This is a genomic window from Marinobacter sp. EVN1 (assembly GCF_000475375.1).
Lineage (GTDB): Bacteria > Pseudomonadota > Gammaproteobacteria > Pseudomonadales > Oleiphilaceae > Marinobacter > Marinobacter nauticus.
Map to the genome: position 1 here is coordinate 1 of NZ_AXCB01000019.1, position 56,900 is coordinate 56,900.

Genomic DNA, 56,900 nt, shown 5'->3' on the forward strand with positions numbered 1-56,900 from the left:
AGCATGCGACGACCGTCACTCACCTCCAATACGACCGGGCGAGCGGCGAGGTCGTGGTCAATGCTCGTGCGGGGGACAAGCAGGCCAAGATTCGGCTGACGGGTATTCTCAACGGTGTGGAGTGGTGCCCGGTTTCATAGGGTCGAGCCACATCTATACGTGTGGTCAGGACGATTTAACTGATCGATCCCCCCCCCTCTGTCAAGGTAGTTGGAACCTCACCTGATGTTAGACTCTGTAAAAGACGCTACCCGATGGCCGCGAGATTCAGTACGGCTATAACGCGGACGGCAAACTGATCGGGGTTGATGATGGCCACTGGCCGTTGGCTTTCGAGTACGACGAATTCGGTTTGTTGAAAACCGAACATCAGGGCTGGGCGAGCCTTCGTTATCGTTATGATGAATTTGATCGCCTGCACGAAATGGTACTGCCGGACGGCCAGGCGCTGGCTTACCACCGGGACACAGCCGGGTTGTTGTCAGGCATCGACCTGAATGGCCAACCGCTGACTCGCCACCGAATGGCGTCCACCGGCGAGGAAGTCGAACGGCAACAGGGTGAGCTGTTGAGTGCCTATGTATACGATGACGAAGGTCGCCTGACCCAGCACCGGATTCATCAGGGTCGCCTTAAAGACATCAGCGCCCAGCGCGACTACCAGTACGATCCCATCGGCAACCTCAAAAGCATCCAGGACAGCCGCAAAGGGCTCAGACAATACGTCTACGACCCGATGGATCGTTTGGTGGGCGTGCGGGGCGATCTCTATGAGCAACTCATACATGACCCGGCTGGCAACCTCCTGGAGCAAAACCTGGGGGCTTCAAGCGGTCAATCTGCCAATGTGCGCGGTAACCGGCTTACCATGCACGGTGACAGCCATTACGAGTACGACGAATTCGGCAACCTGATTGAGGAGCGTCGAGGTAAAGGCCAGAAACTGGTCACCCGTTATGCCTACGACTGCGAGCACCGACTCACGAGCGTCACCACACCGGATGGCAGCACCTGGCACTACGAGTACGATGCCTTCGGCCGCCGTATCGCTAAAACCAACGGCCTGACACGAACCGAATTCCTCTGGCAGGGCGATCGCCTGATTGCCGAAGAAACCGGGGATCAGTACCGCACCTACCTGTACGAACCTGACAGCTTCAAACCCCTGGCGCTGGTAGATGGCCACGGCCCGGAACAAGCTGAAGTCTATTACTACCACCTGGACCATTTGGGAACGCCCCAGGAACTGACCAGCCAGCATGGCAGGCTCGTTTGGTCAGTCACCTACCGCGCCTACGGGAATGTGGTCCAGCAACAAGTCTCAGAAATCGACAACCCGCTCCGCTTCCAGGGCCAGTACCACGACCCGGAAACCGGCCTGCACTACAACCGGCATCGATACTACAACCCGAATACCGGTCGGTTCATTACGCCGGATCCGATTGGCCTTGCGGGTGGGTTGAATAATTATCAGTATGTGCCTAATCCGACGGGGTGGGTGGATCCGTTGGGGTTGGCGGCACACGAGAAACGTTCACCTGATAGTTCCATAAACACTGAACTTCAGGCTAGCCTTCGTTCACTGCCTGAGGGCAGCTATAGGGTGATAAATCAGGTTGATACGCCGGAAAAACTCGGGTTTGCCAACAATAGGGCGCTTGAAATCGAATTGCTGCAGGACGTCGACGGAGTAAGATTCTACGGAGGCGATGCTGCAAAAGAAGGTGCTTTCGTTGCCGTAGGAAAAATTCCGAATAACTTACAGCATGCACGTCAGCATTTGGCGCTTAGTCCGTTCTATGATGCTTCGGGCCGATCCGTTTATAACACAATGGATAATCTGGTAGATGTTCGTATTCAGAAAGCTGCGAAAGTTTTGATCGGCGAGGTGGCACCTCAGCAATCTAGGGCAGGTAGGCTTTATTCCGGGGGGGGGACGCAGATTCTAACTCAACATTGGCTGCCCGAAAACTCGGGGAAAGTTATTTATATGAAGTCGGAAAAGGTGCGCTAGTTGATATGAAAACTGTGCAGTTCGTTGGCGAAACGCAGGATAAAAAGTTCTGTTTTGTTTTCCAAGATGAAGAAAAGGAAAACTACTATCTTGATGAAGACGTGTGTCGCGTCTCTGGCCTGAGCCCTTTAATTTATGACCAATTGGCTACTAACCGTTCTTTTTTGGTTAGATTTGAGGAAAAGAGTGGTGTTCGTTACATAGTCAGTATAGCGCTAGGGGATTAGAGTGCTACTGAGCAATTGAGCCAGACCTCGTTGAGGAGGGGGAGCCATAAGAAGGAGGAGTTGGTGGCGTTATCGGGCCAGCCTCAGCGCTACTTGGATACCGCGCAGCACTTGCATGATGTACCGAGGCTGGAACCATTCGACACTAGATGCCGTCACCGCTGAACATGCCGTCGCACCGGCCGCAACCCTCACTTCCGGCGCGATTCTGTAATGGCTGGACCGAAAACCGGCGCCATTACAGAATCGAAGTCACTTTACCAACTCCCCACATTCTCCATACTCGCCCAAGGCTCCCGAGCCGGCAGCGCATCGCCTTTCTGCAGCAACTCAATGGAAATCCCGTCCGGTGTCTTGATGAACGCCATATGGCCATCCCGGGGTGGGCGATTGATGGTGACGCCGTTGGCCTGGAGTTTCTCGCACAGGGCGTAGATATCGTCCACGCGGTAGGCCAGATGGCCGAAGTTGCGGCCCCCTGTGTATTCCTCTGGGTCCCAGTTGTAGGTCAGTTCGATCATGGGCGCCTTGTCTTCCCGGGCCCGGGCTTCGTCTTCCGGAGCGGCTAGGAACACCAGGGTGAAGCGCCCTTTTTCGTTGCTTTTACGACTGATTTCTACCATGCCCAGCAAATCGCAGAAGAAGTGCAGCGTGTCGTCCAGGTTGCTCACCCGGATCATGGTGTGCAGGTATTGCATAAGGTACTCCTTAGCTGGCCAGGTTCTGAATTGTGTACCCCACAGTTTACGGTATTCTTCGGCTATGACTAAAAACGAGATTACCGAGACGCTGCTGACGTTCGAGGTGCCGGCGGTCCGGCATCTGGCCTGGTTATGTCTGTCGCCTCAGTTGTTAAAGCATGAGCTCAGTTTCGATCCCGCCGCCCATCTGCCCCCGGAATTCCTGGAGACGTTGAAACGGTGGGAACGGAACCCTGAGGCCCTGCCTGCTCGGTTGACGGAAACGCCGGAGCGTCGGCTTGGCCACTATTTCGAGCGCCTGTACGAGGTGTTACTGCGGGATCTGTTGGGTTGGGACATTGTACTGCAGAATCAGCAGGTTCAGGCCGAGGGGCGAACGCTGGGTGAGCTGGATTTTCTGGTTCGCAACCGGTGCTCCGGCCAACTGGAGCACCACGAAATTGCCATCAAGTTCTATCTCGGCTTCGTAACCGAGGCAAATCAGGTCCGGTGGTACGGACCCAATGCCCGGGATCGGCTGGATCTGAAGACTGAGCGCCTGCTGAATCACCAAAGCCGCTTGTGCCAGCGACCAGAAGCCCAGGGCTTGCTGGCCAGTGTTGGCGTCTGCGAAACAGTTACACCACGAATTTTCATGCCAGGCTATCTGTTCTATCCGGTTGCTCAAACGCTACCTGAGGCCCCGGCACAGGTGCCGAGGGAGCATCTGAAAGGTCACTGGATGAGGCTTGACCAGGCACGGCAGGAGAATATCTCTGGCTGGGTGCCCCTGTTCAAGCCGGACTGGATCGGCCCCTGGGCTCAATCGGCTGAGCCGGATATGGCATTGGCGAGGGCGGCGCTTGATCGGGTGGAGAGCGCCGGGATACCCCAGTTGTTTGCCATTTTGAACAGGCGGCCGGAATCCGATCGCTGGGTAGAGGCCAGTCGGGTGTTCGTTATGCCGCCTCAGTGGCCGGGTGCGGGCGCCTAAGACCATTGTAGGGGCTGTTCGGTTCACAGAAACGGGCGTTGGTCGTTGTCACATTCGTGACACGGTTCTAGAATTCCGGGCTGTTCAGGTGGCATCAGGACGATGCCCGTAAGCCAAGGAAGGAGATGCCCCGATGGAAGATTGGCAAGGATGTCTGTCTCCGGAGTGTCAGACCGCGCTGTTGATGGCCCGAGAAAATGTTGGGCGCCGGGGCGGTTCTGTGATCACTGCCGAAGATTTTCTGCTGGCATTGCTCGATGCCATCCCCGCGATTCCCCCGTTTTTGCAACGCCAGAGTATCGATCTGGACGAACTCGTTCGCACCATTCAGGGTGAGCAGCCCATCGTGACCGAGGTGGTCGGAGACGGTGATCTGTCCTCCCAGTTGATCTATTGGATTGCCTCCGCCCGCGAGTCGGCCGAGGCCCCCTGGCTCGATTGGCCCTTGCTTCTGAAAGCCCTGACGTCCCAGTGTGAGCGGCTTCAGGATAAAGCCTATGTGGCTGTACTCGAGCTTGTGACCTATTGGCCCTCGGCACATGACGTGCCTGTGCCCACCTCCGATGCCCGTTTCGTTGCGCCGGTATCGATTGCTGAACCAGAATGGCTCGCGCTGGCGGAAGATGTTGCGGTTGCCCTAGCGGCCAATCCCGAAGCACTGATTTGGGTTCGAGGGCCGAGGGGTGCCGGCAAGTCGGCCTGGCTGCACTCGCTCCTGAGCACTCCCGGCCTGGCCTGGGTTCAGGTTGATCCTCGCCGGGAGTCCGAAGTGCTGGCCTGTGATCAACCGGTTTTACCGTCAGGTGATTCGTCCTCTGAGCATTGGCCTGCGCTGGTATTGGACAATGTCAGCCCCGCCGATTTGCTGACGTTGATAGCCGAGCCGCTGGGCCTGATCCGGGATCTGGTTTCCGGCTGGTCTGGGCCAATCCTGCTGATTGGTCGTGATTCGATGACGGATTCCAGCGGTGTCGTTCGGTTGGGGCAGTTGCTGGGTCGTGAACCCGAGGTTCTGGAGTTGCCTCCAGTGAGCGTCCGTCAGCGGAGGGCGGTACTCACCGCACATCAACCGGCAATCGAAAAGCGTTGGAATATCCAGGTTTCCCAGGCGGCTCTCGAATATGCGGCTTCCCGACAAAGCAGCTGTGTCAGCACTCCTGGTGGTATGCTGCAGTGGGTACGGCGAGCCGCCGCCCGGCTGGATTTGTTTGCCAGTCGTGGCTCGGTGTCGGCAGCGGCACTGGAAGGCGAAAAAGAGGTGTGGCACCGGCAGTCTCTGGTTGCGCTGGCGCGGGGAGAAGATTGCCATCTCCCGGAGCAGAAAGCCGAGGTCCTGATGATTGAACAGGCGGCGGCGGATGTTCTCTGGCACGAGCGCAAGCGGGCCGGCACGCTCCGACGATTGCTGGTGGACGATCTGCGCGAGGAACTGGAGCGATGGGTTGCAGCGAGGCCCGGGCCGGTTCACTATGTGCGACATTGCGAACAACTGCAGGGAGAATCCTTGGGTGCAGGATCTGGAAATCTACATTCGTGACCTTGAACCGGCCGCGGTCTCCAACTGGCTGGAAGGCCAACTGGACGAATTACAGTTGGACGATACCGACGTCAGTTCGGTGGTGAAGGGCATGGCCAGATATAGCGGCGCGCGGGTGCGCATCACGCTGTATCCGGGCGCTTTCGGCAAACGTTTCACTTCACTGGTGATGGAAGGCGATGAGCTGCCCTGGAACAGCGACCTGGATTGCGCCCGCAGTGCCTGGCGGGCAATGGATACTGAAATCCGCTGCAGCCCGGGAGACTGGAAAGAAGGGGACCCGGTGGAGGACGATAAGTGGTGGCGGCTGGATCATCGCGGCGAGCAGTTGGTGGTCTGGAACTGACAGCCACAAGGTTTTCGGCTTGAAACAAAAAAGCAGCCCCGAGAGGCTGCTTTTTTATTGGCGCGTGCGGGAGCTGTCTCAGTCGCTCAGGATAGACACGTTGTCTGCCTGCAGGCCTTTGTCTGCCTCAACCACGTTGAAGCGCACCAGTTGGCCCTGGCGAAGCACGCGGCGACCACGGCCACGGATGGCGCGGAAGTGCACAAAGATCTCGTCGCCACTGTCACGAACGATAAAGCCGAAGCCTTTCTTGACGTTGAACCACTTGACGGTGCCTTCCTCGTTACCTTCCGGAGTGCTGTCGTCAAAATCGTCTTCGTCGTCGTCATACTGATTGCTGGGCTGGGCACTGCGAGGTGCTGCCTTGCGCGCGGCTGAGTTCCTGGCGGCAGGCTGCTTGCCGGCGAGTGCAATCGCAACAAAGGCGGCAACGGCAAAGACAACAAACGCGAACAGATAGGCCGCTATGCCACCCTGGCTGCCCAGAGCTTCCAGGCCCTGGCCCAACGCCAGGATTTTCAGGGGTTCCGGAGTGGTGGTAAGCAGAAGGCCGAGTACAAACGGTGCCGGAATCGCGATCAGAATGGCAACAAGGATCGCTTTGGCTGGATTACGCATTGGTTGGTTATTCTCCATGGTTTAACACTGACGATAAAAAGCCGGACATCGGGTAACATGGCATGTCTGGCCGGTGAACGCCGCCAACCCCGGGAAAACTGATTATCCCGGCCGCAGGCGGTAAAAGGCGGCATGATACCAGATTACAGAAAGGGCTGACCAAACCTCATGAGCAAAAACTCCCTGGAAGAACGACTGGCAGAACTGGAAATGCGACTTGCGTTCCAGGATGAGCTGATCAACACGTTGAGTGATCAGGTCGCCAAGCAGGAGATGGACATTCGGGAACTGTGGGACGCCAAGAAAATGCTGCACAAGCAACTCAAGGATATCTCGCCGTCCAATATCCGGCGGGAAGAAGAGGAAACACCCCCGCCGCATTATTGATCAGAGGCTCATTGTGAGCCTCTGGTTCGATTCCTTAGGCCAGCAGCTCGACCAGAATCTGTTCGTAGATCTCGGATAGTGTGTCCAGGTCCTCAGCCTTCACACACTCGTCCACCTTGTGAATGGTGGCGTTGATCGGGCCAAGTTCGACCACCTGGGCACCGGTGGGCGCAATGAAGCGACCGTCTGAGGTGCCGCCGGACGTAGACAGTTCTGTTTCACGGCCAGTCACGGTTCGAATGGCATTCTGCGCGGCCGATACCAGCGCGCCTTTGTCGGTCAGGAATGGCCGGCCACTGAGGTGCCATTGCAGATCGTATTTCAGGTTGTGCCGGTCCAGGATAGCGACCACTCTCTCTTCCAGGCTTTCCGCGGTGTTCTCGGTGCAGTAACGGAAGTTGAAGTGCACCAGGCACTCCCCGGGCACAATATTGCTGCCGACGCCGGCCTCGACACGAGTTATCTGGAAGGTGGTAGGCGGGAAGAAGTCGTTGCCGTTGTCCCAGAATTCCTTGGCCAACGCGTCCAGTGCCGGTGCAACGTTGTGGACGGCATTCTCGGCCAGATGCGGGTAGGCCACGTGGCCCTGAACGCCGTGAACGGTGAGGTATCCGTGAAGGGAGCCGCGCCGGCCATTCTTGATGACATCCCCTACCTGGTGGGTGCTGGACGGTTCGCCAATCAGGCACCAGTCCATTTTCTCATTGCGGGCTTCGAGGGTTTCCACCACTTTTACGGTGCCATCCTGGGCCGGGCCTTCCTCATCGCTGGTGATCAGCAGGGCAATCGAGCCCCGATGATTCGGGTGGTTGGCCACAAATCGTTCACAGGCGGTGATGAAGGCCGCCAGGCTTCCCTTCATGTCCGCTGCGCCCCGACCGTGCAGGTAGCCGTCCTTGATGATCGGGTCAAACGGCGGGTGCGCCCAGTTTTTCTCGGGGCCGGTGGGTACCACGTCGGTGTGGCCGGCAAATGCCAGAACCGGCCCATTGTTGCCCTTTCTTGCCCACAGGTTGTCGGTTTCGCCAAAGCGCAGGTTTTCCCCACTGAAACCGAGCGGCGCCAGGCGTGACATCATGAGTTCCTGGCAGCCCGCGTCGTCCGGCGTTACGGATTGGCGGCGGATAAGGTCCTTGGCAAGTTCCAGGGTGGGGGAGAGCGACATAGGGAAACCTGTTCGATAAGGAAAGAGTAGAGGGAATAACACCACAGAACCCCCGGTGTCGGTGGGTTCTGTGGCGGGCTACAGCCTTAGTTGTTGGCGTGCAGTTCTTCGTTCAGTTCAATGGCGGTCTTGTTGGTTTTGCACTCAACCGCACCGGTCTGGCTATTGCGACGGAACAGCAGATCGTTTTTGCTGGCCAGATCGCGGGCTTTCACCACTTCCACCAGTTTGTTGTGGTCATCCAGCAGGGCCACCTTGGTGCCTGAGGTGATGTACAGGCCAGCTTCAACGGTGCAGCGATCGCCCAGCGGGATGCCGATGCCAGCATTGGCGCCCAGCAGGCAGTTCTCGCCCACGGAAATAATGATGTTGCCGCCGCCGGAAAGCGTGCCCATGGTGGAACAGCCGCCGCCCAGATCGGAGCCTTTACCGATCATCACGCCTGCGGAGATGCGCCCTTCGATCATGCTGGTGCCTTCGGTACCGGCGTTGAAGTTGATAAAGCCTTCATGCATGACGGTGGTACCTTCGCCTACGTAGGCCCCCAGACGTACCCTGGCGGTGTCGGCAATACGTACACCCTTGGGCACTACGTAATCCGTCATCTGCGGGAATTTGTCGACCGACTTCACTTCCAGAATACGGCCATCCAGGCGTGCCTGCAGTTGCCGCTCCGGCAGTTCATTCAGGTCAATGGCGCCTTCGTTAGTCCAGGCCAGGTTGGGCAGCAGACCAAAAATGCCGTCCAGCTTCAGGCTGTGGGGCTTGGCCAGGCGGTGTGAGATCAGGTGCAGTTTCAGGTACACCTCCGGCGTGCTGGAAGCGGTATCGTCCGTTGCCAGTACGGTGACTACCACGGGGCGCTTGCTCTCAGCCGCTTTCTCGGCCAGTTTGGCCTGGTCTGTCCGGCCCAGTTGGCGAAGGGCGTTGGCAAACTGTGCCAGTTGTTCTGCTTTCACGCTGATGGCCTGGTTGCCACCTTTATAGTCCAGCGCAGACTCAACCACGTCGATCAGGTCTCTGTCGGGTGTCATGATCGGCTGCTGGTAGTACACCTCCAGCCATTCGCCCTGGTTGTTCTGGGTGCCGATTCCGATACCGAATGCAAAACTCATCTGGTGGTTGCTCCTGTTGTCATTAAATAGTCAGAAAAATTCAGCCCAGCCACGCAGACCAGTCGTCTGCGTTGAACCCCACGCTTACGCCGTCTCCGCGCTCGACGACAGGGCGTTTGATGATGGAGGGGTTGTCCAGCATGATCTGGTGGGCACTTTGGGCGCTAATGGTATCACGAACCTCGTCGGGAAGTTTTCGCCAGGTGGTCCCGCGTTTGTTCAGGAGCGTTTCCCAGCCAACGGCCTGCTCCCACTGGCTGAGCTTCTCGCTGCTCAGGCCGTCTTTCTTGAAATCATGGAACTCATAGTCCACGCCGTGTTCATCCAGCCACTTCCGGGCCTTTTTGACGGTGTCGCAGTTGCGGATGCCATATAACTTCATTGTTTAAAACCTTTTACGAACTCAACGATACGTTTCGCGGCCTCAACGCATTCCTCCAGGGGAGCCACCAGCGCCATGCGCACGCGGTTTTCACCCGGGTTGTGGCCGTTTACCGTGCGCGACAGATATCGGCCCGGCAATACGTGTACGTTCTGTCGGGCAGACAGTTCCCGGGCGAAAGTTTCGTCGTCCATGGGCGTCTCCGGCCAGAGGTAGAAGCCGGCATCCGGGAAGTCGACGTTCATCACTTCGCGCAGAATGGGCACGACTGCCTCGAACTTGGCCCGGTAGGCGGCGCGGTTTTCGCGCACATGGTCTTCATCGCTCCAGGCGGCGATACTGGCCAGTTGATTATGTATAGGCATGGCACAGCCGTGGTAGGTGCGGTATTTCAGATAGCCGGCCAGCACCTCGGCGTCGCCGGCCACAAAGCCGGACCGCAGGCCCGGCAGGTTGCTGCGTTTGGACAGGCTGTGGAATACCACACAGCGCTTGAAATCGTGGCGGCCGATGGCGGCGCAGGTTTGCAGCAAGCCTTCCGGCGGGTTGGCTTCGTCCGGGTAGAGCTCTGAATAGCACTCGTCCGAGGCAATCAGGAAATCGTGCCGGTCAGCCAGTTCAATCACTTTTACCAGGGTTTCCCTCGGAATCACCGCTCCACTCGGATTGCCGGGTGAGCACAGGAACAGGATCTGGCAGTTCTCCCAGACCGACTCGGGCACGGCGTCGAAGTCCGGAATGAAGCCGTTGCTGCCATCGCAGGGCAGATAAACCGGTGTGGCGCCGGCCAGGAAGGCTGCGCCTTCGTAGATCTGATAGAAAGGATTGGGGCTGACCACGGTGGCGGGTTTGCCAGCATCCACAACCGCCTGAACCAGGGCGAAGATGGCTTCGCGGGTTCCGTTTACAGGCACCACGTGGCGGTTCGGATCCAATGACGCCGGTGCAAGATCAAACCGGTGGGTTGCCCATGCGGCAATCGCGCTACGAAGTTCGTCCGTGCCTTTGGTCGTGGGGTAATTCGCCAGTTTATCCAGATTATCGGCAATAACGTCCTTTACGAAGGCTGGCGATGGGTGCTTGGGCTCACCAATTCCCAGGGAGATGGGCGCCAGATGTTCTGGCACCGAAATGCCGGCCTTCAGTTTGGCCAGTTTCTCGAAGGGATAGGGGTGAAGTCTTTCCAGATTGGGGTTCATTGAATCTCGTCCAGCATTTTACAGAGGTCCTGTTGCAGGGCCTGGCACACGCCCGGGTCGCGCAGGGGTTCGCCCTGTTCGTCGGTGATGAAGAACACGTCTTCAACTCGTTCTCCCAGCGTGGCAATCTTGGCGTTGGTCAGCCGCACCCGGTGTTCCAGCAACACCTGGCCAATCCGCGCCAGCAGACCGGGGCGGTCCGGCGTGATCAGTTCCATCACCGTGCGCTGATTGATGGTGTCGTTGGAGAAGGTCACCTCGGTCGGGAATGCAAAGTGTTTCAACTGCCTTGGCGTTCTGCGATGGATGATGTCCGGATAGTCTTCCGGGTCGTCCAGTTCTTCAATCAGTCGCTTGCGGACGCGCTCCTTCCGGGCCGGGTCGATACCCAGCGGCTGGCCCTTGTCATCCAGAACCACATAGGAGCTGATGGAATAGGGGCCTTCGGTGGAATTGATGCGGGCATCCACAATGTTCAGGTTCAGCTGTTCCAGAACAGCGGTGGTGGCGGCAAACAGGGCGACGCGATCTTTCATGTAGATGATGATCTGCGAATAGCCATCCGTGGGGCCGCCCCGGGTGTCGCGGATCAGCACCAGTGGATCCGGGTTATCGCCGTGGCGAATGATGGCGGCGGTTTGCCAGGCGATGTCGACAGTGGAATCCTGCAGGAAGTACTCGTCGTCCACGGTATCCCAGATGTTGTCTATCTGTTCGTCGGTCATATTCTGGGCATGAAGGATTTCCCTGGCTTCCTCCTGGGTGGCCCGGATCCAGGACTGCCGGTCTACCGGATTGTCAGTGCCGCGGCGCAGCGCCCGTTTGGTTTCTATATAAAGCTGGCGCAACAACGACGCGCGCCAGGTGTTCCACAGTTTGGGATTGGTGGCACTGATATCGCAAACCGTGAGGATGTAGAGATAGTCCAGGTGGGCGAGGCTGGGTACCGCGCGGGCAAAGGCCTGAATGATGTCCGGGTCGGAAATATCCTTGCGCTGCGCGGTCATCGACATCAACAGGTGGTTTTCCACCAGCCAGGACACCAGTTGGGTGTCCCGTTCACTGAGATGGTGCCGCTCGCAAAAGGCTTCGGCATCAATGGCGCCAAGCTCGGAATGGTCGCCGCCCCGGCCTTTCGCCACGTCGTGGTAGAGGCCGGCAATAAACAAGGTTTCCAGTTTGGGTAGCCGGTGTATCAGGCGCGAGGCCAGGGGGTATTCGGTTCGGGCCTCGGTGCTGTTGAGCCTCACCATATTGCGGATCACCCGCATGGTGTGGGCGTCTACCGTATAGATATGGAAAAGGTCGTGTTGCATCTGCCCGATGATCTGGCCGAACTCCGGCAGGTAGCGGCCCAGCACGTTGTACTTCTTCATGGCCGACAGAGTCTGGTCCAGGGCGTGGGGCGTGCGTAGCAGCTCCATAAACAGCGTGGTGACGGCCAGGTCAGACCGGAACGCGTCATCAATCAGATGCCTGTGGGCCCGGAGTGAGCGAATCGTGGTGGCCCGGATACCTTTGATCTCCGGGTGTTGCGCCATCAGCACGAAGATTTCCATGATCGCGTACGGGGCGTAGGCGAACACCTGATTGTTCACCGCTTCAATGTAAAGGTTGCGAACCTGGAAACGTTTGTTCAGGGGGCGGATTTCATCTTCGCCGCCGCTGCCAATGATGGCTTCGTCATAATACTGCAGGATCACGTCGGCCAGCTCCGCCAGTGCAAGCACAGTGCGGTAGTACTGCTGCATCATCAGCTCTACGCCCAGACGTTTACCTTCGTCCTGGTAACCGAGCATTTGTGCCAGGGCGCGCTGGTGGTCAAATAACAGTCGATTTTCATTGCGGTCGGCCAGCAGTTGAAGGCCAAATCGGAGCCGCCAGAGGAAGGTCTCCCCCTGGTACAGAATCTGGTGCTCTTCTTCGGTCAGGATGCTGAAGCGGGTGAGGTCGGCAATATTCTGCAGGCCGAAATGGCGCTTGGTGATCCAGCCGATGGTCTGGATATCCCGAAGGGCGCCAGGAGAGCCTTTGACGTTGGGCTCCAGATTGTATTCCGTGTCGCCGTACTTCTTGTGACGTTGCTGCTGTTCTTCACGTTTGGCGAGGAAGTAGTCCCGATCGGAGCTGACGTCGTCCGAATACACCATCTCACTGAGTTCAGCCCGTAAACCATCCGGGCCTGCGATCGTGCGTGTTTCCAGCAGGTTGGTCAGAATGGTGATGTCTTCCCGGGCGGCCTGGATGGATTCCGCCAGGCTGCGAACGCTGTGGCCAATATCCAGTTTGAGGTCCCAGAGCAGGGTGACAAACGCTCCCAGGTCTTCCTGCCAGTCCTCTTCTATGCCATTGCGGGTCAGGATCAGCAGGTCAATATCGGAATGAGGGTGCAGCTCGCCCCGGCCATACCCCCCCACGGCCACCAGTGCAATGTCTGCGGAGCGGGAGAACGGGTATCGGTTCCAGATCAGCCGGAGAACCTTGTCGATGGTGTTGGCCCTGGCGAGAACCAGGGCACGGACATCGGCGCCTTGCTGAAATGCCTCAGCATCAGCGTTGTAGCTTTCCCGCAAGAGTTCGCGTGCGGCAAACACCGGTGAGGTGTCGTTACTGATGCGGGACTCCAGCTCACTCCGGTCCACTTAGATGGACTCTTCCGATCGCTTGGTCAGTACTTCGTGGCCATCGGCAGTTACCAGGATGGTGTGTTCCCACTGGGCGGACAACTTGTGGTCCTTGGTCACGGCGGTCCAGCCGTCGGCCAGCATCTTGGTGTGGTACTTGCCCTGGTTCAGCATGGGTTCGATGGTGAAGGTCATGCCTTCTTTCAGTTCCAGGCCGGTGCCGGGCTTGCCGTAGTGCATCACCTGTGGCTCTTCGTGGAATACCGCGCCAATGCCATGGCCGCAGTAGTCCCGAACGATCGAGTAGCGGTGTTTTTCGGCGTGCTGCTGGATCACATGGCCGATGTCGCCCAAGCGTGCGCCCGGCTTGACCAGTTCGATACCTTTATAGAGGCACTCCTGGGTAATCTGGACCAGTCGCTCGGTGCCGGGCTTGGGCTTGCCGACAACCCACATCTTGCTGGTATCGCCGTGGTAGCCGTCTTTAATAACTGTCACATCGATATTAATGATGTCGCCGTCTTTCAGTACTTTCTTGTCTGAAGGGATGCCGTGGCAGACAACGTGGTTGACCGAGGTGCAGATAGACTTCGGAAATCCCTTGTAATTGAGCGGGGCCGGAATGGCTTTCTGCTCGTTCACAATGTAGTCGTGGCAGATGCGGTCGAGTTCCTCGGTGGTTACGCCGGGCTTTACGTGCTCGTCGATCATCTCCAGAACTTCAGCAGCCAGGCGGCCGGCTACGCGCATCTTTTCGATTTCTTCGGGGGTCTTGATAGATACCTGCATCGGACTTCCTGTTGATTTGCGTCAAACAGCAATTTTAAGGGGCATGTGGGTAAGGTACAAGGTGGGGTGGTGCTATGGATGCCATAGCTGCGGGTTAAGTTACGGGGCAAAAATAATGGCGTGCGGCAGGCGCTTTGTGGTATAAACGCGCCCGCCGGAAACGAATCCGGCAAATTCACACACGTGTCAGCACGTTGTCCCAGGGTGCCGGCTCCTGTTTAAAGGAGGCTGGTTGGGTCAATCGGACGCGTGGAGGACTAACCCGAAGCTAAAAGGTAACTATCATGGCTCAGGTAAATATGCGTGACCTGCTCAAGGCAGGTGCTCACTTCGGTCACCAGACTCGCTACTGGAACCCGAAAATGTCGAAGTTCATCTTCGGCGCCCGTAACAAGATTCATATCATCAACCTGGAGCAGACTGTTCCGGCCATGAATGAAGCGCTGAACTTCATTCAGTCTCTGGCTGAGAACAAGAACAAGATCCTGTTTGTTGGTACCAAGCGCGCGGCTTCCAAGATCATCAAGGAAGAAGCTCAGCGTTCCGGTCAGCCTTACGTTAACCATCGCTGGTTGGGTGGTATGCTGACCAACTACAAGACCATCCGTCAGTCTATCCGTCGCTATCGTGATCTGGAAGCTCAGAGCCAGGACGGTACTTTCGACAAGCTGACCAAGAAAGAAGCCCTTGAGCGTACCCGTGAGATGGATAAGCTCGAGCGCTCCATCGGTGGTATCAAGGATATGGGTGGCCTGCCGGATGCCCTGTTCGTTATCGACGTAGACCACGAGCGTATCGCCATCAAGGAAGCCAACAAGCTGGGTATTCCTGTTATCGGTGTTGTTGATACCAACAGCGATCCCGATGGTGTTGATTACGTAATCCCGGGTAACGATGACGCCATCCGCGCTATCCAGATCTACGTGAAAGCCGTTGCCGATACCTGTCTGGAAGCTTCCCAGTCTGCCGGCGCTGGCGCTGACGAGTTTGTTGAAGTCAGCGAAGATGCTGCAGGCGCTGCTCCGGCCGCCGAGTAACATCCAGGCTTAACGTTTGAGTTGTAAGGTATGCCCGCCTGTATATGCGGGTATACCTCCCCACCGAATTCGGAAAAGACAAGAGGATTGAACATGGCTGCAATTACCGCTGCAATGGTCAAAGAGCTGCGTGAGCGTACTGGCCTTGGCATGATGGAGTGCAAAAAAGCACTGGTTGAAGCTGAAGGCAATGTTGAAACTGCGATTGAAGAGCTGCGCAAGTCTTCCGGTCTGAAAGCCGCCAAGAAGGCCGGCCGTACTGCCGCTGAAGGCGTGTCTCTGGTCAAGGTGTCTGACGACAACACCGTGGCCTTCATTCTGGAAGTGAACTCCGAAACTGACTTCGTTGCTCGCGACGACAACTTCATGAACTTCGCCAACGACGTTCTGAATGTTGCCTTCGAGAAGGGCGAAACTGACGTTGCCAAGCTGATGGAAGGCGACCTGGAAGCCAAGCGTGAGGCGCTGGTTCAGAAGATCGGTGAAAACATCACCGTTCGTCGCATCATCAAGGTTGAAGGCCCGGTTGTGGGTGGTTACGTGCACAGCAACAACAAGATCGCTTCCGTTGTTGCCCTGACTGCAGGTAACGAAGAGCTGGCTCGCGATATCGCCATGCACGTTGCTGCTGTTAACCCGCGCGTTGGTAAGCCTGACGACATGCCGGCTGAAGAGCTGGAAAAAGAGAAAGAGATCATCAAGGCCCAGCCGGATATGGAAGGCAAGCCTGCTGAGATCGTTGAAAAGATGATGGGTGGCCGCATCAAGAAGTTCCTGGCTGAAAACAGCCTGGTTGAGCAGCCGTTCGTCAAGAACCCGGACCAGAAAGTGGGTGACCTGATCAAGTCGGCCGGTGGCGACCTGGTTGGTTTCATTCGCCTGGAAGTGGGTGAAGGCATCGAGAAAGAAGAAGTGGATTTTGCTGCTGAAGTGGCTGCTGCCGCTGGCACAGGCAAGGCCTGATTCCTCTTCGAGGCACTGCCGTGCAATATGGCAGTGCCACCTGAGTCTGCCACGTCAGCCGGGTTCGCCCGGCTTTCGTGGCGGGCTTGTATCTGAGATACCCCTTTTTTGAGGAGTATGTCAGATACAAGCCTGCAACGGGTTTGCGCCGGATAGCCAACAGACGAGAAGGGGACCACCATGCCGACATCTTCGAAAAACCAGCCCAGATACAAGCGTGTTCTGCTCAAGCTCAGTGGCGAAGCCCTGATGGGAGAGCACGATTTCGGTATTGATCCCAAAGTTCTTGATCGTATGGCCCTGGAAATCGGTGCCCTTATTGGCATTGGTGTTCAAGTGGGGCTGGTCATTGGCGGTGGCAACCTGTTTCGCGGTGCAGCCCTCAATGCGGCAGGCCTTGATCGCGTGACTGGAGACCACATGGGGATGCTGGCCACGGTCATGAACGGCCTGGCCATGCGTGATGCGCTGGAGCGCTCGAACATCCGTACCCGCGTGATGTCTGCTATCCCCATGAGCGGTATTGTTGAGCATTATGACCGTCGCCGTGCGGTGCGGGATCTCAAGGAAGGTGACGTGGTCATCTTCAGTGCGGGTACCGGCAACCCGTTCTTCACCACGGACTCGGCGGCCTGCCTGCGAGGCATTGAAATTGAGGCTGACGCAGTGCTGAAGGCAACCAAGGTAGATGGCGTTTACTCGGCTGATCCCCATCTTGATCCTACCGCAGTAAAATACGATCACCTGACCTATGATGAGGTTCTGGACAAGAAGCTGGGCGTGATGGATCTCACGGCCATCTGCCTGGCGCGGGATCACGGTATGCCGCTGCGGGTCTTCGACATGAACCGCCCCGGTGTGCTCACGCGCATTGTGACCGGGGAACGGGAAGGCACATTGATTGAATGAATAAGGCTGCCGGCGCCTGAAGTGCCGGCTTCCTGCATGGAACCAGACGAACGAATTGAGGAAGCTGACGTGATTAACGACATCAAAGCTGAAGCCGAAAAGAAAATGAAAAAGAGCCTGGAAGCTCTGCACTCGGCTTTCAATAAAATCCGTACCGGGCGTGCCCATCCGGCGATCCTGGACAGCGTAATGGTGAACTACTACGGTCAGGAAACACCGCTGAAGCAGGTGGCCAGCGTGAACGTGGAAGATAACCGGACGTTGACCGTTGCGCCCTGGGAAAAGAATCTGGTGCCCACGATTGAAAAGGCGATCATGACGTCTGACCTTGGCCTGAATCCGGCCACCAGTGGCGACATCATCCGCGTGCCCATGCCGATGCTGACCGAAGAGACCCGTAAAGAAATGGTCAAGCAGGCAAAGGCTGATGCGGAGCACGGTCGGGTGTCTATTCGTAACGCTCGTCGCGATGCTAATCACATGATCAAAGAGCTGGTTAAGGAAAAGGAGATCAGCGAAGACGATCAGCACCGTGGCGAAGATGAAATTCAGAAGCTCACCGACAAATACATCGCCGAAGTTGAAAAGATGTTGAAGTCGAAGGAAGAGGACCTGATGGCGGTTTAAGCGCCCGGGTTCATTCAGGAGCAGGATCAGCGGCGGGGGAGTCCCGCCGCACAGAGGATTTCATGACGGCAAAAGTTACCGCAGAAATTCCGGTGGCAGCAGATAACTGCCCCCGGCATGTCGCCATTATCATGGATGGCAATAACCGCTGGGCCAAAGCGCACCGGCTTAAGGGAGTGGCGGGCCACAAGGCCGGGGTGGATGCGGTCAAGGCGGTGGTGGAAACCTGCGCCAAAGAGGGCGTGGAGGTATTGACCCTGTTTGCCTTTTCCAGCGAGAACTGGCGCCGGCCCAAGGACGAAGTATCAGCTCTTATGCGTCTGTTCCTGATCGCATTGGAGCGGGAAGTCCGTAAACTACATCGCAACAATATCCGCCTACGGATTATCGGTGATCGTTCAGCCTTCAATCCAGCGCTCCAGGAACATATGGAGAAAGCCGAGGCCCTGACCCGTGACAATACCCGTATGACGGTGGTGATTGCGGCCAATTACGGTGGCCATTGGGACATAACCCAGGCGACCCGTAAGGTGGCGGAGCAAGTGAAGGCGGGTCAGCTGGAACCGTCAGATATCACCGATGACCTGATCCAGGAGCACTTGAGCATCGGTGATCTTCCCATGCCGGATCTCCTTATCCGGACAGCAGGCGAACAGCGCATCAGCAATTTCCTGTTATGGCACCTGGCCTACACCGAATTCTACTTTTCCGAGGTGTTCTGGCCGGATTTCAAGCGCGAGCAAATGCTCAAGGCGCTTGATGCCTATGCCCATCGACAGCGCCGTTTCGGTCAGACCGACGACCAGATTGCTGCTCGCGCTGCACAACAATAACGACCAAGCGACCAATACCGTGCTTAAAACCCGAATCATTACCGCACTCATCCTGGCGCCGATTGCAATCGGTGGTATTTTTTTCCTTCCGCCTCTGGGGTTCGCCCTGTTTACCGGCGCCATCATCACGTTAGGGGCCTGGGAATGGGCCAATATGTCCGGAATCGAAAGCCAGCCCGGACGCGTCGGGTATGCACTGGTTATGGCGGCGCTTCTCTATGCCCTGGGTGACCTGCCAGCATTGTTGGTGCTTTGGCTGGCGATTGCCTGGTGGCTGGTTTGTTTCTGGCTGGTCAGACGGTATCCCGCCGGATCCGAGTGCTGGGGCGCTATCCCGGTCAGGGCGCTGATGGGGTTCATGGTACTGGTGCCCGCGTGGGTGGGCCTGAATCACCTTCGCAATGGCGGCTTCCAGTTTGGCGACGTGGCCAACAATCTGGTCGTTATTCTGTATATTTTTCTGGTGGTGTGGGTGGCTGATATCGGCGCCTATTTTGCCGGCCGCGCCTTTGGTAAAGCCAAGCTGGCGCCTCGCGTCAGTCCCGGCAAATCCTGGGCTGGCGTATGGGGAGGATTGGCTGCAGTGGCCTTACTCGCCATTGTGGCCAGCCTTCTGGCCAACGCAGGTGTCGCGGAAGCCATGCTGTTGGTGGTGGCAAGTCTGGTGACCGGTTTTGTCTCGGTTCTTGGAGATTTACTTGAAAGCATGCTGAAGCGCTTTCGAGGCATCAAGGACAGCAGTCAGCTGCTGCCCGGGCATGGCGGCATTATGGATCGTATCGACAGCCTCACCGCGGCCATTCCGGTATTTGCCCTGATGATTACTCTGTTGGGCTGGTTGACCGCCGGCCAGGTCGTGGCATGACGAAACGCTCGATTACGGTTCTCGGCGCAACCGGCTCCATTGGCTTGAGTACCCTGGATGTTATTCGCAGGCATCCAGGCCGTTTTTCAGTGTATGCCCTGACCGCAGGAACCCGGGCGGATGAATTGGCAACCCTGTGCCGTGAATTTCGACCGGCCGTTGCGGTGATGGCCGATGCAGAAGCTGCTGAACGCCTGAAGGCGTTGTTGGCGGATATGCCCGAGACCCGCGTGCTGGCGGGAGAAACGGGGCTCTGTGAGGTGGCGGCTTCGGCGGCGTCGGACACCGTGATGGCTGCCATTGTCGGCGCTGCCGGCCTGGCGCCAACGCTGGCCGCAGTCCGGGCCGGCAAACGCGTTCTTCTCGCCAACAAAGAAGCGTTGGTGATGTCCGGCAAACTGTTTATGGATGCGGTTGAGCGTCACGGGGCCGAGCTGCTGCCCATTGATTCTGAACATAATGCCATTTTTCAGTGTATGCCGGCAGACAAGGTGCGAGACCCTCGCGGCGCGGGTATTACCCGTATCCTTCTGACCGCCTCCGGTGGACCTTTCCGGGAGTATGCGGCTGAGGACTTACGGGCGGTGACGCCGGCACAGGCCTGCGCCCACCCTAACTGGTCAATGGGTCAGAAGATTTCTGTGGACTCTGCAACCCTGATGAACAAAGGCCTGGAGTTGATTGAAGCCTGCTGGCTGTTCAATACTACGCCGGCAAACGTGCAGGTTCATGTCCACCCCGAAAGCATCATTCACTCCATGGTTGAATATGCCGACGGCTCGGTGCTTGCCCAGTTGGGAAGCCCGGATATGCGCACCCCCATTGCCAATGGTCTGGCCTGGCCTGAGCGTATTGAGGCTGGTGTCGCGCCCCTGGATTTATTCGCCATTGGCCGTTTTCACTTTGAACGCCCGGATTTGCAGCGTTTCCCCTGTTTGCGCCTTGCGGCCGAAGCCTTTGCTGCAGGCGGTACAGCGCCTTCGGTACTCAATGCCGCGAACGAGGTTGCAGTGGCGGCGTTTCTGGAAGGCCGGCTGTGCTTTGCCGATATCCCCGTTATTATAGAGCGAACCCTGACGGCCACAGAGGTTGTACCGGCGGATAGCTTCGACACCATTTTCGCCAAAGATGCCGAGGCTCGCCGCCGGGCCAGGGAACAGATCAGCCTGCTGGCTGTCTGACGTCTCTGGGCCTGACAGGCCGCCCATTCAGCCATAAACCGGAACGTCTATGCAGATCATTCAAACCGTACTGGCACTGGCGCTTACCCTTGGAATTCTGGTAACGCTGCACGAATACGGCCATTTCTGGGTGGCACGCCGATTCGGTGTGAAGGTGCTTCGTTTTTCCGTGGGTTTTGGCAAGCCATTGTTCTCATGGTATGACCGTCACGGCACCGAATTTGCGGTAGCGGCCATCCCCCTGGGTGGCTACGTGAAAATGCTGGATGAGCGGGAAGGGCCGGTACCGGAAGAGCTTCGTGATCAGGCGTTTACCTCCAAACCGCCCTCCCAGCGCATCGCCATTGCTGCTGCCGGTCCAATTGCCAATTTTCTGTTCGCGATTCTCGCGTACTGGGTGTTGAGCGTGGTTGGTGTTACCACGGTTGCTCCCGTGGTCGGTGAGGTGGCCCAGGGCAGTGTTGCCGAACGGGCAGGGCTGGAAAGCGGAATGGAGATCCATGCCGTTGACGGCCACCGGGTGACGTCCTGGCGAGACGTTAACATGCGGCTGCTCGAAAGGGCGGGAGAGCACGGTCAGGTCTCGCTGGAGATTTCCCAGGATGGTTCCAGGGGCACTGTGGCGGGTCCATTGGACGGCTGGCGTCTGAGTGATGATACTCCGAACCCGCTGGCGGAATTCGGGATATCCCCCTGGCGTCCGGATGTGCCCGCGGTGCTGGGTGAGGTGACTGCCGATGGTCGGGCAAATGCGGCCGGGCTGCAAGGCGGTGACCGCATATTGGCTGTTGATGGCGAGCCGGTACCGGACTGGTTTGCTCTGGTGGAGCATATTCGGAATGCCCCGGAACAGACTCTGGAACTGACCATCGAGCGCTCTGGCGATGAATTGAATGTTCCGGTAACACCTGCTTCGAGAACGCTTGAGGATGGTCAGGTCGTTGGTTTCGTAGGTGCCGGCGTAAGCGCAGTGAACTGGCCTGATGAACTGTTGCGGGAGGTCCGCTACGGGCCGTTGGCGGCGATACCGAATGCTGTGAATGAAACCTGGGCCGACACCCGCCTGACCCTGGTGGCGATTAAAAAGATGGTCACCGGGCTGCTGTCTCCGACCAATCTCAGTGGACCGATTACCATTGCCCGGGTTGCCGAGGCGAGTGTCAGCTCGGGGTTCGAAGACTTTGTGCGCTTTCTGGCGTATCTGAGTGTCAGTCTTGGCGTGCTTAACCTGCTCCCCGTTCCGGTTCTGGATGGTGGGCACATTGTGTACTACACCATCGAAGCCATTCGCCGGAAGCCACTTTCCGAGCAGGCCCAGGCCTTTGGATTACGAATCGGTATGGCTTTGATACTGACTTTAATGGTGTTTGCTCTTTACAACGACCTGATGCGGTTGTGAGAATTGCGGGCTCCTTACCGCACATTAACCAGGCGAAATAACTGAATGAGACGTTCCCTTCTAGCTGTAGCCGTTGGCCTAGCAATTACCGCAACCGGTATAAAGCCAGCGCTGGCGGATGAATTCACGGTTGCGGATATCGAGGTAGAGGGCCTTCAGCGGGTTTCAGCGGGTTCTGTGTTTTCGGCTTTTCCGGTGAACATCGGCGAGCGTATGGACGAGACCCGGTTGGCCGACGCCATCAAGGATCTGTTTCGGACCGGATTGTTTACGGATATTCAGGCCAGTCGTGATGAAGGCGTGCTGATTCTGTCGGTGCGTGAACGCCCGTCGATTTCCTCCATTGAGATCGAGGGTAACAAGAATATCGAAACCGAGATGCTGATGGATGCCCTGGCCGGTGCGGGCCTGGAGGAAGGTCAGGTATTTCGGCGTGCTACCCTGGAGAAACTGGAACTGGAGATCCTTCGCTCCTACATCGCCCAGGGCCGCTACAACGCAAGAGTAAAAGCCACCGCGGAAGAGTTACCCAGGAACCGTGTTGCTATTCGCCTGGACATCAACGAGGGTTCTGTCGCTGCCATTCAGCACATCAATATTGTTGGGAACGAAGATTTCAGTGATGAAGAACTCATCGGCCTCTTCGAGTTGCGTACCAGTAGCTGGTGGAACTCGCTGACCAATAAAGATAAATACGCCCGGGAACGTCTGAGCGGGGATCTGGAGTCTCTGCGTTCGTTTTATCTTGATCGCGGCTATCTGGACTTCAACGTTGAATCCAGCCAGGTGTCCATCTCGCCGGACAAGCAGGAAGTCTTTATCGCCATCGCCGTTAATGAAGGCCCCCAGTACACCATCTCCGACATTCGCTTGCGCGGTGAGCTGATTGTCGGTGAGGAGGAGCTCCGGAAATTCATTCCGGTTAAAGAAGGGGATGTATTCTCCCGTGCACAGATGACGGCGATTTCCGAAGCGCTCTCGTTCCGGCTCGGTCGCGAAGGCTATGCGTTCGCCAACGTCAACGCGGTACCTGAGCCGGGTGAAGACAATACAGCTGCTGTTACCTTCTTCGTGGAGCCCGGCAAGCGAGCCTATGTCCGCCGGGTGAACTTCGATGGCAACGTGTCCACCAAGGATGAGGTGTTGCGCCAGGAAATGACCCAGATGGAGGGTGGGGTAGCCTCGTCCGACCGCATCGAATTCTCCAAAACCCGTCTCGAGCGCCTTGGGTTTTTCCAGACGGTCGATGTCGAAACGGTTCCGGTACCCGGCACCGACGATCTGGTTGATGTGAACTACAGCGTGCAGGAGCAACCAACGGGCAGCTTGTCCGCGTCGGTGGGCTTCTCGCAAAATTCCGGCGTAATCCTGGGTGCCTCGGTCTCGGAGAACAATTTCTTCGGTACCGGCAAGCGCGTTTCGTTTGGTGTGAACGTCAGCGATTCGGTGAAAAGCGCCAATGTGTCTTATCTGGATCCATACTATACGGTGGACGGGGTAAGCCGGGGCTTCAGTTTGTTTGCCCGTGAGACCGATTACGAGGAAGAGGATATTTCCTCCTACCTGCTGGATGAATACGGTGGTCGGGTAACGTTCGGGTATCCGACAGACTCCATCACTCGTTTGAACTTCGGTGCTGGCGTTACCCAATCAAACATTAAGCCGGGTGTATTCTCAGCCCAGGAAGTTCGCGATTTTATCGCCGACGAAGGCGATTCGTTCACCAATTACTTCCTGTTTGGTAGCTGGCGGCGGAGTACGCTCAACCGAGGTGTCTTGCCAACCAACGGTTACAGTCATTCCCTGTCGCTGGATGTCGCTGTTCCAGGCAGTGACCTGACCTTCTACAAGGCGACCCACAAAACGGATTTCTATTTCCCGCTGACAGATTCCGCCAACTGGGTCTTCAGAGCGCGATCGGAGATCGGGTATGGGGATGGCTACGGTGACCGCAGTCAGATGCCGTTCTTCGAGCATTTCTATTCCGGGGGCTATGGCTCTGTTCGGGGATATGAAGCAAACTCTTTGGGTAACAAGGCGGAGCGTGCAGCAGGCGACTTCTCGGATCCCGATCCGTTCGGTGGTAACGTTCTGACAGAAGGCGGGCTGGAGTTGATCTTCCCGACGCCTTTTGCAGGAGATTCGCGTTCGATGCGTACGTCCTTCTTTGTCGATGCCGGTCAGGTGTTTGATACCGAAAGAGGTTTTGACCCTGAGTTGGGTGAGGTACGGACTTCAGCCGGTATCAGTTTCCAGTGGATCACCGCGGTAGGTCCATTGGCTTTCAGTCTGGCCAAGCCGCTGAACGATAAATCCGGTGACGATACCCAGGTCTTCCAGTTCTCACTGGGGCAGACGTTCTGACCGGGCTATAAAAAAAGAAAGAATGAAACAAAGGAGAAGATTGATGACCCGTTTGATGACTATCCTTGCCGCCGCTCTTATGGCCTTCTCGGCCCAGGTGGCGGCGGAGACCCGTATTGGTGTGGTGGATCTGCGCCAGGCCCTGTTCTCTTCCAATGATGCCCAGGCCTTCAGCGAAAAACTCCAGCAGGATTTTGCCGGCGACGAAGCCCAGGTGCGTGAAGCTCAGGAGGCCGCCCGCAAGTTAAAGGATCGGTTGGAGAAGGACGGCGCCATGATGAACGAGAGCGAGCGTAATCAGTTGGCCGCCGAGTTTCAGGAAAAGGTAAAGGAATTTAATTTCCTCAAGCAGCGCCTCGACGCCACCGTTAACCAGCGCAAGCAGCAGTTTCTGGAAGGTGCGCGCCCTGAGGTGGACGCCGCTGTGAAGGAACTCCTGGAAGAAAATGACCTTGATCTGATTCTTCCCAGCGAAGCGGTGGTTTACGTTAAGCCGGAGATGAATCTGACCACACAACTGCTTGAAAAACTGAACCAGTGATGTAGAAAGGGGCTCCCCGGCCCCTGTGTTTGGAGAAAACGATGACACAGAAGTCCTATCGGCTGCAGGAGATTGCCGAGGCATTGGGAGCGAGCCTCCGGGGAGACCCCGATATCCGTATTACCGGGCTTGCCACCTTGCAGGCGGCGGTTCCGGGCCAGATCAGTTTTCTGGCAAATCCCTCCTATGCCAAGTACCTAAAAGATACCCGGGCGTCAGCGGTGATTGTGTCCTCGGCTGCGGCGGATGATGTTCCGACCAATGTCCTGTTACTGGACAATCCCTACCTGGGCTATGCTCACCTCAGTCATTGGTTTGATCCGGCTCCCAAGGCTTCCCCGGGCATTCATCCAACTGCCGTGGTTGATGAGTCTGCCAGTATTCCTGAATCTGCATCCATAGGCCCGCATGTTGTGATTGAGGCCGGGGTTTGTATTGGTGAGCGCGTAGCGATCGGTGCTGGTGGTTTTGTCGGTGCGAGAGCGAGTATCGGGGACGACAGTATCCTTCGGCCCCGGGTCACGCTTGCACATGATGTGGTAGTCGGTAAGCGCTGTCACATTCTCAGTGGTGCGGTGGTTGGTTCCGACGGCTTCGGCTTTGCCAACGAAAAAGGTGTCTGGCACCGCATCGCGCAGCTTGGTGCCGTGGTGCTGGGCGACGATGTGGAGGTTGGCGCCAATACCACCATAGACCGTGGCGCCCTGGACGACACCACAATAGGTAACGGCGTAAAGCTGGACAATCTGATTCAGATTGCCCACAACGTACAGATTGGTGATCACAGCGCAATGGCGGCCAAAGTCGGAATTGCAGGTAGCACCCGGATTGGCAATCACTGCGTGTTTGGTGGCGCCTCTGGCGTGGCTGGCCACCTTGAGATAGCCGATCAGGTTCACCTCACCGGCATGACCCTGGTAACGGGTGATATTCGTGAATCGGGGGTCTACTCCTCCGGCACCAGTGCGGATACCAATCGCCAATGGCGGAAAAATGCCGTCCGTTTTCGCCAACTGGATGCTCTGGCGCGACGGATCAAAGAACTGGAAAAGAAATTAGAGGGCTGAGGCCGATCAAGATGATGCACATCGATGAAATTCTGGAGTACCTGCCGCACCGTTACCCCTTTTTGCTGGTGGATCGGGTAACTGAGGTCGAAAAAGGGAAGTCGATCAAGGGGTACAAGAATGTATCGTTCAATGAGCCCTTTTTTACTGGTCATTTTCCGGACAATCCGATTATGCCGGGTGTCCTGATCATTGAAGCCATGGCGCAATTGTCGGGGATTCTTGGTTTTGTGACTGTGGAACGGAAACCGTCGGACGGCGTGGTACAATATCTGGCTGGATCCAGTAAAGCGCGTTTCAAGCGCCCCGTTTTACCGGGTGATCGCTTGGATATGGAGTCTGAGTTTATCTCTGGCAAGCGCGGTATCTGGAAGTTTGATTGCCGTGCCCTCGTAGATGGCGAGGTAGTATGCGTGGCAGAAATACTTACCGCTGAGAGAGAAGTTTGATGGCGACAAATGACTGGTCGGGTGTCCATCCTCAAGCGATTGTGGACCCGTCAGCCAAACTGGCGGATAACGTGACGGTTGGCCCCTGGAGCTATATTGGTCCGGGGGTGGAGATTGGTGAAGGTACCGAGATTCTCTCTCACGTGGTCATCAAGGGGCCGACGGTGATTGGCCGCAACAACCGAATCTTCCAGTTCTCCAGCATCGGCGAAGAATGCCAGGACAAGAAATACGCTGGTGAGCCGACCAAGCTGGTCATTGGTGATGACAATGTTATCCGCGAGAATTGCACTATTCATCGTGGCACCATTCAGGACCGGGGTGAGACCAGGATCGGTAATGGTAATTTGCTGATGGCTTATGTGCACGTGGCCCACGACTGTATTGTCGGCGACCATACCATTCTGGCCAACTGTGCCACGCTGGCAGGGCATGTATCGGTAGGAGATCATGCCATTCTGGGCGGCGGTACCATGGTGCATCAGTTCTGCCATATCGGGCCCCACAGCATGGCTGCCGGGGGCAGTATCGTGCTCAAGGATATTCCCGCCTATGTCATGGCCAGCGGCCAGTCTGCCCAACCTCATGGAATGAATGTGGAAGGGCTGAAGCGTCGTGGTTTTGCCAAGGATACGCTCCTGAGTCTCCGCAGAGCCTACAAGGTGGTTTACCGCCAGGGTCTGACGACCGAGCAGGCCATCGAAGAGCTTGAGCGCAACTTTGCCGATGTCCCTGAGGTTCTCCCGCTGATTGACTCGCTCAAAGCAGCGGATCGCGGCATCATCCGTTAAGCCAGCCGGAGGCCGCTGGTGACACAGCTAAAGGCCAATTCGGCCACATTCTCAGGGCGAACCATCGCCATCATTGCCGGCGAGGCATCGGGAGATATTCTCGGTGCCGGACTGATTCGTGCGCTAAGAAAGCGTTACCCGAAGGCTCGTTTTGTCGGCATCGGCGGTGATGAAATGATTGCTGAAGGATTTCATTCGCTGGTGCCAATGGAACGGCTTTCCGTGATGGGGCTGGTGGAAGTGCTTGGCCGGATCCGTGAGTTGTTCAGTATCCGTGCGCGCTTGCTGGATTATCTGTTTACCACCCCTCCGGATGTTGTGATTGGAATCGATTCACCGGATTTTACGTTGGCCATCGAACGTCGGTGCCGGGAAGCAGGCATCCCCTCGGTACACTACGTAAGTCCTTCGGTTTGGGCCTGGCGCCAGAAGCGTATCTTCAAGATTGCCAAGTCTGTGGACCTTATGCTGACGTTGTTCCCCTTTGAGGCCCGGTTTTATGAGGAGCATCATGTGCCCGTGTCGTTTGTGGGGCACCCCCTGGCTGACAGGATAGAGCTGGAACCGGATACTCTGGCTGCGCGTGAGAGCCTCGGTCTTGAGGTGGATAAACCTGTGCTGGCGGTATTGCCGGGTAGTCGGGGTGGTGAGGTTGAGCGCCTCGGCACTCTGTTTCTCGAGGCGTCCCGTTGGCTCCAGGCTCGTCGCCCGGATCTGCAGCTGGTTATTCCCTGCGTCAATCGGGACCGTGAGCGGCAGGTGCGTGATCTGGTTGAATCCCTGGAGGTGAGCTTGCCGGTCACGCTGGTTCGTGGTCGGTCGAGGGATGTGATGGCTGCCAGCGATGTGGTGCTGCTGGCATCAGGTACCGCGACACTGGAGGCGATGTTACTGAAAAAACCGATGGTGGTAGGTTACCGGCTCAGCGATTTCAGTTACAAGATACTGTCCCGATTGGTCAAGGTTCCCTGGGTGGCGCTTCCTAATTTGCTGGCCCAGGAGCAACTGGTGCCCGAGTTGTTACAGGACGACGCAACGCCGGAGAAGTTGGGGGCGGCGGTTCTGGAAAGGCTGGAAAACGAACAGGAGCGCGACAGGCTGCACCAGGCGTTTCTGGAGTTGCACCAGACGCTGCGCCAGGGCGCCGACGAACGTGCGGCGGCAGCGGTGTCTGAGCTGTTGGAGACCCGAAGCTGATGGCGGCCAAGGTACTTCCTCCTTTTGAATGTTCCTATCGTGGCTCCCTGCTGGCGGGCGTGGACGAGGTGGGGCGTGGCCCGCTTATCGGGGCGGTTGTGACCGCCGCCGTGATTCTTGATCCCGCCCGGCCTATCCCGGGGCTGGCGGATTCCAAAAAACTCACCGAGAAGAAACGCCTGCGATTGTACGACGATATCCTGGAGAACGCGGCTTCCTGGAGCCTGGGTCGATGCGAGGCCAGTGAAATCGACGAGCTGAACATCTACCAGGCGACCATGCTGGCCATGACGCGGGCCGTTGAAGGGCTCTCGATAGTCCCGGAGTATGTTCTTGTGGACGGGAACCGGTGCCCGAAGTGGCGCTGGTCTTCCGAGCCCGTGATCAAAGGTGATAGTCGGGTTGAGGCAATCAGTGCTGCCTCCATTTTGGCAAAGGTAACGCGGGATCTGGAAATGGAGGAGCTGGATCTCCGGTTTCCGGGTTTTGGGCTCGCCCAGCACAAAGGGTACCCCACGCCTGTGCATCTCGAGGCGCTCAATCGCCTTGGGGTGACCCCGGAGCATCGCCGATCCTTTCGGCCGGTAAAGATGGCGCTGGATGCCGTCGGGGTTTATGGAGGTTCCTCCGCGTCTGTTCAGGAGTTGAACTATCCTGCCGATTTATTTGAAAATATCGATTGACAGGGTGCGGGGCCGGCGGTAGTATACGCGCCACGTTGACAGGGGCAACCCAGTTAACAAACAGTTTGATGCGGGGTGGAGCAGTCTGGTAGCTCGTCGGGCTCATAACCCGAAGGTCGTTGGTTCGAATCCAGCCCCCGCTACCAATCCAGAAAAGCCAGCTTTTGCTGGCTTTTCTCGTTTCCGGGGCCAGTGTTTTGTTCTGGCCCTGATTCTTGCAAGGCAGGCCAGTTTTACTGGTCTGCCTTTTTTGTTTCCGCTTCTCTGCGATGTGCCGGTGTTCCCTCAATTCCTTTCGATTTCCGTCTTGCATTATGGTGACGGAAAAATGACGATTTTTTATCTATAAAAATGACGTTTATCGCATCATCATTTGCGCCGATTTTATAGAATTTCACAAAATCGACGGAAATATGGTGGTGAAGAGCCGTGAAACGCGTCATTTATATGTCAAAGGCATGGATTGCCGCGTTGTTGGTAGGGATGGTGCTCGCGGGTTGCGGCGGCGGTGGTTCCGGCGGTAGTGAATCCGCCACTCAATCTGGCAGCCTACCCGATACCGGAAGTAGTGTTGGCAGTGCTCAGCCGGTTGCAGAGCGCTCAGCTGTATTAAGCTGGTCTGCGCCTATGACTCGTGTAAACGGCGAGTCGATCGCGATGGGAGAACTGGACAGATACGTGATTCGCTATGGGCAGGATGCTGACGATCTGTCCAGAGAGATCACCGTAGATGGCGCCAGTGGTGAGGCAGAGATGTCCTATGTGGTCGATAACCTTGACGCCGGCACCTGGTATTTCACCATTCAGGTTCAGGACACTGCCGGTCTTCTGAGTGAGCCTTCTGAGCCGGTCAGCAAGACCATCCAGTCTTGAGCAGGCATGCCGGTTCAGAACATCGGGTCTGCGATTGGTAGCTTCAGGGTGAAAGTGGTGCCTTCGCCCGACCGTGAGTCTACGCTGATCTCGCCTCGGTGTTTTTCCACCACCGTTTTAACGAATGAAAGCCCCAGGCCGGTCCCATGCGCTCCGGCTATCTCGCTGCGCTTCTGTCGATGATAGCGGTCGAACAGTAAGGGCAGCTCCTCCGGATCAATGCCATAGCCCTCGTCCGATATGGCCAGACAGGCCAGATGCGCTGCCTGATAGACGTGAACGCTGACTGCGGAGTCCGGGGGGCTGTATTGCACGGCGTTGGTCAAAAGATTGATGACGGCCCGTTCCAGAAGTTCGGCGTTGCCTTTCAGCCACAGATCTTCGGTACCGTTCAGCACGATCGAAATGCCTTTTTCCTGGGCCTGCTCGCACACACTGTCCCGAGCGTTCTCAACAATCGCCAGAAATTCGCATTCGTAGAACCGGGTTTCGGTCAGTTGCTCGGCGCGAGCCAGCTGCACAAACTCTTCGGCCAGATGATAGCTACGCCGTGCCAGCCGCCCCAACTGGTCGAGTTGGTTGGCGTCAATATGGCTGGGATCCCGTTTCAGTTGTTCAATCAGGGCCAGCTGAGAGACCAGAGGTGAGCGAACATCGTGTGAGATGAAGTCGATCGCCTCACGATGCTGCCGTTGCTGCTCCCGGAGTTCGGAGATGTCTGAGATGTTGGCAATAATGCCAAACTGGCGACTGTTTTGCAGGGCAAAAGGTGCCAGGTGGATGAGAAAATCTTTACCGTTCAATGTCAGGTCTACGGTTCGGCTTTGTCTCAGGGTCAGCGCCTCTGAAATGGTTTCGAACCAGGGCGGTAAGTCCCGGGGGTCGTGGCCATCGAGTAGGGTGGCCAGGGGCATGCCACTGAGACTCGGCATAGGCTCGCAAAACCAGTCTTCAATGTGGCGGTTGGTAAACCGTATAACCCCTAATTCATCGGTCACGATGATGCCATCGGGCATGTGCTCGAAACTGTGGCGAATAAACGCCTGCATTTCAGCAAGCTTCTGGGTGGCAATGCGCACTTTCTCGATCCGGGCCGAAATGTTTTCCCGGGGGCCCTTCTGGCTTTCACTGTCTGTATGGGGTTCCAGCTCCAGCTGGTTCAGATAGCGCTGGATGACCTCCCGACTGAGATCGTTCGGCAGAGTCAGGCCGAGCAGGTAGCTGGTGCCGCCACGAATCAGCGTTATCCAGCTTTGGTTCTGCTGGTGTTCCCACCGTCCTGGCGTTTCCGTGGGCGGGGCCTGGGCAAGGGTCATTTCCTGTACTTCCAGCAGGTCATTCTCTGCGGCCAGCAGCCATCCGGGTGGGTGGAACAGCGCACGCAAGTGCATCAGCAGCTGGTGAGGATGCCGGTTCGAAGGTTCAGGCAGGGATAGCCGAGGCGTTCTGGTCATCTCGTCCAGTTGCCGGTTGAGAAAGCGATTGGTCATGGCAAGCCGGAGTGCGCTGGCAATGGGCATCGCGGCCATCGGCAGAATCAGGGCGTTCGCTACTGACAGCTGAACCCGGGCCCCTATCAGCAGCAACACGTAACCGGCTACCAGCCCTGCGGCAATGGTCGCACATGCCAGCAAGGTGGCAGCAGGGCGCAGGCGAGGCAAAAGCAGAGCTAGCAACAACAGTACGAGCAGGTTCAGTGCGGGTGCTGCCCAGGGCTCCGCCGGCACGATCAGTATATTCTGCTTGCTCGCGGAATAGACATTGGCATGGAATTCCACCCCGGACATTGGCCGGCTCAGACCGGAAAACGGCGTGGGCAGTATGTCGCCAAACCCCGCAGCGGTAGCGCCGACCAGGACGGTTTTGCCGGCAAACTCCTGCGGTGAGGGCGGGTGGCTCAGCACGCTCGCGTAGGAGTAGGTGGGTAAGGTGCCGGCCCCGCCTGCCAGGGGCACCAGCCGATAATCCTCCCGGACATTGATGTAGTTGGGCAATTGCGCCTGTGTCTGTGCCGGCATTGGCAGGTGCGCGGCCAGTGACAGGGTCGGCCATAACCGCCCGGCAAGGCCATTGTATAGATAGAGCCCGCGGGCGACGCCGTCTGTATCCAGCTCGATATGGGCATGCCCGATCGCCCCTGCGGCACGTGCCAGATTGGGTGTTGGGAGTTGTTCGCTGATCAGTCGTTCCAGGGTTGGCGCGGTAAGGTAGGCGGGCAATACAACGTTACCGTGACGGGCCATGGCGCCGGCCAGTTCCTCATCGCCCGGACCGGCTTCCGGAAACAGGATGTCGAGCACAATGGTCTGTGCACCGGCTTGCCGCAATGTGTCGATCAGCGAGGCATGCAGGCTTCGGTCCCAGGGCCAGCGGCCAATCTGTTCCAGGCTGAATTCATCAATGGCAATGATAGCCACGGAATCATCCACGGGCGCTGGCCAGGTTGTGATCGCCCTGTCATACATCCAGTCGTTGATTCGACTCGGCAGCTCAGTCGCCTGAATCAGTAGCAGGGTGGTGACGAGTAGCAGGCCCAAGGACCACGGTGTTGTTGTTATCGGTAACCAGTCCCTTCGCATCGGCCTTTTTGTCGTTGAAGGTTAGTCGAGATACAGCTCCCTGCCCGGGCCCCAGCGACTGGCTAGGGGGCCGTCAGAAAGCGCTTTGACGCGGACAAAATACCTTCTTCCGGGAATCAGGCGCAAGGCCGCTGTGGTATCGGCAATATCGGCTTCCTTGATGATATTGCGAAATGCCGGCTCTTCAGCCAGTTGCAGGCGGTAATCCGTGGCGGTGTCGATGTTTTCCCAGAAAACCCGAACCTGGCTGTCCAGATAGTTCACGCTGATAATCCGGACCGGCGGCAGCGTGCCATTAACAACAATCTTGCGTGGCTCGGAGGTAGCAACAGAGCTGCCTCCCGCTTCTGTGACGACACGCCAGTAATACTGACCGGGGCTCAGTGGGCGCGACGGAAGAGCACGGCTTTCCGGCGCCCACTCGCTGGTTGTTACTAACTGCCTGAAACTGTCATCCTCAGCGATCTCCACCCGGGCAACTTCGTTGGCACCATTGAGCTGCCAGCGGAACTCCGGCATGTCGTCATTCACGCTCTCGCCATCGGCCGGGGCGGTGAGATCGGGCTTTCTAGCCTGTAGGTCTACCTCAAGTTCGGCGGTGCCGGGCATTCCGGCGATACCACGCTGATCAACCGCGGCGAGTTGGATTTCGTAGCGGCCGTTGTCGAGTTGGGCGATGTCAAAACGGGTTCCGGCTATATCCCGGCTCTGCACCCAGGTGCCGGATGCCTGGTCAAAAATGTCCAGCCGGTAGGCCGGGTAACCGCCTGCCTGCCAGGTCAGTTCGGCCGGAAGCTGCGTGAGTACCGATGGCAAAGGGTTAATGGTTGGCGCCGGCGGAAGCTGTCGAATATTCAGGGCGCCTCCGTTGGCGGTGGAGACGCTCGCGCCATAGCCAGCTGGAATGCGACGGGTGTTGCCTGGCTGGCCGAAGTCCACCACGCCTTCGGTTACCTGCACGCTGCTGCCGTTGCTGCTGGCTTGCATGGTAAACACCGTACCCCGGACGGCGGCGACAGCGGATGGCGTCTCGATTTCGAAGCGGGCCCCGCCTTCAATGACCGGGCGAACCCGGGTGTGAACCTCACCTCGTTGCAGGCGAAGCCGGGTGTCGACCATGCCGGATTTGCCATATTGGGTTAGTCGATTGAACATGAGGCGGGAGTTGGGGGAGATCCGAAGTTCCGAGCCGTCGGCCAGTTCAATGGTTGCCGATCCCGCACCGGAGAGAATTTCGTCGCCAACCCGGACAATCGAATCTTCGGACAGAGGGAGTTTTCGCCCATCCATTCCGGAGATCTGTTGCACGTTGCCGGTGACCGCAATCACCCGGGCCGGTTCGGGCTGACGTTTCAGCCAGTTTACGGGAATGCGCAGGGTGTCCCCGGCGCCGAGTTTGGCGTTGCTGGCCAGGCCATTATGCTCCAGCAGTCGTTGCTGTGTGGTCTGCTGGGAAAGCAGCGTCTGGGTTATGCTCGCAACCGTATCACCCTGGCGTAAGGTATAAACCCACTCCGGGGCATTGTCCCGTTGTTGGCTGCCGGATACTGCAGAACCCCGTGTGATTGACAGCTCCGCGACCGTGGTCGCTGGCACCATGAACGCCAGTGCAAGGAAGGCCAGGGTTTTCAGGTGCTTGCTCAGAGCGTCAGGCATTTGCAGTGTCATCGTTCCGAATTTCGTTTGCGTCACCGGGCTTGATGGCTTCGAGCCGATAGCCTCGCTGGTAGATGGTCTTGATGCGAAATCCGTTTTCAGGGTTGAGCCCGAGCCTTCTGCGAAGGCGGCTCATATGCGTATCCACCGTGCGGGTATTGATGTCCCTGGTCAATCCCCACACCCGCTCCAGCAGCATTTCGCGGGTGAGCAGGCGGCCCTGGTTCTGGAACAGGAACAGGGTCAGGTCGAAGTCCTTGTCGGTGAGCGTCAGTGGCTCCCCGTGCAGGAGAATTATGCGTTGGTTGGTGTTGATCTCGAAGGGCCCGTAGACCAGAACCTCCTTTTCGATTTCCGGGTTGCTGCGGCGGGCCAGTGCATTGATGCGCGCGACCAGTTCAGCCGCTCGTGCCGGTTTGGCGATATAGTCGTCGGCGCCGGCATCCAGGGCACGAACGATGTCGGTTTCACTGTCACGCTGAGTCAGGAAAACGGCCGGCACAGGCCATTTCAGCTGTGCCCGGATGTTCTCGAGTACCTCAATTCCGGTCATGTCCGGGATCTGCCAGTCCAGAATGATCAGATCATAACTGCGGTGCAAAACGGCACCGAGAAACGATTGGCCGGTCGGAAAGCTGTCACAGTGATGTCCTTTCTCTGAAAGGATGGACTGGATGTGCTGCGCCTGTTCGTGTTCGTCTTCCAGCAGAGCAATGCGCATTAAGCCTGGCCCTCGATCGTGTTGCCTGGTTTATATACCGTAGCGCAGAGCCCTTGGTCAGACCCTGCAGTGTCGGGGATTATCCCAAAAAATGAGTTCCCGTTCAGTATCGTTATGTAGAATTCCGTAAGTCCACCGCTGGCCGGCCGTTGTGATCATCAACTGTTTGTCGGCAACCGGGGAAATTGCTGCAGCCCCAGAACCAGCCTTTTTTGCTTTTGCGCCGCACCAGGGGCGAGAAACAGTGGGGGCAGGGTACCGGTTTCTGGCTGGTTCCGTCCTCGGGTTGATGGTCCTCCAGGGGGCGGGTGCCCTTGCAGGCGGGGTACCGGGTGCAGGCAAAAAAAGCGCCGAACTTGCCCTCCCGTTCAACCATCGGCGCCCGGCATTTCGGGCAGTGAATGGCGGTGCCGGACGTCTCTGTATTCGCCAAACCCGCAGCGGGCGCTTGCGCCATGAATCCGCGGATTTCATCTTTGAGGGATTCCAGAAACGCTCTTGGGTCCTCTTCGCCCCGGCGAACGCCCTCGAGAGTGGCCTCCCAGACAGCGGTGCGATCTGGCGTACGAATCGATTCCGGTAGCGCCGCGATCAGGGATTTCCCCTTGTCGGTGGCGCGGATAAAGCGTTTTTCCCGGAACAGGTAATCGCGGCGGAACAGCGTATCGATAATGGCTGCGCGAGTCGCTTCGGTGCCAAGGCCATCGGTTTCCCGCAGTGTTTTTCTCAGCTCGTTGTCAGCGACAAAGCGGGCAATATTGGTCATGGCTGATAGCAGTGTGGCATCGGTGAAGTGTTGCGGAGGCTGGGTTTTGCGCTCGCTGGCCAGGGCCCCACTGCAAAGCACCGGTTCATCTTTGTCCAGTCTGGGCAATGGTGCTTTTTCAGGCTCTTGCCCGGGTTCCCGCTTGCGGATTTCCAGCGTTTTCCAGCCTGGCTCGATCACGGCTGTCTCGGTGGCGCGAAAGCGATAGTCCTGAATCGCGACCGTCAGCCGGCCTTCCCGATGCACGGCGTCAGGTGCAAACTGCATCAGATAGAATCGACTGATCAGATCGTAGATTTTCTGTTCGGCCGAAGACAGCTTGCCGTTTGGTGCGGGCCGCACTGTGGGAATGATTGCGTGGTGAGCATCCACTTTTTGGTCATTCCAGGCGGCAGAGCGGCGGTCTGTCCCGGTTTTCTCGCAGAATCCGGACAAATCCGGGGCGACACGGGCGATGGCACGAATCACCGCCTCCCGTTGGCTGAAATGCTCCTCTGGCAGGTAGCGGCTGTCTGACCTTGGGTAGGTAATCAGTTGATGGCGTTCGTACAGGTTTTGGGCGGTGTCGAGCACGTCTTTCGCGCCCATCCGGTATAGTCGTCCAGCCTCTATCTGGAGTGCAGACAGCGACAGAGGTAACGGCGGCGGTTCCGGGCGATCGCGAAACCGGGCTTCATCAATTCTGCCGGGTCGACCGCTGATGGCGGCGACAATCTGCTCGGCTACCGACTTGTCCAGCAGCCGGTTTTCTTCATCCAGATGATCCTGAAATTCGTCACCGGGTAACCAGCGAGCAATGAACGGTCGCTGGTCGGCCTCCGGCTCGCTGGCCTGGAAGGTGGCTTCGACCCGGTACCAGGGCTTGGGCTGGAAGTGCTCGATGGTGTTGTCTCGATCCACCACCAGGCCCAACACCGGAGTTTGCACCCGACCCACGGAGAAGACGCCCTGTTCGCCCCGGGTTTGATAGCTGAGGGTATAAAATCGGGTGAGATTGATGCCATAGAGCCAGTCGGCCCGCTGTCTCGCCAGCGCAGAATGGGAGAGTGGGCGGAACTCCCGGTTGTCTCGGGGGTTCTGTATGGCGCGGGCTACCGCCTTGGGGGTAAGGTCGTTGATCAGTATCCGTTTTACCGGTGCCTTGGTGCCGAGATAGCGCAGGACTTCGTCGACCAGTAGCTGGCCTTCACGGTCGGGATCGCCGGCGTGGGTGATGAGGTCGGCCTTGCGAACCAGGGCTTCAAGAACTTTGAATTGCAGGCGCACGCTGTCTTTGGGCGTCAGTTGCCAGGGTTCCGGGAACATGGGCAGGTCTTCAATGCGCCATTTTTTCCAGGCCGGGTTATAGCGGGCCGGCTCGGCGGGCTCCAGCAGGTGGCCTATACACCAGCTTACCGTGGCAGCATCCGGTCCTTTACCGCAGCGTATCCAGCCCTGGCCTTTCTCGTGGGGGCCGGGAAGTGCGGCGGCAATGGCTCGGGCCAGGCTTGGCTTTTCGGCGATGTACAGGTGCATGGGTATCTGGGGGTTGGTTGCTGGCAGGGGAATGTGTCGCTTTGGCGCTTTTGTGTCAAGGGCTTCGGGGTTCCGAGGCGTACTGTAGTAGACTGTTTATACAGCAGGTCGGGACATTGATGCTTAAAGTCCGGAGTAGGTGTTTTATGAAAGTACAGAAAAGCATAGAGGAAAAGCTGGTCGCGGGCTTTAACGCCAGCGTGATTTCTGTGGAGAACGAAAGCCATATGCATTCGGTGCCACCCAACTCTGAAACTCATTTCAAGGTAACGCTGGTATCAGCGGATTTTGAAGGGCAGATGAAGGTGCGCCGCCACCAGGCAATTTACAAGGTTCTGGCGGATGAACTGGCGGGGCCGGTGCATGCTCTGGCATTGCATCTGTATACGCCGGAAGAGTGGACGGCCAGTGGTCAGGCGTCTCCGGTTTCGCCCAACTGTATGGGCGGGTCGAAAGGTGATGCAGCAATGGACAAGAAGCTTCAACAAGGAGCTAATGGATGAGCCAGTTTTTTCAGATTCACCCGGAAACACCGCAAAAGCGTCTGATCAAGCAGGCGGTGGAGATTTTGCGCAAGGGTGGGGTGATTGTCTATCCCACAGATTCAGGCTACGCACTGGGCTGTCACCTTGGTGACAAGCAGGCGGCAGACCGTATCAAGCGAATTCGGCGCCTGGACGACAAGCACAACTTCACCCTGGTGTGTCGTGACCTGTCAGACATCGGGGTTTATGCCAAGGTGGACAATACCCAGTATCGGTTACTGAAGAATTTCACGCCGGGCCCGTACACCTTTATTCTGGACGCGACCAGCGAGGTGCCTCGCCGGTTGCTGCATCCCAAACGGCGGTCTATCGGCATCCGGGTTCCGGACAACGAGATTGTTCGGGAATTGCTGGGTGAGCTGGGTGAGCCGATTATGAGCAGCACCCTGATTCTGCCGGGTGAAACCGAACCTTTGACCGATCCTTACGATATTCGCGAGACCCTCGGGCATGAGCTTGATCTGATTATTGATGGCGGTTTCTGCGGTATGGAGGCTACCACGGTGGTCAACTTTACCGGTGATGTGCCTGAAGTTACGCGGGTGGGCAAGGGTGATCCGGCCCCGTTTCAGGTTTGATCTGATTAGCAGTTACCCCCGGGCTTCAGGCCCGGGTATTCAGGCTGAAGGCGTAGCGTTGCTGCGCTGTGATACCCGTCTCGGCGGGTGTGGCGGTGCGGCGAAGGCTGTCATAACGGTGGATGACATCTTGCAGTCCATTGAACTGCTGGTTTTCGCTGAGCAGTGAATCCAGCAGGGAATTGTTCACGCCATAAGCCTGATTGAGCTTGAGCGCATTATCCATGAAGTGCAGGGTGGGTTCGGTCACGCTCAAGCGGCTTAACGCCTCACCAAATCCCCGGTTGTTGTTGAGATCCTGTTGTATCCTATCCCGCACCTGGTCGGGAATTTTGCCGTCCAGCTGAATGCTGCCTTGCTCGCTTTTGCTCACGCTCAGCGCCGTTGCCGGGTGTACGTTGTATTCGGCAAGTTTGTGCCGCAAGGTTTCACGAACGTAGGACAGGTCCTGGGCAACCGTCTGCTTGTACTGGGTCAGTGGCAATTGCCGGGTTTTCTGACTGGCCGAGTTGCGCTCCTGCCACTGTGACGGCGTGAAGCGGTCGTCGGTGCTGCTCTGGGGCTCGCCTGTGGCGGCGCCTTCATTGCTTTTACCGGCGGGTACGTCAGTGCGCGGCGCACGGTTGTCCATGGCTTGCTGAAAGCGCGTGCTGGCCTGTAACAGTGATGTCAGCAATGACATGGTTGCCTCCCCTGAACGGAAAATCTCTGCCGGATATCACGGAATTAGTCCGTGATGCATCAGGCTTTGCAGGTTTCGGGCCAATCTGCCTTGCCTTCTGGTTTGAGTGTGCCGGGACGAATGTAAAACATTGCAAGGAATGACATAGCGGGCGCGTCCGGATGATCTGCGTCATAAAAAAATTGATGCATATCTATAAAGTTATGCGCCAATTCGCCGTCATTACTCTTGGATGTCCAGATCATCTTCCGTTGTCGGGGTCACATGAAAAAACAATACTCAATCCGTTTCCTGTTATTGGCAGCACTGGCTGCGGCTTTCACCGTCATTCTCGTGTTTACGGTTGTTTACAGCGCGCAGTCCCAGCGAGCCCACCTCGAAGAGTACAGTCACAAATACGTGGATGGTCTGGCAAAGTCCTTTTTCGATGGCCTGAACACCATGATGGTGACGGGCACCATTAATAACCGTGATGTTCTGCGCGAGAAGGTGATGGCTCCCGAGGACGTACTGGATGTTCGGGTGATCCGCAGCGATCAGCTGAATGCCATGTACGGTGCTGGGAATGCTGCCGAACAACGCCGTGAGCCGCTGGACATGAAAGCGCTGGATGGTGAACGGGTAGAGCACTATTCGGAGAACGACGCGGGTCGTGTCTACACGTTGATCGAGCCGGTTATTGCCAGCGAAAACTATCAGGGCGTGAACTGCCTCGGCTGTCACCAGGCCCAGGAAGGGGACGTGCTTGGCGCTATTCGGGTCGACTATTCTTTGGCGGAGAGCGACGCGCGCCTGCAGCAGCAGTTGATGGTGAGTGGCGGTATCCAGATTCTGATCTTTGTGGTTATTTTCATACTGACTACTGTAGTGTTGGGGCGCCTGGTGTTTTCCCGCTTACGTCGGCTACACGACCGAATGGATGAAATCTCCCGCAATTCGGATCTCTCCATAGAGCTGGAGGTAACCCGAAACGATGAGATTGGTTCGGTCTCTCGTGCGTTCAATCGGATGGTCGCCAAGATCCGCGCCAGCATGCATACGGTGATGGACAACGCAGAACAGGTTGAAGCGGCGGCCCGCACCATTGCCGGTAAGGCAGAGACCACCGAGCAGGAAGTGCTGGCCCAGAAAGACAATACCGACCAGGTGGCCAGTGCCACCACCGAGATGGCCGCTTCCGCGGTGCAGGTTCGAGAGAACGCGGTGACTACCGCACGGAAATCGGCCGATACCACCAAATCGGCAGAAACCGGAGAGCATCTGGCTAGAAATGCGGTTCAGGGTATTGAATCTCTGAATGCGGAAGTCCAGAACGGTGCGCAGCGCATTGAGCAGTTGGATCAGCGGACAACGGAGATGGCCTCACGGCTGGAGCTGATTTCCGAGATTGCCGACCAGACTAACCTGTTGGCCCTGAACGCGGCGATTGAAGCGGCCAGAGCTGGTGAGCAGGGCCGGGGATTTGCCGTGGTTGCAGACGAAGTCCGGGCACTTGCCTCGCGCACGCAAACGTCGACTGAGGAAATTCGCCAAACCATTGAAGGACTGAAGAAAGAGGTGGTGGATTGTGTCGGTACCATGCGCCATGCCTCGGAACTTGCTCAGCATCAGGTGGACTCAATTCTGAAAGTGGAAACCGAGCTGCAAACCATTGCTGCAGCGGTGCGTGAGATCACGGGCCTGAATGAGGAAATGGAAAGTGCGGCTAACGAGCAGAGCGAAGTGTCGGACTCCATCAATCAGAACGTGATTGAAATCAGCCGCTCTGCCGAGCAGACCTCCAGCGATGCCCAGGAGACCGCGCGAATTGCAGGGGATCTGCTGGCCATGGCGGAAACCCTGCGCAAAACCATCGAGCAGTTCCGCCTGTCCCAGAGCTGAAATGGGCGATATACCGGGGCACTCAGCCCCGGTGATCAGACACAAACGGATTGGTGGCGCGTTCCTGGCCAAACGTAGACATGGGGCCGTGGCCACAGATAAAGCTAACGTCATCCCCGAGCGGGAACAGCTTTTCCCGGATAGAGTGAATCAGGGTGTTGTAATCGCCTTTCGGGAAATCCGTGCGGCCAATGGAACCATTGAACAGCACGTCACCCACCTGGGCCAGTTTTGAGCCTCGATGGAAAAACACCACATGGCCAGGGGTGTGGCCCGGCGTGTGCAGTACTTCCAGGGTTTCATTGCCAACGGTCACTGTATCCCCGTCTTCCAGCCATCGATTGGGCGTGAACACCTCCGGCGCCGGAAACCCGAACATCTGTGCCTGCATGGCCAGGCCCTGAATCCAGAAGTTGTCGTCCTTGTGCGGGCCTTCAATGGGCAGCCCCGCTGATTTGGCTAGCTCCGCCGTGCCGCCGGCGTGATCTATGTGGGCGTGGGTGAGAAGGATCTTTTCCAGAATCACGCCTTCGTCCTCGGCTGCCGCCAGAATGCGATCCAGGTCCCCGCCAGGGTCGACCACCGCTGCTTTGTGGGTTTCGGTACACCAGAGCAGGGTGCAGTTTTGTTCAAAGGGTGTGACGGGTACGATCTTGTACTTCAGCGACATACTGTTCCAGTTTGTTCAGATTTGATTTTGCGGTAGAGAGCATCCGGGGCAATGTCTGCTTCGTTGGGCCAGCAGATGGCTCCGAACTCATCAACTTTTGCTTGAGCAAAGAATGCCGGGTCTTTCAGGGGCTCGAACATCGGGCCAAACAAACGATCTGCAAGGCTGATCTCGCCGTGAGTACCATCATCGAAGGTGACGGCCAGTACGTAATCGGCCTTGGCTTCCACATGGGTGACTCTGGGCATGCTGTTCATTCCAATGGCTCTATCTTCTTCAGTGGCTGGTGCAGCTCGGCAAGGCGCCAGTCTGCGATAAGGTCCTGCCGGTGTTCAAAGGCCCATTCGATAACCATCGCTTTGGCTCTTTTGGGCAGTTTGCCCTCAACAATCTCCAGCGTTTCGATCAGAATGATGGCCTCGTGTTCCCCATAATAAGCGTGAAAATGGGGAGGATTATGGTCATCGTAATACATCCGTATCAGAATGCCGAAGAATTCACTGATGGTTGGCATGGGCCCTCCGTGGCTCATAAGGTGTCATATTTTGGTAGACCGATAATAACAATCTGCGGACAGGTGAGCTATTGAAGAACTACCTCCAGAAAATCCTTCAGGGCCAGGCGATTAACTACGAGGCCTTTCTGAAGAAGCTGCCGGATTCCCAGCGTCGGCGGCATCGGGAGCTGTTCGCAACGGAGAAGGTTGGCGCCAATCGCTGGCAGGTAACCATTCTTGATGAAGCTGCGTTTGCGGAGTTACATCGACAGGCCGCTTCACCCGTTAGCAGAGTAGATGCGGCGAAGAAGGGCGATTCCCACCGCCACGGCACCGATGTGAGTTTTCTGCTGGTATATCATCACGCCCTGACAGGCAACCGGCCGGATTCGGTGGTGATTACCGGAGATTCGGTGGATATCGGTTTTCGGCCAGCGCCCCGGGTGCTGGTGGTGGAGAATGAGCGAAATTTTTATTACTACCGACAGATGCTGGCCTTTGCCGGTGACTGCCTGGGCCAGACAGTTGATCTCACAAACAGCGATGTCGTGCTCGGTGGCGGCAATCGGATTACCGGTACTGCGGATTTGAACTGGCTGACCGGTTACGATGAGGTGCTCTGCGCCTTTGATTACGATGCCGGCGGCCTGCAGATGTTTTCATCGGTGCGATCGGCACTGGGCGACAAGGCCTGCTATCTGCAGCCGGCTGACTGGCAACCTTGGCTGAGCCGTTTCCGCAAAACCCCGGACTCCACCGAAAGGTTTACAAAAGCCCTGTCGCTGGCGGAAGATCTGGAGTTTGTGTCGCTGGCGCAGGCCTTCCGGGCCACCGGCAAATTCATGGAACAGGAGATGATTCTGGATGAGTGATTCACAGGCGAGCGCGAGCACGTTCACCTTCGGCATTCGCCGCCTGGTGCTGGTGGACTCCGCCGGCTTCTGTTACGTGGAAATTCCGGTAGACAACCACGGCCTGATTCTGGGGCCGGGCAACCTGGGTAAATCCAGCTTGCTGAACTCCCTGCGCCTGTTCCTGTTGCCAGAGAATAACTTCAAGAACAGCCGCAAGAAATTTGCCTTCCGCAACGCCAGCGCCGGCAGCTTCTACACCAACGAAGAAAGCTTCCAGCACTACTTCCCCAGCCAGTTCAGCTTCCTGATTATGGAAGCGGAAAACCCGGCGGGCAGCCATTGCCAGATCCTGTATCGCGACAACGCAAGCCAGCTTAGCTACGGCCGGGCCTTTGTACCGGTCAGTTACGACCAGTTGCGACCTTTGTTCTGGAACGGCGACGATGAAGATGGCATTGGCCAGGCGGTGCCGGAGCTCTCATTCACCCGGCTGTCGGAGGCGCTGAAAAAGCTCTCGAAAGAGACCAGGCTGGTCAACGACCCGGCCAAACTGAAAACCATGCTCTACAGCAGTGAGTTGATGAACGCCGACGCGGTGCGTTACTCCGTGCTGCCCCTGGGCGAATCGGACGAACGCCGGGTGCAATCACTGCGCACCCTGATCCTGCTGCTGTTCGAGATGAAGGCGGACGATCAGGCCATGGCCAACGCCGTGGCCAGCATTATCGAAGCGGACAAGAAGTTTGCTGACGATGCCTTTGACTTCAACATCGATGATTTCCTCAATCGCCACGATCAGCTCAAGCAGCAGCAAAGCCAGCTCAACCGTATCGAGAAAGAGCGACACCGGTTTGAGAAGCTGAACCGGGACTACCAGGCCTACCAGACCCTGCTGCGCAGCCAGCACGAGTTTGCCGCCTTCCGGGACGGGGTGACCAACGCCTTGGCCGATATTGCTGCCAAACGCGGGGCGGCGCTTGAGGCTTTCAACGAACAGAACGACACCCTGCGCCACGTGCTGCAAACCCTGAAAAAACTGGAGCAGGAGGCCAGCGGCCAGAAGGGCGAGATTCGCTCCGCCGATCGGCGTATCAAGCAGGCCGAACAGAGCCAGAAAGACGGTGAGCTGCTGATCTCGCAGTATGGCGACATGACCCTGCAGGAAATTGCAGAGATCCAGACAGAGGAGCTGGAAAGCAAGAAAGGCCATCTTGCTGCCCTGAAAAGCGCCGCCCACGCGGAAATCCGACTTGAGCAGATTCAGCGCAAAAAGCAGGATCTGGAGCGCAAGCTGGAAACCCTGAAAGACCGGGAAAGCAAGCAGCAGTGGCAGTTGCAGAACCAGCTGGACGAAACGACCGCCGCGCCTTTGCGGGCGGTTGATCCCCGGCTGATGATGGCAAGCCCCGGACAGGATCTGGATGCCGATAGCAAAGCCACCATTGAAGCCTTCGCTCGCCTGTTTGCCCCCAACGATCGCGGCTTTGACTGGTTTGATACTGAATACCAGAGCCAGCCTGCCCGGCACACCAATTTTGCCGAGCAACGCCATTATATTGAAGGTGAACTTCATGGTCTGGAGAAAGAACGCTCAGAGCTGGCCGACACCGCCAACCAGGAACACGACCGACCTCAGTTGATCGAGCGCACGGAGAAAGAAATCCGGTCTATCGAGAAAGATCTGGAAACGCTCCAGCGCTACCCGGCGGCGGCCACCACCCTGCGGGATGCCACCGAGGAGAAACAGGCGGCGGAAGAACAGCTTGCCAAGCTCGACGAGCAGGCCGGACTGGAGCAGGAAAAACAGGACGCGGTTCAGGCGAAAGCCACGAAAGCAAAAGCGGAGAAAGATCGCATCGAAGAGCGGGAGCGCGAGCTGGCGGCCCTGAGTAAAAGTGTCGGCACTGTGGAACACCGCTTCCCGCACCTGAGAGCGGTGGAAGCGGAGCAGCCGCTGAACATTGATCGCGTATCGGCGGCCGCCTTCGACAACCTGCAAAGCCAACTGGATGATCTGGAAGAGCGGCGCCGCAACATTCTCGACCACCTTCGCCAGTTTGTGTACCTGGGTATCCATGAAGACACCGAAGGCGAATTGCAGAAAGACAGCCCGGCATCATCTGTTATCCGAAGCACCTTCAAGAGCCTTTCAGATCTGTTCGCCGGCATGGCCGAGCGCTGGAGTGTACTGGAGCAGCAGGTTGGTATCCATAACGAAACTGTGGCCAGTTATCGTCAGGCCCTGAAATCCAATCATGAACACATCGCCCGCTTTGAGGCCCAGCTCAATCGGGAGCTGGACGGCGTTCGCATCAACGATCTGGTGGAAATCCGGGTGGATATTCACACCGATCCGAAATTCCGTAACTTGGTGGAAGAAGCCAACAACATTGATCCGTATGGCAATAAGCTTCAGTCCGATGCTTTCTACGACCGCCTTAGGGTGTTTGTAGCGGACTTTTTCGGGGAGCAGGGCGGCAGCAAGCGCCTCACCATGGACAAGGTAATCACCGGCATTTCCTACCGCACCCGCAAGGAGAACGCCGCCAATCTGGACAAGAAAGGCCAATCCACCTCTACTACCGCGCTGATCAACCTGGAGCTGGTTTACCGCCTGCTCAAGCGGGTGCTGTACCCTGGCGTGCAGCTGTCATTCCCCATGGTGCTCGACGAACTTGCCAGCGTGGATATCAGCCAGATGCCGTCGTTGCTGGAACGGCTGCGCAAGCAGGGATTCAACCTGTTCTCTGCCGCTACCCACAGCGCCAGCGCAGAAGTGATCTACCTGATTGGCCGGCACCTGGAAGTGGGGCAGATGCGCACCGCGCGGCCCTACAGCAAGGAACGCACTCTGGTGTTCTGGGGCGGCGCGGAAGGTTTTACTGGTGGTGAACCGCTGAGCCACTGGGCAGACCAGACCCAGAACAGCTTGCTGGAGCCGGTGGATGAGTAAACGCTTCAGCACCCTGGACACCACCCGGCTGCTGTTTGAGCACCCGAAAATCCTGTTCCGGATGATCGAGCGCATGGACCGCAATGAAGCCCGGTTCATCCGGGAAAGCGACCTGGTGGCCGAGGTGATGGATTACACCCGAGGCCTGGGCAAGGCCGATCGGGAGCGGGTGCGGCTGGCCCTGAACACCGACAATCTGTTTCGCAGTGGGCTGATCATCGACATCATCAAGGCCGACGGCGAACGCCGGCTGGTATTTCAGGACGCACTGATCAATCTGATGCGGGCCTGTAACGCCTCGCTCTACCAGGAGCTTACTGACGCCCGCCTGCGCGGCCATCTGGTGACTCTTCGGGATGTGCGCAACCGCCTGGAAACCAGCAGTTTCAGTGATGCTGATCCGGATTACACCGAGCTGCGGGACGATCTGAACGAGCGGGTCAGCCAACTGATCGGCCTGTTGCGCCAGAACGTGTTGCGCATGCAGACCATCAGTGCCCAGCTGGCGGACCTGTCCGGTGATGCCAGCCGGGCGCCGGAGAAGTACCTGGAGTTCCGCCAGAATCTGTTTGAGCAGATCGTGACCCTTTATGAACGCCATATCAAACCCACGCTGGTGTTCCTGAACCCGGACACCCGGCTGCCTGACGGCAGCAATCTGTTCGAAACCCTGGAAGCCATGGTGCGCCTGCTGGAGTGCCACGATGACCACAGCCTGGCGGATCAGCTGTTCCGTTCCTCTATCAGCCTGAACGCCCTGTACAAGCCCATTCAGGCGGTGGCCCAGGAGGTCGAACACTTCCTGCGCAAAACCCGCCGGGGTATGGCCCAGTACAACGCCATGGAGCATTTCTACGGCAAGCTGCGTGCGCTCAAAGACGACACCGAGACCCTCAGCCTGCGCCGAAAATGGCTCGAAGGCGGCGATTTTGCCCGCAGCACCGGCTTCCTGGTGGGCCTGCGGGCACAGCAGCGGCCCAAGCATTATGCCTTTGGCCAGTCGTCGAGCTACTACCAGCTGTTGTTCAGCGAACTGGAGCTGCGCCTGAGCGATCTGCGCCGCCAATACGAAGTGCCGGTACTGCAGGAAGTGGCCGGAAGCGGCCGCGAAAGCCGGGTAGACCTTCAGCGCATCAACCAATTGTATCAATGGCTGGAAACCCTGGAATTGCGGCCCACGGCGGATCTGGTGCGGGAGCTTCACGGCCGGCTGGATGGCTTCATCCCGGGCTACCGTTTTGCGGACCTGCTGGCAGCCCTGAACCGGCTGGTCAATTCGCCGCCGGAGGGTATGCAGGTGACAACCACTAACCGTTTCCGCACCCTGGAACAGGCGCCGGACTGTGAACAGTTTGTGTACCGCAAACGACGCCTTGAAACCAATACGACTGATACAGAACAAGAGCCAGACCATGCCTGATTTCGTGGAAACCCGGGATACAGAGAGCACCCTGAACGAGCAGGGCGCGACCAGCTTCGAGCAGATCCTGCCGGCTCACAGTGCCGCCATCTACCGGGAGTTCCAGGCTGGCCGGGTGATTGTCCGGGATGTGTGGGACAACAACCGCTCGGAACTTCGTGCCAACCCGCTCTACAACCTGCTGTATAACCACCTGTCTCACTTCCGTACTTTCTATGAGCATCTGGGTAGCGACCTGGTGTTCAATGAAACCGGCGCCTTTTTCTTCCTGAAAGAGAGCAGTGACGACGAAAGCGAAGAGCACGATGAAAACGCTTTCCGGGTGCAGGTGGTATTGCTTCTGATCGGCCGTTACTTTGCCCGAAGCGGCAGAGATCTGGATTATCTGGGGCGCCCTGAAGCCGGTTTAAACGAGCAGGATCTGGCAAATCTGGGGGCGGATGAGGAGTATCAGGACATCCTTCGGGCCGCCCGTTTCGAGAAAGGGTTGAGCGAAGCGCTGGATTACCTGGAAAAACGGAACCTGCTGTTTCGCTCCGGGGCGGGGCGCTATTTCCTCAGTTCCGCCGGCAGCTATTTCCTGCACCAGTTGGTACAGGAGTATGAGCAGAGTTAGTTGCCGGTCAGGCAAACGCCAGGTTGTTCCTACCGCTGGTTTTCACGGAATACATGGCCTTGTCGGCGGTGGCCAGTAGAAGCTCAGCGGTCTGGCCGTTGTCCGGGTACAAGGCGATTCCCACCGAGGCACCAATGTGCACAGTCTGGCCCTGAATGTGAAACGGCTCATTCAGCACCTGGATCATTTTGCGAGCAATGGGTTGGGCATCGGCATCGTTGGTCAATGGCCCGGTTATGATCACGAACTCATCCCCACCCCGGCGCCCCACCACATCATTGGCCCGAATACTGTGCTTGAGCCTTCTCGCGACATTCCGTAGCAGCTCATCGCCAGCTTGGTGGCCCATGGTGTCGTTTACCGGTTTGAATTTGTCCAGATCCAGGAACATCAGGGCGAAGTGATGATGCTGGCGCCGTGCCTGCTCGATGGCTTGTTCCAGGTGGGTTTCCAGGGCCGTGCGATTTGGCAGGCCAGTGAGTTTGTCGAAATGTGCCAGCCGGAACATCTGCTTTTCTGCCTGTACCCGTGCGGTAATATCGCTGAAGGTCAGGATCAGTTGCTGGATTTGTCCCTGGGCATTGCGTACCGGCGAAACCGTCAGCAGGTTGGGGAACGGATCATTATCGGGCCCGGTCAGCCAGACCTCGCCTTGCCAGGCATTTTCCGCGACAAGATGCCGGTGGATTTCTTCCCGGTCTATCTCCTTGCATCTGTCACTGTCGATAAATGCCATCAGGTTTGTATTGCGAAGTGTCTTCGTTGTTGCGCCGGTAATCTCGTTGAAGGCCGGGTTAGCACGAATAACCTGTAAACCGGTGTCACAAATCACGATGGCTTCGTGGGTGTGGTTAAAGACCTGCTGGGCCAGCCGAAGCTCATCGGTAGACCGGGCAATCTGGGAGGCCTGGTTGACCAGTGCATGCACAATCGGCATCAGTGAACGCCAGACCATTGTGCCGGCAAGGGCGGAGAGCATGAGTATCAGCACAACACTGATAACAATGTCTTCGATCACTTTACCGAACACACTGGAAGTCCTGGCATTCATATGGATTTCCCAGCCATATCCTTCCACTAGTCTTATGAATGCCAGCACACGGGTGCCGTCTGGAAGCGAAGCCCGGAAAAAGTCGAGGTCTGGTTTGTAATCGATACCTTCCTGTTCGGCCAGGCAACCATTGGGTGTTGTCAATTGAAACTGATGACTGCGCTCGGTCCAGATCAGTCGCCGCGTTCTCTCGACATCAAGCAGGCACAGACTGGAGTCCGCATCCACGCGAAAGATGGGAATCAGTGAGGAGAGTTCGAACAGCAGAAGATCATAGCCTACGATCTGTTCATCCACGCGTATCGCAGCGATGACGTGCAGTAACGGCCTCGCTTCGTTATTTACCCCTACCGGGTAGGACTGGATATCAAGCCCGGATGGCATAGGCAGGTCAGCGGGAAGTTGATCGTCCAGAGGCCCGACGCGCACAACTTCGGCGCCACTGGCATCAAACCGGACGATGGCGGCAAGGTTGTCGATGTTTTTTGCGGCATCGTCAAGCCTGGGGCGAGAAAAGGTCCGCAAGTCAGCGAGTGCCAGGTTTCCCCTGTTGTATTCGACCATAACCCGCGCGAGCTCAGAGCGACTGGCGGTTTGTCGCGCCAGATCCTGATGCTGATCGAATACCGCCCGAACGCTCTCGGCCTTGGCATCGGCCACCAGGCTCGCAGTGTCTGCGGCCTGGGTATGGATCTGATTGATCAGGGGGGTGGAGACCACCACGGCAATACTGATTCCAGTGAGAACAACTGCAACGATGGCAGTGGTGATAATGCGGCGTTTCTGCTCGAAGATATCCATAGGTGCCGTTGGACGAAAGCGAGGTTATAAGGACATGGTATCCGTTTTTTGCAACGGGTATACCCACCTAGAGTTGTTTTCTGTAACCGATGTTGACATGTGTCAGCCTTCATGTTTGAGATTTTCCATGTAGACTGAGGTTTTTATAGCAGGAGTACTGAATGACAGAGCCCGCACTGTTCCAGTCCCGGCCCAGACGGCGACTATTGTGGCTGGCGCTTTTCACGTTGGTGGTGGCCGTTCTGGTGTCAGTACGCTTGCAACCGCAACCGGTTGAAGAACGGCTTGTGCGCCTGCATGCCCAGAATGAATTCGGTACGGAATCACCGCTGCTGGGCGAAGCCTTGGCTCTGCAGGCGCTCCTGCTGGATTACCGGGACGACCGCCTGCTGTTGCTGAAAGCTCAGGCCGCGTTGCAGGTATACCCCGAGTGGACCAGGTTTGTAATGGATCTGTTTGGTGAAGAACCGGAATTTCGGCAGGCCCTGCGAGCCCATGGCGAGTATCTGATGCCTCCTGTGATGCATTTTTATCAGAATCCGGTTGGCTCGATTGAGATGATGAACCGGGTTGCCGGCACCGGTAAAGTCCTGACGCCGGAACAGCGTGCCTGGTATGCCGTCAACTTCGCCAATAAAGAAGGGCAGGATTTCACGGGCCAGTTCGTGGTGGGGGCCGATGGCAATAACATAGAGTGGATCTGGACGGAGCGGATTACAGAGGGCATTACGCAGTTCTTCACCAGTGGCATCCGGACCCTGGAATCCCGGTACCGTACCGGTCAGCCGATCCGCATGGAAGATGTCGGCTGGGCCGCCGTAGACGCGCTGATTATTGGCAGTGCGGTGAAATTCCTGAAAGCCGGTCGGGCGGCAGCAGGTACTGCAAGAGCCTCGAGTGTCACCGCCCGTTCCGCGGCCTATTCTTCCCGCCTCGCGCGGGCCGGGCGAATGGCTTCGGTCATGGTTAGCAACGCAAAGTGGCCCGCTGCGGTGGCTCTGGTCTATGTCGTTGTCAAACACCCCGCCTTACTGAACGACGTATTCGCCGGCGCTGCCCGGGTACTGGGCGTGCCGGCCTGGATGGTGCAGATACCAGGATGGTTCCTGGTACTGCTGCCACTGCTGTTGCTTACGCGCTGGCTACTGGCCACCGTGCTCTGGTTGCTACCAATAACGTGGCTCCGGGGGCGGAGGCTCAGATAGTGCGCACTAACCGGACGTTCCGGTTTTTCAGAACCGTCGTGGCCTCCTTGAGTTGCTCAGAACTGGAGGCATGCACGGTCAGTACATACTTGCCCTCCTTTAGAGCCGACTGCGCTTTGGCAACATAGGGTGTGTGGTCCGGCCGGAGCGTAACGCCTCCAGCCACCAACAGGCCAAGTATCAGGCCGAGCGCCGCAAGAACGGCTGCGGCAACCACGCCATTCTGGGCAATAAACCCCACGCCGATAGCGCTCAGTATCAGGAACACAATAAAGCCTGCGACTGCACCGCCGATACCGAGCCAGAGATGCGAACGCACCAGCGTTTGCCATATGCCCTGATTCTCTGGCTCCAGCTCTTCACCCGGGTGTTGGTCCTGGGGGCTTACAACAATGACTTGCTCGTGATCCAGACTGGTTTCCTGCGACAGCACCCTTGCAACGCCGTTGGCATCGGTTTCTGTCTCGAATATTGCGGCTACTTTATGGGCTTCCTGTTCGCCGGTAATACTCACTGAGGGTTTCATGGAAAGACCTCCTGAGTGTTTCGCCGAGGACCAGATCCTCGTCAAAACATAGCGGCTTCATCAGTAACCCTAGTACACCTGAACCTGTATTTCGAATGACCGTATGGCAACAAACCGATCGGGAATCGCCCGCCATCCCCCAAATTACCAGGCCAGCCAGATTGTGTGACGGGCGCCTTTACCCGGACGAAGGGCTCTCACAACAACGGGTTCCACCGAAAAGCCAGCGCGCCGCAAGCGTTCGGTAAAGGCCTGTTCCGGACCGGCCGACCAGTAGGCGAGAATGCCGTCGTTGCTCAGGGATTTCTGGGCGGCGGCGATGCCTTCTGGAGAGTAGATCCAGTTGTTTTCTTTACGGGTAAGACCTTCCGGACCGTTATCCACATCCAGCAAGATGGCGTCCCAGTTGCCATCGCCCTGCCGCAAAAGTTCTGCCACATCGCCAATGTGAACGGCGGCCCGGGGATCGTCCAGAGGGTAGCTGGCGGCTGCGCCCAATGGTCCGCGATTCCAGGTTTCTACCTCGGGAACCAGCTCTGCCACCGTCACCTGAGCCTGATCGCCTGTAGCCGAAAGCGCTGCCGCCAGGGTAAAGCCCATACCCAGCCCGCCAATCAGGATCCGTGGCGCGGGCAGATGGCTCAGGCGTTCACAGGCGAGGGTGGCGAGTGCATCCTCCGAACCATGTAAGCGGCTGTTCATCAGTTCACCCGGGGCGCCGGCAATCTTGATGGAAAACTCGTCATTACGTTGCAGCAGTCGCAAGCAGGTGCCGTTGCCGGGGATGGTTGCGGTGCCAATTTCGTTAAAGCGAGCCATGGTTGGTTTCCGGTAGTGTGGGCAGGCGGACATTCTAACCTGTTGATACAGCCTTCGGCGAAAACCGTATCAATCAGTTGCTGCTAAACTGCAGCAATCAATCCGTCCGGCGCAAAGCCCGCCGAATAGTAATGACGGAACCGAAACCGTTGGAGGCAGACTTGGAACGAGTGCAAAAGGTAGTCCTGGTGACAGGAGGCGCGAAGGGAATTGGCCGAGGCATAGTGCTGCACCTGGCGGCGGCGGGCTGGAAAGTGGCATTCTGTGATACTGACCAAGCCGTAGGTGAACAGTTGGTTGCCAACGCAGAGGGTGAAGTCGTGTTTCTGGCAGGCGACGTTGCCAGCGAAGCGGATGTTGAGAATATCATTTCCCAAACGGTGCACTGGGGTGGTGGCCTGAATGCCGTTATTAACAACGCTGGCATTGCGGACCCTCATACCGGCCCGATAGAACAACTGGGCCTTGAACAGTGGCAGCGTCGAATGGATGTCAATCTGACCGGGCCGTTTCTGGTGAGCAAACATGCGATACCGCATCTCCGGAAGGCGAGGGGCGTGATTGTGAATATGGCCTCCACACGGGCCCTTCAATCAGAGCCGGATACTGAAGCCTACGCCGCCACCAAGGGCGGCCTTGTGGCACTGACCCATGCGTTGGCCATTAGCCTGGGACCAGAAATACGGGTGAACTGTATCAGCCCGGGCTGGATAGATACCCGTGACTGGCAGGGAAGCGAGCAGGCTGTCGAGCCTCTGTCAGAAGCGGATCACCAGCAGCATCCGGCCGGCCGCGTTGGCAGGCCCGAAGACATCGCTACACTGGTGGCTTACCTGATTTCCTCCGAGGCTGGCTTCGTCACCGGGCAGAATTTTGTGGTGGACGGAGGCATGACGCGCAAGATGATTTATCAGGAGTGAGTGCTGACCGATAGCCTTGACTACACTGCAACAGAGGTCCATTTGGGCCGGCCGTAAGGAGGTAGCGCATGAAGATTGGTGTACCGAAGGAGATCAAGAACCGCGAATATCGGGTTGGTTTGACGCCAGCGGCGGTTCATGAATTGTGTGGCCATAAACACAAGGTTTTGGTCGAAACTGGTGCAGGTGTCGCCATCGGCTTTTCCGATGAGGATTATCGGCAGGCAGGGGCACACATTGTGGAAAGCCCCAGGGAAGTTTTCGAGCTGGCCGAGCTTATCGTGAAGGTCAAGGAGCCCCAGTCTGAAGAGCGGGCGATGCTGAAGCCGGAGCACACCCTTTTCACCTATCTGCATCTGGCGCCGGACAAACCCCAGACTGACGATCTGGTGCGCTCTGGGGCCACGTGTATCGCGTACGAAACCGTGACTGACCGTACCGGCCATTTGCCCTTGTTGGCACCCATGTCGGAAGTGGCCGGACGAATGGCCATTCAGGCGGGGGCTCACTGCCTGGAAAAGGCCATGGGAGGTCGTGGCGTGTTATTGGGAGGTGTGCCCGGTGTCCCACCGGCGCGAGTAACGGTGGTTGGCGGGGGCGTGGTTGGTCAGAATGCCATTGCCATGGCCATCGGTATGGGAGCCCAGGTGACAGTGCTGGATCGTAACATGGACGTGCTCAGGGAACTCGACCATCGGTATGGGAATCGTCTGACCACCTTATTTTCAACTACTCAGACGCTTGACCAGGCGGTCACTGAATCCGATCTGGTTATTGGCAGCGTGCTTATTCCGGGTGCATCGGCTCCGAAACTCATTACCCGGGATATGATTCGCCGGATGCCCGAGGGCAGCGTGATTGTTGATGTGGCCATTGATCAGGGAGGTTGTGCTGAAACCTCACGGGCAACCACGCACGATGATCCCACCTTCATTGTTGATGGCGTTGTGCATTACTGTGTTGCCAACATGCCCGGCGCCGTCGCGCGCACATCCACGCTGGCCTTGAACAACGTGACCTTGCCTTATGTTGTTGCGCTGGCCAACAAGGGGGCTGACCGGGCAATGAAGGAAGACCCGCACCTGAAGGCCGGTCTCAATGTCGCTGCGGGGAAAGTCACCTATCGGGAAGTCGCAGACGCTACCGGGCACCCCTATACAGACCCCGAATCCTTGCTGGGGTCCTGACCCTGGCTCCCTGGAGGTATCATGAAACTGATTGGATCTATCACGTCGCCTTATGTACGCCGCATTCGGCTCCTGCTGAGCGATGAACCATACGAGTTCATCAATCTCGATATTTATGGGGAAGACCGTGATGAGCTGCGGCGTACTAATCCCACCCTGAAAATCCCGGTACTGATTGATGGCGATCAGGAACTCTATGACTCACGGGTTATTGCCCGATATCTTGGTCAGAAGCTTGGGCTTGACGCTCTCACCTGGGACCAGGAGAACCAGTTAACGCTGATTGATGGCGCCAATGATTCTGCGGTAACCATGCTGCTTTCTGAGCGGTCCGGAATCGATACCAGCCAGGATGCGATGTTCTACAACCTTCAGCGCGAACGTATCATGGCAACGCTGCGAACTCTGTCTGCCATGGTGGAAGCGGGGCAGTTTAAGCAGTGGAACTATCCTGCCATCTGTCTCTATTGTCTGGTGGACTGGCTGGATTTCCGTGACCTGGTGGATTTTTCCGGGGTCGATAGCCTGTTGGCTTTCCGGGATGCTCACGCAGACAACTCGTGGGTTTCGGTAACCGATCCGCGCAAATAAGGTTCCTCCACGCCCGGCACTTAATCTGTGTTTTTCGCCCCTCCGTCAAAGCCATTCTGCATAGGCGAGGGGCTCGGGCATCAAGTAAGCGTTTCAGCAACTGGTCGTATTATGCGCTAGGGTAGGTGGTGACTCTTCGCATGCTTCGGCAGATAAGGAGGAACGCTTTGAGTAACTTTCTATCGCTATGGAATGAAGCGGCAACCACGAGCCTGGGCTTTTTCTGGATGGCGCTTTGGGCATTTATTCTGGGTTACGTCATAAGCAGTCTGATTCAGGTTCTGGTTACCCGCAGGAAGATGCAGCAGGCCATGGGGGAGGATGGACCGCGCAGTATCGCGCTCGGCACGTTTTTTGGTTTCATTTCCAGTTCTTGCAGCTTCTCCGCACTCGCCACCACCCGTGCAATCTTCAATAAGGGCGCCGGTCTGGCGCCGTCTCTGGCGTTTATGCTGGCCTCCACAAATCTGGTGATTGAGCTCGGTATCGTGATCGCGGTTTTTCTGGGTTGGCAATTTGTGGTTGGCGAGTATGTGGGTGGTGTACTCCTGATTCTTGTAACCTGGCTGCTGATCCGACTTACCCGGCCGCGCCGGCTTGAAGCACAGGCTCGCCGAAAGATGGATGACGGCGACGGGGACGACGGCAGCTCTGACAAAAGCTGGAAGGAAAAAATAACCAGTAAGGAAGGATGGCAGGCGATCGCCCAGACCTATGTGATGGAGTGGCAAATGGTCTGGAAAGATGTCCTTATTGGCTTCACCGTAGCCGGTATCATCTCCGCCATGGTGCCTCAGAGTTTCTTTGAAGCTCTCTTTATCGGCGCCGGTGGCGAGAACGCGGCCAACCCTGGCTTCCTCGCCGTACTATCGCAGACACTGGTTGGACCAATTGCAGCCTTTTTCACCTTCATCGGTTCCATGGGGAATATTCCTCTTGCGGCCGTGTTGTTTGCTCAGGGAGTGAGTTTTGCGGGCGTCATGGCCTTCATCTTTTCCGATCTGGTTGTGCTGCCAGTGCTTAGAATCAACGCCTCCTATTATGGCTGGAAGATGGCTCTGTACATCCTCGCACTGATGCTGGTCGGCATTGTGACTGTGTCATTGCTGATGCACTACAGCCTGGCCCTGCTGGGCATGTTGCCGGACTTCAGTGGCCAGACCTCAATGGGAGAGCGGGAGTTCTTCAAGTGGAATTACCAGGCTGTCTTGAACATCCTGTTTCTGACCGCCACAGCGATACTGCTATGGTTCTGGCGACAAGGGCAGAAGCAGCATTCACATGACCACCACCATCATGATCACGATCATGGCGGATCTTCGCTGACAGATAAGGTGCTGAGCGTTCTGGTAGTGGTTGCGCTGCTATGGCTCGCAGGCGGGGTTGTGGTGCCCCTGTTCTGACGGGGCCATTTGGTGGCGGCCTTTATGGTACCCCCGGCAGGACTCGAACCTGCTACCTTCCCCTTAGGAGGGGGACGCTCTATCCAGATGAGCTACGGGGGCATCGTAAAGGAGGCGGTATGATAACGGCCTGAGGCAGCGGGCTCAAGGCCGTCATTTTTCATTTGTTCACACTGTCTTGCCGTTTCCGGGTAGATCACGTGGGTAGTCGCTGACTATCATAGGCTCGGCCTGTTTTCAGGCAGGGGATGGCGCGGAGCCGTCGGATCAAGTACCGGATAAAAAGGAAATCTGCATGAAGTTCTACAAGTTGCTTGCGCTGTTGCTGGTAGTGTCTTTCTCCCAGACCAGTCTGGCTCAGAGTTTTGGTGGCTTTGACTCCTACGGCGAGGGCACGAAATCCCTGCTGACTACCGTTGTGAAACAGCTGGGTGTCAGTGATCCCGACAACAGTGTGAAGGTCAAGGTATTTGACACCATTGACGTTGCTCTGGAAGGCAACTGGTACTCCTACTGGGTTGGCATGAACGACCTGGCCAGCTCTAAATACCAGGATGGCGCCGAGAAAGGCTTTGTGCAGGTGATGTTGCCCACCAACGACTCGGGCAT

The 56,900-nt window shown here is 57.3% G+C and carries 53 protein-coding genes, 2 tRNA genes and 1 pseudogene (1 of these 56 running past the window's edge); 36 read left to right on the forward strand and 20 right to left on the reverse strand.

The window, feature by feature from the left end; translation table 11 throughout:
- Positions 1-241: 241 nt before the first annotated feature.
- Positions 242-1,555: pseudogene (locus Q674_RS29920) on the forward strand (RHS repeat domain-containing protein); the annotation flags it as partial.
- Between the two features lie 464 nt (positions 1,556-2,019).
- Entirely contained in the window at positions 2,020-2,241 is a 222-nt protein-coding gene (locus Q674_RS29925; RefSeq protein ID WP_023008779.1) for a hypothetical protein, read from the forward strand.
- A gap of 257 nt (positions 2,242-2,498) precedes the next feature.
- On the opposite strand, the gene Q674_RS29930 is transcribed toward Q674_RS29925, so the two are convergent.
- Positions 2,499-2,939, reverse strand: a complete 441-nt coding sequence (locus Q674_RS29930; RefSeq protein WP_023008780.1) for a VOC family protein — start codon at positions 2,937-2,939, stop codon at positions 2,499-2,501.
- Between the two features lie 64 nt (positions 2,940-3,003).
- On the opposite strand from Q674_RS29930, the gene Q674_RS29935 reads away from it, so the two are divergent.
- The 3 genes from Q674_RS29935 (at position 3,004) to Q674_RS29945 (ending at position 5,798) form a co-directional block, all read left to right on the forward strand.
- The gene (locus Q674_RS29935) at positions 3,004-3,915 is read left to right on the forward strand and encodes a DUF1853 family protein (RefSeq protein ID WP_023008781.1); all 912 of its coding nucleotides are present in this window, start codon (positions 3,004-3,006) and stop codon (positions 3,913-3,915) included.
- Positions 3,916-4,048: 133 nt separating this feature from the next.
- Positions 4,049-5,452 carry a hypothetical protein gene (locus Q674_RS29940; protein ID WP_023008782.1) on the forward strand — a complete coding sequence of 468 codons (1,404 nt, stop codon included), beginning with the start codon at positions 4,049-4,051 and terminating at the stop codon, positions 5,450-5,452.
- The gene (locus Q674_RS29945) at positions 5,424-5,798 is read left to right on the forward strand and encodes a hypothetical protein (protein ID WP_011786016.1); all 375 of its coding nucleotides are present in this window, start codon (positions 5,424-5,426) and stop codon (positions 5,796-5,798) included. The genes Q674_RS29940 and Q674_RS29945 overlap by 29 nt, the downstream gene beginning before the upstream one ends.
- A gap of 78 nt (positions 5,799-5,876) precedes the next feature.
- Here Q674_RS29945 and Q674_RS41600 read toward each other — a convergent pair whose 3' ends face one another.
- Positions 5,877-6,416, reverse strand: coding sequence for a cold-shock protein (locus tag Q674_RS41600; protein WP_011786015.1), 540 nt, complete (start codon positions 6,414-6,416; stop codon positions 5,877-5,879).
- A 168-nt stretch (positions 6,417-6,584) separates the two neighbouring features.
- Here Q674_RS41600 and Q674_RS29955 point away from each other — a divergent pair, with 168 nt between their 5' ends.
- Positions 6,585-6,803 carry a SlyX family protein gene (locus Q674_RS29955; protein ID WP_011786014.1) on the forward strand — a complete coding sequence of 73 codons (219 nt, stop codon included), beginning with the start codon at positions 6,585-6,587 and terminating at the stop codon, positions 6,801-6,803.
- A 34-nt stretch (positions 6,804-6,837) separates the two neighbouring features.
- Here Q674_RS29955 and dapE read toward each other — a convergent pair whose 3' ends face one another.
- From dapE to map, 6 genes are all read right to left on the reverse strand, one after another.
- Complete coding sequence (gene dapE / locus Q674_RS29960) at positions 6,838-7,968, reverse strand: succinyl-diaminopimelate desuccinylase (RefSeq protein WP_023008783.1); 1,131 nt, start codon at positions 7,966-7,968, stop codon at positions 6,838-6,840.
- 86 nt (positions 7,969-8,054) lie between these two features.
- Entirely contained in the window at positions 8,055-9,083 is a 1,029-nt protein-coding gene (dapD, locus tag Q674_RS29965) for a 2,3,4,5-tetrahydropyridine-2,6-dicarboxylate N-succinyltransferase (protein WP_022991540.1), read from the reverse strand.
- A 40-nt stretch (positions 9,084-9,123) separates the two neighbouring features.
- A complete protein-coding gene (locus tag Q674_RS29970; RefSeq protein ID WP_011786011.1) occupies positions 9,124-9,465 on the reverse strand; it encodes an ArsC family reductase in 342 nt (113 codons plus the stop codon).
- Complete coding sequence (dapC, locus tag Q674_RS29975) at positions 9,462-10,664, reverse strand: succinyldiaminopimelate transaminase (RefSeq protein ID WP_023008784.1); 1,203 nt, start codon at positions 10,662-10,664, stop codon at positions 9,462-9,464. The genes Q674_RS29970 and dapC overlap by 4 nt, the downstream gene beginning before the upstream one ends.
- Positions 10,661-13,306, reverse strand: a complete 2,646-nt coding sequence (locus Q674_RS29980) for a [protein-PII] uridylyltransferase (RefSeq protein ID WP_023008785.1) — start codon at positions 13,304-13,306, stop codon at positions 10,661-10,663. Before Q674_RS29980 ends, dapC begins: the two co-directional genes overlap by 4 nt.
- Positions 13,307-14,077 (reverse strand): type I methionyl aminopeptidase, encoded by a 771-nt coding sequence (gene map / locus Q674_RS29985; RefSeq protein ID WP_023008786.1) that lies wholly within the window; start codon positions 14,075-14,077, stop codon positions 13,307-13,309. It abuts the gene before it with no gap.
- A 284-nt stretch (positions 14,078-14,361) separates the two neighbouring features.
- On the opposite strand from map, the gene rpsB reads away from it, so the two are divergent.
- The 17 genes from rpsB (at position 14,362) to Q674_RS41095 (ending at position 29,856) form a co-directional block, all read left to right on the forward strand.
- The gene (gene rpsB / locus Q674_RS29990; RefSeq protein WP_011786007.1) at positions 14,362-15,114 is read left to right on the forward strand and encodes a 30S ribosomal protein S2; all 753 of its coding nucleotides are present in this window, start codon (positions 14,362-14,364) and stop codon (positions 15,112-15,114) included.
- Positions 15,115-15,207: 93 nt separating this feature from the next.
- The gene (gene tsf, locus Q674_RS29995) at positions 15,208-16,077 is read left to right on the forward strand and encodes a translation elongation factor Ts (RefSeq protein WP_014421998.1); all 870 of its coding nucleotides are present in this window, start codon (positions 15,208-15,210) and stop codon (positions 16,075-16,077) included.
- 180 nt (positions 16,078-16,257) lie between these two features.
- Positions 16,258-16,986, forward strand: coding sequence for a UMP kinase (gene pyrH, locus Q674_RS30000; protein ID WP_011786005.1), 729 nt, complete (start codon positions 16,258-16,260; stop codon positions 16,984-16,986).
- Positions 16,987-17,055: 69 nt separating this feature from the next.
- Complete coding sequence (gene frr / locus Q674_RS30005) at positions 17,056-17,613, forward strand: ribosome recycling factor (RefSeq protein WP_031210096.1); 558 nt, start codon at positions 17,056-17,058, stop codon at positions 17,611-17,613.
- Between the two features lie 62 nt (positions 17,614-17,675).
- On the forward strand, positions 17,676-18,446 hold the full coding sequence (gene uppS, locus Q674_RS30010; protein WP_022991545.1) for a polyprenyl diphosphate synthase: 771 nt from the start codon (positions 17,676-17,678) through the stop codon (positions 18,444-18,446).
- 19 nt (positions 18,447-18,465) lie between these two features.
- The gene (locus Q674_RS30015) at positions 18,466-19,311 is read left to right on the forward strand and encodes a phosphatidate cytidylyltransferase (RefSeq protein WP_031210098.1); all 846 of its coding nucleotides are present in this window, start codon (positions 18,466-18,468) and stop codon (positions 19,309-19,311) included.
- Positions 19,308-20,492, forward strand: coding sequence for a 1-deoxy-D-xylulose-5-phosphate reductoisomerase (gene ispC / locus Q674_RS30020; protein ID WP_023008788.1), 1,185 nt, complete (start codon positions 19,308-19,310; stop codon positions 20,490-20,492). The genes Q674_RS30015 and ispC overlap by 4 nt, the downstream gene beginning before the upstream one ends.
- A gap of 49 nt (positions 20,493-20,541) precedes the next feature.
- Complete coding sequence (gene rseP / locus Q674_RS30025; RefSeq protein WP_023008789.1) at positions 20,542-21,891, forward strand: RIP metalloprotease RseP; 1,350 nt, start codon at positions 20,542-20,544, stop codon at positions 21,889-21,891.
- Positions 21,892-21,936: 45 nt separating this feature from the next.
- Complete coding sequence (gene bamA / locus Q674_RS30030; RefSeq protein WP_023008790.1) at positions 21,937-24,255, forward strand: outer membrane protein assembly factor BamA; 2,319 nt, start codon at positions 21,937-21,939, stop codon at positions 24,253-24,255.
- Between the two features lie 43 nt (positions 24,256-24,298).
- On the forward strand, positions 24,299-24,796 hold the full coding sequence (locus Q674_RS30035) for an OmpH family outer membrane protein (protein ID WP_014421992.1): 498 nt from the start codon (positions 24,299-24,301) through the stop codon (positions 24,794-24,796).
- 41 nt (positions 24,797-24,837) lie between these two features.
- On the forward strand, positions 24,838-25,863 hold the full coding sequence (gene lpxD / locus Q674_RS30040; protein WP_011785997.1) for a UDP-3-O-(3-hydroxymyristoyl)glucosamine N-acyltransferase: 1,026 nt from the start codon (positions 24,838-24,840) through the stop codon (positions 25,861-25,863).
- Between the two features lie 11 nt (positions 25,864-25,874).
- A complete protein-coding gene (gene fabZ / locus Q674_RS30045) occupies positions 25,875-26,312 on the forward strand; it encodes a 3-hydroxyacyl-ACP dehydratase FabZ (protein ID WP_011785996.1) in 438 nt (145 codons plus the stop codon).
- Positions 26,312-27,103, forward strand: coding sequence for an acyl-ACP--UDP-N-acetylglucosamine O-acyltransferase (gene lpxA / locus Q674_RS30050; RefSeq protein ID WP_023008791.1), 792 nt, complete (start codon positions 26,312-26,314; stop codon positions 27,101-27,103). Before fabZ ends, lpxA begins: the two co-directional genes overlap by 1 nt.
- An 18-nt stretch (positions 27,104-27,121) precedes the next feature.
- Positions 27,122-28,300, forward strand: coding sequence for a lipid-A-disaccharide synthase (gene lpxB / locus Q674_RS30055; RefSeq protein WP_023008792.1), 1,179 nt, complete (start codon positions 27,122-27,124; stop codon positions 28,298-28,300).
- Positions 28,300-28,983: a ribonuclease HII gene (gene rnhB / locus Q674_RS30060; protein ID WP_023008793.1), complete on the forward strand. Its 684-nt coding sequence runs from the start codon at positions 28,300-28,302 to the stop codon at positions 28,981-28,983. The genes lpxB and rnhB overlap by 1 nt, the downstream gene beginning before the upstream one ends.
- Before the next feature lie 69 nt (positions 28,984-29,052).
- Positions 29,053-29,129, forward strand: a tRNA-Met gene (locus Q674_RS30065).
- Between the two features lie 283 nt (positions 29,130-29,412).
- Positions 29,413-29,856 (forward strand): fibronectin type III domain-containing protein, encoded by a 444-nt coding sequence (locus Q674_RS41095; protein WP_114435022.1) that lies wholly within the window; start codon positions 29,413-29,415, stop codon positions 29,854-29,856.
- A gap of 14 nt (positions 29,857-29,870) precedes the next feature.
- Here the strand turns inward: Q674_RS41095 and Q674_RS30075 are convergent, their stop codons facing one another.
- The 4 genes from Q674_RS30075 to Q674_RS30090 form a co-directional block, all read right to left on the reverse strand.
- A complete protein-coding gene (locus tag Q674_RS30075) occupies positions 29,871-32,435 on the reverse strand; it encodes a CHASE2 domain-containing protein (protein WP_031210099.1) in 2,565 nt (854 codons plus the stop codon).
- 21 nt (positions 32,436-32,456) lie between these two features.
- A complete protein-coding gene (locus Q674_RS30080) occupies positions 32,457-34,103 on the reverse strand; it encodes a FecR domain-containing protein (protein WP_031210100.1) in 1,647 nt (548 codons plus the stop codon).
- Positions 34,084-34,812 carry a response regulator transcription factor gene (locus Q674_RS30085; RefSeq protein WP_023008796.1) on the reverse strand — a complete coding sequence of 243 codons (729 nt, stop codon included), beginning with the start codon at positions 34,810-34,812 and terminating at the stop codon, positions 34,084-34,086. The genes Q674_RS30080 and Q674_RS30085 overlap by 20 nt, the downstream gene beginning before the upstream one ends.
- 112 nt (positions 34,813-34,924) lie before the next feature.
- Entirely contained in the window at positions 34,925-37,093 is a 2,169-nt protein-coding gene (locus Q674_RS30090) for a DNA topoisomerase 3 (protein ID WP_023008797.1), read from the reverse strand.
- A gap of 146 nt (positions 37,094-37,239) precedes the next feature.
- On the opposite strand from Q674_RS30090, the gene Q674_RS30095 reads away from it, so the two are divergent.
- A complete protein-coding gene (locus Q674_RS30095) occupies positions 37,240-37,596 on the forward strand; it encodes a BolA family protein (RefSeq protein WP_023008798.1) in 357 nt (118 codons plus the stop codon).
- Positions 37,593-38,216 (forward strand): L-threonylcarbamoyladenylate synthase, encoded by a 624-nt coding sequence (locus tag Q674_RS30100; protein ID WP_011785986.1) that lies wholly within the window; start codon positions 37,593-37,595, stop codon positions 38,214-38,216. Before Q674_RS30095 ends, Q674_RS30100 begins: the two co-directional genes overlap by 4 nt.
- Positions 38,217-38,241: 25 nt before the next feature.
- Here Q674_RS30100 and Q674_RS30105 read toward each other — a convergent pair whose 3' ends face one another.
- Entirely contained in the window at positions 38,242-38,898 is a 657-nt protein-coding gene (locus tag Q674_RS30105) for a hypothetical protein (RefSeq protein WP_023008799.1), read from the reverse strand.
- Positions 38,899-39,162: 264 nt separating this feature from the next.
- Here Q674_RS30105 and Q674_RS30115 point away from each other — a divergent pair, with 264 nt between their 5' ends.
- Entirely contained in the window at positions 39,163-40,779 is a 1,617-nt protein-coding gene (locus tag Q674_RS30115) for a methyl-accepting chemotaxis protein (RefSeq protein WP_023008800.1), read from the forward strand.
- A gap of 22 nt (positions 40,780-40,801) precedes the next feature.
- On the opposite strand, the gene Q674_RS30120 is transcribed toward Q674_RS30115, so the two are convergent.
- Genes Q674_RS30120 through Q674_RS30130 form a run of 3 tightly spaced genes read right to left on the reverse strand, consistent with a single transcriptional unit; the run spans position 40,802 to position 41,963 of the window.
- On the reverse strand, positions 40,802-41,449 hold the full coding sequence (locus Q674_RS30120; RefSeq protein WP_014421981.1) for an MBL fold metallo-hydrolase: 648 nt from the start codon (positions 41,447-41,449) through the stop codon (positions 40,802-40,804).
- Positions 41,440-41,697, reverse strand: a complete 258-nt coding sequence (locus Q674_RS30125) for a DUF2442 domain-containing protein (protein WP_014421980.1) — start codon at positions 41,695-41,697, stop codon at positions 41,440-41,442. The genes Q674_RS30120 and Q674_RS30125 overlap by 10 nt, the downstream gene beginning before the upstream one ends.
- Before the next feature lie 5 nt (positions 41,698-41,702).
- Complete coding sequence (locus Q674_RS30130) at positions 41,703-41,963, reverse strand: DUF4160 domain-containing protein (RefSeq protein WP_022992877.1); 261 nt, start codon at positions 41,961-41,963, stop codon at positions 41,703-41,705.
- 71 nt (positions 41,964-42,034) lie between these two features.
- Between Q674_RS30130 and Q674_RS30135 the strand changes: the two genes are divergently transcribed.
- From Q674_RS30135 to Q674_RS30150, 4 genes are read left to right on the forward strand one after another with little or no spacing between them, the layout of a single operon-like run.
- The gene (locus Q674_RS30135) at positions 42,035-42,817 is read left to right on the forward strand and encodes a Wadjet anti-phage system protein JetD domain-containing protein (protein ID WP_023008801.1); all 783 of its coding nucleotides are present in this window, start codon (positions 42,035-42,037) and stop codon (positions 42,815-42,817) included.
- The gene (locus tag Q674_RS30140) at positions 42,810-45,752 is read left to right on the forward strand and encodes a hypothetical protein (protein ID WP_023008802.1); all 2,943 of its coding nucleotides are present in this window, start codon (positions 42,810-42,812) and stop codon (positions 45,750-45,752) included. Before Q674_RS30135 ends, Q674_RS30140 begins: the two co-directional genes overlap by 8 nt.
- Positions 45,745-47,172: a hypothetical protein gene (locus Q674_RS30145; RefSeq protein WP_023008803.1), complete on the forward strand. Its 1,428-nt coding sequence runs from the start codon at positions 45,745-45,747 to the stop codon at positions 47,170-47,172. The genes Q674_RS30140 and Q674_RS30145 overlap by 8 nt, the downstream gene beginning before the upstream one ends.
- Complete coding sequence (locus tag Q674_RS30150; RefSeq protein WP_023008804.1) at positions 47,165-47,788, forward strand: condensin complex protein MksE; 624 nt, start codon at positions 47,165-47,167, stop codon at positions 47,786-47,788. Before Q674_RS30145 ends, Q674_RS30150 begins: the two co-directional genes overlap by 8 nt.
- 7 nt (positions 47,789-47,795) lie before the next feature.
- Here Q674_RS30150 and Q674_RS30155 read toward each other — a convergent pair whose 3' ends face one another.
- Positions 47,796-49,640 (reverse strand): sensor domain-containing diguanylate cyclase, encoded by a 1,845-nt coding sequence (locus tag Q674_RS30155; protein WP_023008805.1) that lies wholly within the window; start codon positions 49,638-49,640, stop codon positions 47,796-47,798.
- A 161-nt stretch (positions 49,641-49,801) separates the two neighbouring features.
- Between Q674_RS30155 and Q674_RS30160 the strand changes: the two genes are divergently transcribed.
- Entirely contained in the window at positions 49,802-50,845 is a 1,044-nt protein-coding gene (locus Q674_RS30160; RefSeq protein WP_023008806.1) for a hypothetical protein, read from the forward strand.
- On the opposite strand, the gene Q674_RS30165 is transcribed toward Q674_RS30160, so the two are convergent.
- Both Q674_RS30165 and Q674_RS30170 read right to left on the reverse strand, forming a co-directional pair.
- Positions 50,838-51,371, reverse strand: coding sequence for a hypothetical protein (locus Q674_RS30165; RefSeq protein ID WP_011785974.1), 534 nt, complete (start codon positions 51,369-51,371; stop codon positions 50,838-50,840). The two genes, Q674_RS30160 and Q674_RS30165, sit on opposite strands and share 8 nt — an antisense overlap.
- 144 nt (positions 51,372-51,515) lie before the next feature.
- Complete coding sequence (locus tag Q674_RS30170; protein ID WP_022992884.1) at positions 51,516-52,190, reverse strand: spermidine synthase; 675 nt, start codon at positions 52,188-52,190, stop codon at positions 51,516-51,518.
- Between the two features lie 131 nt (positions 52,191-52,321).
- Between Q674_RS30170 and Q674_RS30175 the strand changes: the two genes are divergently transcribed.
- The 4 genes from Q674_RS30175 (at position 52,322) to Q674_RS30190 (ending at position 56,291) form a co-directional block, all read left to right on the forward strand.
- A complete protein-coding gene (locus Q674_RS30175) occupies positions 52,322-53,110 on the forward strand; it encodes an SDR family oxidoreductase (RefSeq protein ID WP_051993045.1) in 789 nt (262 codons plus the stop codon).
- Between the two features lie 68 nt (positions 53,111-53,178).
- Entirely contained in the window at positions 53,179-54,297 is a 1,119-nt protein-coding gene (ald, locus tag Q674_RS30180) for an alanine dehydrogenase (RefSeq protein WP_022992886.1), read from the forward strand.
- 21 nt (positions 54,298-54,318) lie between these two features.
- Entirely contained in the window at positions 54,319-54,888 is a 570-nt protein-coding gene (locus tag Q674_RS30185; RefSeq protein ID WP_023008807.1) for a glutathione S-transferase family protein, read from the forward strand.
- A gap of 167 nt (positions 54,889-55,055) precedes the next feature.
- On the forward strand, positions 55,056-56,291 hold the full coding sequence (locus Q674_RS30190; RefSeq protein WP_023008808.1) for a permease: 1,236 nt from the start codon (positions 55,056-55,058) through the stop codon (positions 56,289-56,291).
- A 25-nt stretch (positions 56,292-56,316) separates the two neighbouring features.
- Here the strand turns inward: Q674_RS30190 and Q674_RS30195 are convergent.
- A tRNA-Arg gene (locus Q674_RS30195) sits at positions 56,317-56,393 on the reverse strand.
- Between the two features lie 193 nt (positions 56,394-56,586).
- Between Q674_RS30195 and Q674_RS30200 the strand changes: the two genes are divergently transcribed.
- Positions 56,587-56,900, forward strand: the 5' portion of a protein-coding gene (locus Q674_RS30200; RefSeq protein ID WP_023008809.1) for a hypothetical protein. The gene runs 259 nt beyond the window's last position; the window shows 314 of its 573 coding nt (coding positions 1-314); the start codon lies at positions 56,587-56,589; the stop codon falls past the right edge of the window.

Excerpts from the sequence above, each read along its gene's own strand:
- ald (WP_022992886.1), top strand. The coding sequence starts at position 53,179 with ATGAAGATTGGTGTACCGAAGGAGATCAAGAACCGCGAATATCGGGTT.
- Q674_RS29955 (WP_011786014.1), top strand. The coding sequence starts at position 6,585 with ATGAGCAAAAACTCCCTGGAAGAACGACTGGCAGAACTGGAAATGCGA.
- Q674_RS30185 (WP_023008807.1), top strand. The coding sequence starts at position 54,319 with ATGAAACTGATTGGATCTATCACGTCGCCTTATGTACGCCGCATTCGG.
- fabZ (WP_011785996.1), top strand. The coding sequence starts at position 25,875 with ATGATGCACATCGATGAAATTCTGGAGTACCTGCCGCACCGTTACCCC.
- Q674_RS30120 (WP_014421981.1), bottom strand. The coding sequence starts at position 41,449 with ATGTCGCTGAAGTACAAGATCGTACCCGTCACACCCTTTGAACAAAAC.
- Q674_RS30090 (WP_023008797.1), bottom strand. The coding sequence starts at position 37,093 with ATGCACCTGTACATCGCCGAAAAGCCAAGCCTGGCCCGAGCCATTGCC.
- Q674_RS30175 (WP_051993045.1), top strand. The coding sequence starts at position 52,322 with ATGACGGAACCGAAACCGTTGGAGGCAGACTTGGAACGAGTGCAAAAG.
- Q674_RS41600 (WP_011786015.1), bottom strand. The coding sequence starts at position 6,416 with ATGCGTAATCCAGCCAAAGCGATCCTTGTTGCCATTCTGATCGCGATT.
- Q674_RS30115 (WP_023008800.1), top strand. The coding sequence starts at position 39,163 with ATGAAAAAACAATACTCAATCCGTTTCCTGTTATTGGCAGCACTGGCT.
- Q674_RS30085 (WP_023008796.1), bottom strand. The coding sequence starts at position 34,812 with ATGCGCATTGCTCTGCTGGAAGACGAACACGAACAGGCGCAGCACATC.
- Q674_RS30095 (WP_023008798.1), top strand. The coding sequence starts at position 37,240 with ATGAAAGTACAGAAAAGCATAGAGGAAAAGCTGGTCGCGGGCTTTAAC.
- lpxD (WP_011785997.1), top strand. The coding sequence starts at position 24,838 with ATGACACAGAAGTCCTATCGGCTGCAGGAGATTGCCGAGGCATTGGGA.
- uppS (WP_022991545.1), top strand. The coding sequence starts at position 17,676 with ATGACGGCAAAAGTTACCGCAGAAATTCCGGTGGCAGCAGATAACTGC.
- ispC (WP_023008788.1), top strand. The coding sequence starts at position 19,308 with ATGACGAAACGCTCGATTACGGTTCTCGGCGCAACCGGCTCCATTGGC.
- Q674_RS30150 (WP_023008804.1), top strand. The coding sequence starts at position 47,165 with ATGCCTGATTTCGTGGAAACCCGGGATACAGAGAGCACCCTGAACGAG.
- Q674_RS29940 (WP_023008782.1), top strand. The coding sequence starts at position 4,049 with ATGGAAGATTGGCAAGGATGTCTGTCTCCGGAGTGTCAGACCGCGCTG.
- Q674_RS30155 (WP_023008805.1), bottom strand. The coding sequence starts at position 49,640 with ATGGATATCTTCGAGCAGAAACGCCGCATTATCACCACTGCCATCGTT.
- Q674_RS30145 (WP_023008803.1), top strand. The coding sequence starts at position 45,745 with ATGAGTAAACGCTTCAGCACCCTGGACACCACCCGGCTGCTGTTTGAG.
- Q674_RS30075 (WP_031210099.1), bottom strand. The coding sequence starts at position 32,435 with ATGCGAAGGGACTGGTTACCGATAACAACAACACCGTGGTCCTTGGGC.
- Q674_RS30140 (WP_023008802.1), top strand. The coding sequence starts at position 42,810 with ATGAGTGATTCACAGGCGAGCGCGAGCACGTTCACCTTCGGCATTCGC.
- dapC (WP_023008784.1), bottom strand. The coding sequence starts at position 10,664 with ATGAACCCCAATCTGGAAAGACTTCACCCCTATCCCTTCGAGAAACTG.
- Q674_RS30160 (WP_023008806.1), top strand. The coding sequence starts at position 49,802 with ATGACAGAGCCCGCACTGTTCCAGTCCCGGCCCAGACGGCGACTATTG.
- Q674_RS30125 (WP_014421980.1), bottom strand. The coding sequence starts at position 41,697 with ATGCCCAGAGTCACCCATGTGGAAGCCAAGGCCGATTACGTACTGGCC.
- lpxA (WP_023008791.1), top strand. The coding sequence starts at position 26,312 with ATGGCGACAAATGACTGGTCGGGTGTCCATCCTCAAGCGATTGTGGAC.
- dapD (WP_022991540.1), bottom strand. The coding sequence starts at position 9,083 with ATGAGTTTTGCATTCGGTATCGGAATCGGCACCCAGAACAACCAGGGC.
- Q674_RS30105 (WP_023008799.1), bottom strand. The coding sequence starts at position 38,898 with ATGTCATTGCTGACATCACTGTTACAGGCCAGCACGCGCTTTCAGCAA.
- Q674_RS30100 (WP_011785986.1), top strand. The coding sequence starts at position 37,593 with ATGAGCCAGTTTTTTCAGATTCACCCGGAAACACCGCAAAAGCGTCTG.
- Q674_RS30170 (WP_022992884.1), bottom strand. The coding sequence starts at position 52,190 with ATGGCTCGCTTTAACGAAATTGGCACCGCAACCATCCCCGGCAACGGC.
- rpsB (WP_011786007.1), top strand. The coding sequence starts at position 14,362 with ATGGCTCAGGTAAATATGCGTGACCTGCTCAAGGCAGGTGCTCACTTC.
- bamA (WP_023008790.1), top strand. The coding sequence starts at position 21,937 with ATGAGACGTTCCCTTCTAGCTGTAGCCGTTGGCCTAGCAATTACCGCA.
- rseP (WP_023008789.1), top strand. The coding sequence starts at position 20,542 with ATGCAGATCATTCAAACCGTACTGGCACTGGCGCTTACCCTTGGAATT.
- Q674_RS29970 (WP_011786011.1), bottom strand. The coding sequence starts at position 9,465 with ATGAAGTTATATGGCATCCGCAACTGCGACACCGTCAAAAAGGCCCGG.
- rnhB (WP_023008793.1), top strand. The coding sequence starts at position 28,300 with ATGGCGGCCAAGGTACTTCCTCCTTTTGAATGTTCCTATCGTGGCTCC.
- Q674_RS29930 (WP_023008780.1), bottom strand. The coding sequence starts at position 2,939 with ATGCAATACCTGCACACCATGATCCGGGTGAGCAACCTGGACGACACG.
- Q674_RS30035 (WP_014421992.1), top strand. The coding sequence starts at position 24,299 with ATGACCCGTTTGATGACTATCCTTGCCGCCGCTCTTATGGCCTTCTCG.
- pyrH (WP_011786005.1), top strand. The coding sequence starts at position 16,258 with ATGCCGACATCTTCGAAAAACCAGCCCAGATACAAGCGTGTTCTGCTC.
- Q674_RS30165 (WP_011785974.1), bottom strand. The coding sequence starts at position 51,371 with ATGAAACCCTCAGTGAGTATTACCGGCGAACAGGAAGCCCATAAAGTA.
- Q674_RS30130 (WP_022992877.1), bottom strand. The coding sequence starts at position 41,963 with ATGCCAACCATCAGTGAATTCTTCGGCATTCTGATACGGATGTATTAC.
- Q674_RS30080 (WP_031210100.1), bottom strand. The coding sequence starts at position 34,103 with ATGACACTGCAAATGCCTGACGCTCTGAGCAAGCACCTGAAAACCCTG.
- Q674_RS29935 (WP_023008781.1), top strand. The coding sequence starts at position 3,004 with ATGACTAAAAACGAGATTACCGAGACGCTGCTGACGTTCGAGGTGCCG.
- tsf (WP_014421998.1), top strand. The coding sequence starts at position 15,208 with ATGGCTGCAATTACCGCTGCAATGGTCAAAGAGCTGCGTGAGCGTACT.
- map (WP_023008786.1), bottom strand. The coding sequence starts at position 14,077 with ATGCAGGTATCTATCAAGACCCCCGAAGAAATCGAAAAGATGCGCGTA.
- Q674_RS29925 (WP_023008779.1), top strand. The coding sequence starts at position 2,020 with ATGAAAACTGTGCAGTTCGTTGGCGAAACGCAGGATAAAAAGTTCTGT.
- dapE (WP_023008783.1), bottom strand. The coding sequence starts at position 7,968 with ATGTCGCTCTCCCCCACCCTGGAACTTGCCAAGGACCTTATCCGCCGC.